Here is a 57,671-nt window from a genome sequence, read left to right as displayed (position 1 = left end):
CGAATTTGTAATTATGGCTGTTTTCCACGATGTCCGCCTGGGTGGCTTCCAGCCCCGCGCCTTCCTTCAGCTTGATGACCCCCGCCTTATCCAGCATCATCAGCGACCTGGCGATGTTGGAAGGATCGTTGGCGATGGCGATCGTCGCCCCGTCCGGCAGTTCCTCCATCGATTTGTACTTTTTGGAATATGCGCCGTACACCGCGTGATATACCGGCTGAACCGCCGCTAGATGGGCGTTTTTGCTTTCATTGTACTGCTCCATATAAGGAACGTGCTGGAAAAAATTAGCATCGACTTCCTTGTTGGCCAAGGCATCGTTCGGCTGCACGTTGTCGGATAATACCACCAGTTCCAGGTCGATGCCCTCCTCCTTAAGCTGCGGCTTGATCAATTCAAGAATTTCCGTCATCGGCGGAATCAAGGTGGCTACCTTCAACGTTGTCGTTGTTGTTTCCGCAGACGCTGCCGCCGAAGTTGCCCCGTTCGTCCCCGCTTCATTCCCGGCGCCTTTCGCCGCCCGGTCTTGTCCGCCGCCGCTCCCGCACGCAGTCAGCACAAGCGCCAGCAGCGCCAGGCTCATCATCCATTTCATCATTTTCATGAAAAAACTCCCCCTTCAACCCTCATCCTAATTCTCTTCCTTGCTCTTTTTACCCGCTGCCTGCTTAACGCTGCCTGCTTAATGCTGCCAGTGAATCCGGGCTTCCCCGCAAAAAAACTTAACGCTTGTCCAAACGCCGGGAAATCGCATTTCCGGCAAACTGAATGCCCTGCACCAAAATAATCATCAGCACGATGACGGCAACCATCAGCTCCGTTTCGAAGCGCTGGTAGCCGTAGCGGATGGCAAAATCGCCGACCCCGCCGCCGCCGACCACCCCCATGACCGTGGAGTAGGAAATAAAGCTGATCGTCGAGGAGGTCAGTCCAAGCACCAGACCGGAACGGGCTTCCACCAGTAAAAATTTGAAAATGATAGCCAGCTTCGAGGCCCCCATGGCCCGGGCCGCCTCCATCACGCCGCGCGGCACCTCCAGCAGCGACTGCTCCACGAACCGCGAATAAATCGCCACCGCCACGATCGCCAGCGGCACGGAAGCGGCCAGTGTTCCAATCGCGGTGCCCACAATCAAGCGGGTGAGCGGAATCATAAACACGACCAGCAGCAAAAACGGAAAGGAGCGTACAATGTTCACAGCGCTGTTCAGAACGGCCGACCAGCCGCGATGTTCGTACAGCTGCCCTTTGCTGGTCAGAAACATCAGCGTGCCGAGCGGAAACCCAAGCAGGATAGCCGCGGCCAGCGAGATACCGACCATCATAAACGTTTCGCCGATCGCTTCCCCGATCTGAGCGCGGTATTGCAGCACATCGTGCCACATGGCGGCAAAATCAAACATGGCGCCCCTCCGTTCCTGCGAGCAGCTGCTCCCGGTAGGACATCGCAAGTGCAGACTTATCCGCCGCACCCCGGCGCTGCCCCAGAGGGAACGTATCCGTCAGCCTTCCGTTCTCCATGACGGACACGGTGTCGCAGAGGCTTTTCACGACCTCCATTTCGTGGGTCACGATCACGATCGTTACTCCAAGGGTGTCGCGGATATGCCTCAGCACCTCCAAAATTTCCGCCGTCGTCCGCGGGTCGAGCGACGAGGTCGGCTCATCGCAGAGCAGCACGTCCGGCCGGTTCGCCAGGGCCCGGGCGATCGCCACCCGCTGTTTTTGCCCGCCGCTTAAGGCCGACGGATACTGCTTCGCCTTGTCCGGCAGGCCAACGAACCGCAGACACTCATCCACGCGCTCGGCGCGCTCGCGTCTTGGGGTCCCGGCCAATTCAAGCGGCACCGATATGTTGCCGCTGACCGTCCGGTTATTCAGCAGATGAAACTGCTGGAAAATCATCCCGATCGACCGGCGCACCTTCCGCAGCGCAGCCTCCGGGAGAACTGTCAGTTCCCGCCCCATGACGGTAATTCTCCCGCGGTCGGGCAGCTCCAAAGCGTTCATCATCCGCAGCAGCGTCGATTTGCCGGCCCCGCTCGCTCCGATAATGCCGTGAATCGTCCCTTTCTCGACGGCAAGGGACACATCCTGCACCGCTTCCAACTGACCGTCCGGCAAGCGGTATGTTTTGCTCACATGCTCCAGGGTGATGATAAGCCCCTCCCCCTTTCTTTGCGCCAAAACTACTGTACTAGTTATTTAAAACTACTGTTATATAAGTTATTCACCATCTGATTATAGACTATGTTTTTATCTGTGTCACCATTTTATATTATCTATTACAAGAATGAACTCGAGAAGAATCCGCTCCTCAAGACCTCTAATGGGCGAGCTTAAAACATGGGGGCACGTTAAAGGACTGCCGGAGCGATTAAAGGACTGTCAGTGCAATTAAAGGACTGTCAGTGCAATAAGGGGCTGTCAGTGCAATTAAAGGGTGTAAGGAGGACACGCGGCCTGCGTTTTTGTGGAGTTCATGAAAATAGCGGTAAAAAAGGTCCTTATGTTCCCCAAAAAAGGAGTACAACGAAAATAGAGGATTTTTTTACCTCTATTACAGAAAAACGAGAGACAAACATGTGCTTTTTCCAAGCTAGTCCCCAAATAACGGAAAAAAATGCCGCTATTTTGCGTAGAAAGGGGAGAATTCACAAAATAACGGCATAAAATACCTCTATTTCCCGGCAGAGGTTTGGTTTGGTGTGGTGTGGAGATAAGAGCGAGGACGCAGCCGGTCAAATCGCCGGCATCACATTGCCGCCGCTGACCGGGATGTACGCGCCCGTAATAAAGTCGGCCAAGTCGGAAGCGAGGAACGCCACGGCGTTGGCGATATCCTGGTCCTCGCCCCGCCGCTTCAACGGAACGCCGGCGATGTAAGCCGAATCGTTCCGCTCCTCTAAGTTTCGTTCCCGCTCGCTGATCGTCCAGCCCGGGGCCACCTGGTTGACGGTGATTTGATGCTCGCCGACCTCTTTGGCCAGTACGCGGTATACGCCGTCCATCCCTCTTTTGCCGGCCGTGTAGGCCGATTGATTCGGGAAATTCTGCATCGCGCATTCGGTGTTGATCCCGATAAAACGTCCGTATTTTTTCTCCATCATCGCCGGTATAAACGCTTTGGCGAGAAATACGCTCTGCAGCACACACGATTCGAACTGGCTGACGTAGTCCGATGCGGGCTGCTCCAGCACGGACATCCAGTCGTATTGCACGACGGCGTTGGCGACGACGATATCCGGATCGCCCAGGTTCTCCCGGATTTCTTTTTTCATATGCACCATGGACGCTTCCTTCGTGATATCGCCCTGCACAATCATCGCCGATCCGCCCGCCGCCGTAATTTCGCCAAGCAGTTCCTGCGCTTTGGCTTCGTTATTCATGTAGTGAATGGCCACCTTGGCCCCGCACCCGGCCAGCGTCCGGGCCATCACCCGTCCCAGTTGCCCGGTTGCTCCAGTAATCAAAGCAATTTTTCCCGTCAGATCGATTTTTAGCATATCCATGTTATCCTTTCGCCCCTTGCGATTTCAGCTAAATTTAGCGGTCCGCTTCGGACAGCTCTATGCCAATTCTACCATTTGAGCTTTCGTAAGCCTTCAGTATCGAATCGAGCAGTCCGGGAAAGCGGTACTCCAGATCCTCCTCCCGCAGCGACAGAAAGCGCTGGGTTCCCTGAATGCGCGTAAACACAACCCCCGCCTCGCGCAGCGTGCGGGCATGGTGGGACAATGTCGATTTGGCGACCGGCACGTCGAAGCAGTTGCACGGCTGCTCGCCCTTTTTGCGGATTTCGGCCACGACGCTTAACCGTACGGGATCGCTAAGGGCATACAGTACGGAAGACAACTGGATTTCTTCCCGGTCCGGATGATACAGCACTTTCATCGAAAAAACCCCTTTGTGCATATATTGATCTGCCATCGATTAAAAATCGCGTAAAAGAAATTTTATCTTTTTTTCGATTCCCTAATTGCATTTTAAACGATGGCATGCTATATTTCAATCGTTCGATTACAATCGAACAATAAAACAAATAAAGAGTGGGTGAAATGCTGCATGAATGTTGTATCAACCGAAATTCCCGCGCTCCCTTCCTCCGAAACCTCTATAAAGAAGGAAGGGCTGCTGACGCTTTTGCTCGGACTCGCCGTCGTCCTGGTCATCATGAATACGGCCATGTTTAACCTGGCGCTGCCCGACGTAACCGAAACGTTTGGCCTCACGGCTTCCGTTTCCTCCTTGATTGTCACCGGCTATTCGATTATGTTTGCCATTTCATCCATTACGTTTAGCCGGCTTGCGGACTTTCTGCCCATCCGGAGGCTGCTGGCGGTCGGGCTGCTGACGCTGGGGCTTACCGCCGTAGCCGGACTGTTCAGCACCAGCTTCTGGTTTTTGCTCGCCGTACGCGTGATCCAGGCTTCCGGCGCCGGGGCGATCGTGTCGCTGTCGCTGGTGCTGCTCACCCGGTACGTGCCGATTCAGCGCCGCGGCAAAGCGATGGCGCTGATTATGTCGGCCGTTTCGCTGGGACTCGGGCTTGGTCCCGTCGCCGGGGGCGCGATCGTGGAATACTGGGGCTGGAGATACCTGTTTGTCGTGACCGCGCTGACCCTGGTGCTGGTGCCGTTTTTTCTCCTCTACATACCGAAGGAGAGAACGGCTCGCGGCACCTTCGATACCCCCGGCGCCGTATTTATCGCCATCGGCACGACCGGGCTGCTGCTGTTTTTGACCCAACACGCCTGGGTCGCTTTGGTCTTCGGCGTACTTGCGCTCGCCTTGTTCGTCTGGCGCGTCCGCAGCGCGCGGGAGCCGTTCGTATCGCCCGCCCTGTTCGGCAACGGCGCTTATCTGACTTTGTCGGCTGTGGGGATCGCCTCGTACTTGTGCAGCTTCGCCACACTGTTTCTGCTGCCGCAAATCCTGGTGCACCATTTTCATCTTAGCGCCAGCCATGCCGGCCTCATAATTTTTCCCGGCTCGATGCTGGCCATGGTCGCCTCGCGCAAGGTCGGCTCCGTTATCGACCAGCACGGCAACGGCGCGATTTTGCGGTTTGTGCCGCTGCTGATGCTAAGCGCCATGATCCTGTTCGCGCTGTTCAGCGGGCAATCCTGGCTCGCCATCCTGTTCATTTATTTGCTAACGAGTCTAGGATTCACCATTATTTCCAGCAGCGTGTCCAACGAGATCTCCCGCATCCTGCCCGCGTCCCAAATCGGTTCGGGCATGGGGCTGTTCCAACTGCTGCAGTTTTTCAGCGGGGCCTTCAGCATCGCCTTGGCCTCCAGCGCCATCGAGTGGCAGCACGGCCTGCCGCTGACCGCCGCCTATGCCAACATTTTTTGGGGGCTGATGGTCATGGCGCTGCTCGCCCTCGGCGCATCGTTTGTTTATCTCCGCAGCGCTTCCGCGGCGGGGTCAAGAAAACGCGAGTCCCTAGAAGCTTGAGCTCTTTCTCATGAGTTATGAATAAGGAGCCGCCTCACGGCATCCCTTCCAAATAAATGCACCCCGCAGAGCAAATATCGGAAAAACGGTTGTCCCGTTTATCCCGATGAACTCGCAGGGGTGCATTTTATTGGGCCGATTTTATTCCGCTTCCCGCAGCCTTTCCACGATCGTTGCCCTGGACATCCGGCGGTAGGCGGCCAGCGTAACGCTTAAAGCGATCGCGATGAGCAGCGGCAATGCGGCGGCGATCGGCAGCGGGTTCAACCGAAATTCCGCAAATGCGATGTTGTCGGTAACCCCCCTGGCTACCGCATACGTCAATCCCAAGCCCGCCGTACCCACGATCAGGCCCGTCAATAATACACTGTAGAGCCCTTCCAACAAAAGCATTTTCTTCAGCTGTTTTCGTGTCATGCCGACGCTCTCCAAAATGGCGAATTCATTGCGGCGGGAAATCATGCCGGTGATCACCGTATTGATGTAATTCAAGATCCCGATCAGTGCGATCACAAAGCTCAGGCCGTAACCGATCGTTTGAAAGATGCGGATAAAGCCTTGCATCTCCTGTTTGTAATCCTCCCGGGATTTTACGAACAGGCTGGGGCTGGACGCCGCGATGGATTTTACCGCCGCCTCCGCTTCACCAAGCTTGGCCGGATCGGCATGCAAGGTCGCGGACAAAATGACCGGGTCCTTCACCGACTTGACGAACTCGTCCGCCGGCCAGAACACTTTAAAGCCTCCGGTCATGTAAAACTGCGTCCCCGCCGCATACAGGGCATCCGATTTCAATACCGCCATAATCTCATAACTCTTCTTCATGCCGTCCGGCTTAATCCGGTCGCCCGGCCGATAGTAGCTCGTATATTGATCCGGGCCCAGTTCCGCTTCCGTAACGAGAACATAATTCCCGGAATCGAACTTGACGGGGTCAAACGCACCGGCGGCGATCTCGTTTTTGTCGAGCACACCGTACCATCCGCGGTCAATGCCATGAAGCTGCAGCGGGACGGTTCCGTTCTTCAGAAGCATGGCGAACGCGGGCTGCCTGGGGTCTTCCGCCGCCGCCAGCGGTTCCAGCGTCCGCCGGATCGGCTCGCTCATTTTAAGCACATCAGCACTATAGTACACTTTATCCAAGCCAGTGACGCCGTCGATCCCGCTTAGCTCCCGGCAAACCTCTTCCGTAAGCACGGCGGTATCCGGCTGGGGCACGCCACCCAGGCCCCCGGCATCCTCTTTAACGACAAAGTCTCCGGAAATAAAAGTGTTCAAATACTTGTTAACGCTAAACGAAGAGATGACCGTATAAATCACACTGAACAAAATAATGCTTAACGACAAGGAGGCCAGCATGAGCAACAGCTTCTTTTTGTAGCGGAACAGATTCGCAAACGACATCCTGAACAGCTTGGCTCCATGCAGCGAGCGTTTGGTTTTCCGGCCCGCGCCTCGGCCGCCGATCCCGGAATATTTCACCGCCTCCACCGGCGGAATCCGCGCTGCCGTCCGGCCCGGCTTGCTGGCGGCGATCCGGACCGTCAAATAAGCAAAAATGGCGGCTCCGAGAAAAATCAGCGGGTTGGCCGAATTTACGGTCTCCATTCCATCGGACAAGCGCAGCAACAACGGCAGCAGCCACACGCCGGCTCCGTAGCCCAAAGCCAGCCCGACCGGAAGACCCGCCAAATACAACCGGTTCGCTTGAATGGAAATGACCCTTCTGAGCTGCCGCGGGGTGGTCCCGATCGTTTTCAGAAGTCCGTAAAATTTGATGTCCCGCACGACGGAGATATGAAAAATATTGTAGATCAGCAAATATCCGCTCAGCATAATAATCAAGATCAGGATGACGAGCGGAATCACATTCATCGGGTCCTCATTCAGAGCTACGCTGGTGTAGGCCCAGTTGACGCCGTAAGGAACATCCAGCCCGGTGTCGGACAGCATCTTTTGCAGCTTCTTCTCGATGTCCCAGGAATTGCCGAACATGACGTCCAGCCGGATCGTATTGACATAACTGCCGCTGAGCCGCGACCGTTCGGGGTCGATCTGTGAAATATTCCGCTGCACAAACGACTCCGATACATAAGCCAGCCCCGACATCGACAAGTTGCGGTCCGCCGGATAATACCCCGACAACACAAACTCCTTGGAGACCGCCTGACCGTCGATATCCAAATCGAGCTTTACCTTGGCGCCCAGTTCGTGAGGAACACCGAGTAAATCGAGCACCCAAGTGCTCATGGCGATCCCGTTCTCCTCCTGCGGCAGACCGCCCTGCGCAAATTGAATGAAGCTGTGCTTGGCCTCATTTTCGTCGATATGGTCGATTTCCAGCGCGGTGCCGCGCAACGCGTCGCCCGTCGCGAATCCGACCAGCACGGATTTGCCGTACTCCTTGATCGCCGGATGCTGCAGGAGCCGGTCCGCCTCCTCCGGCTTCAAATATTTGAAGCTGCCGTGAAAATCGCCGCCGGACGTTTTCATTTTCGTCAGCTGCATCGATTCGTTGATGCTGAAGGCCATCGTAAACACGGAGGTGAGCAGCAGCGTCGTGAGCACGATGGCGCTGATGATGATCAGATTGCGCGGCCGGTTGGCCTTCAGGCTTCGCCCGGCGATGCGGGCGACCGCTTTACGGTTGTTCGCCGCCATCATCTCGAACCCGCCTCCTGCCCTTCGGCGCGGCCGGAACGGCCGGCGATGAGGCCATCTTCGATCCGCACGATCCTATCGGCGGTGAGCGCGATCTCTTCATTATGGGTAATCATCACGATCGTCTGATTGAACCGCTCGCTCATCTGCTTCAGCAGGATCATCACTTCCTGGCTTGTTTTGCTGTCCAGGTTTCCGGTCGGCTCGTCCGCGAGTATGATCGCAGGCTTGCTCGCCAGCGCCCTGGCAATCGCCACCCGCTGCTGCTGCCCGCCGGACAAATTCGCCGGCAGATTGTGCACCTTATCGCCAAGCCCAAGCGCTTCGATGACCTGGTCCACATATTCCTTGTCCACGCGGGCTCCATCCAGTTCGATCGGCAGCACGATATTTTCGTAAGCATTCAGGATCGGGATCAGATTGTAGCTCTGAAACACGAAGCCGACCGACCGCCGCCGGAAGATTGTCAGCTTCTCGTCATCCATCGCAAAAATATCGTTTCCGTCGACGTACACCTTGCCTTCGGTCGCGCGGTCCAGCCCGCCCAGCATATGGAGAAGGGTGCTTTTCCCGCTGCCGCTCGTGCCGACGATTGCGACAAATTCGCCTTTTTCCACGCTCAGGTCGATTCCGTCCAGCGCCTTTACGGCGGTGCTTCCTTGACCGTAATATTTCTTAAGCCCCTCGATTTGCAGAATCGGCATGTCCTTTTCCTCCCCCCAATAAAAAAACCTGTACGCACGTACAGGATTAAATGTAGCAGATCAATCTGACTCCCGGGTGTCTGAAAAATAACAATATCGACAGAATTCCCTAAATCGCGGGCAAAAAAACAGAGAACACCGCTCCCTGGCGGAGTTTGGACGACACCTTAACGTACCCGCCCTGGGCGGTAACGATCTCCCTGGCCAGATACAGGCCGATCCCGACGCCTTCGTGCCCCGCCGCTTGCTTGCTGCGGTAAAAGCGTTTAAAAATATCGTTCCATTCGCTCTCCGCGATGCCGATACCCCGGTCGGCGACATCGATGCGGGTGAACATTTCGCCCGCCTGAACCGAAATACGCACGCCGCTTCCGGGCTCGCTGTACTTGACCGCATTCTCCAGCAGGTTGAAGAGCGCCTCCGCGGTCCATTTCGGATCGTGCTTCGCCGCGGCCGCCGGATCGCAGTCAATCGCGATCCGTGTGCCTTTGCGCTCCGCCGCCGCATACACATGCGATACGGCTTGCGTGATCGTGGGGATCACCGGGGACACGGCCGTCTGCAGCGAGATCATGCCCGCCTCCAGCCGGGACATTTTGACCAGCGAGCCGATCAGCCAGTCCAGCTTCGCCGCTTGGAGCTTGATCTGAGCCGCATACTGGTGGGCATCCTCTTGCAGATCCGGAACTTCCTCCAGCAGCTCGCTGTACAGCATGATGCTTGAAAGCGGCGTTTTCGTTTGGTGCGAAATGTCGGAGATCAGCGTTTTGATCTTGCTCCGTTCCGTTTCGATTTGCCGCTCGCGCGCCCGGGTCAGCTCGACATAGCGGAACACTTTGTTTTCCAGCGCGGAAAGATTCGTTTCCGCGTAGCCGGTGAGCCGCTGCCGGCCGCCGATCGCCGCGTCCACAATGTCGAAAGCCGCTTGGATCGCGGCCGCCGCTCTGGCCCTCAGGAGCAGGGCGAAGGAAACGGCGGCCAGGAACATCGCCGCGGCAAAGGACACGGACAGCCAGAGCGGCGGGCCGAACACCTCCCCGGCCAAATACCGGGCCGCAACCGGGTAGCCCAGCACCAGCAGGCCGAACAATGTCCCGTACGCCGCATAGACCGGGGCAAAAGCAAGGGCGTTCCGGCCTCGGGAGCCGGCTTGCGCGCTGGATCGGCCTTGGCCGTCTTGTCTGCCTTGGCCGCCTTGTCTGCCTTGCCCGCTTTGGCCGGTTGCTCTGTCAATTCCGCCGCCGCTCATCGCCGCACCCCCGCGTCGGCCCACATGTATCCGAGACCGTATACGGTTTTGATGTACTTCGGCGCGGACGGGTCGTCTTCGATTTTGGCGCGCAATCTTTTAATCGTCACTGTCAGGGCGTTCTCGTCCACAAATTCGGCCTCCCGCAGCCACACGGCGTCCATCAACTGCTCCCGCGTCAAGATTTGCCCCCGGTTGGCCACCAGCGTTTTCAGCAGCTTCTGCTCCGTAATGCTGAGGCTGATGCTTTGCCCCTGTTTGCGGTAATCCATTCTCCCGAAGTCGAACAGAAACGGCGGAATCACCGCCTTGTCCTCCTGTCCGAAATCGCAGCGGCGCAGCACCGCCATCACCCGGGAGCGCAGCACCATCAGGCTGAACGGCTTGGTGATGTAATCGTCCCCGCCGAGCTCAAAGCCCATGACGATGTCCGACTCCATATCGTTGGCGGTCAAAAAAATAATCGGCACACGCGACCCCGCCCTTACTTTTTCGCAAAAATCAAGCCCGCTCCCGTCCGGCAAATTCACGTCGAGCACGATCAAATCGACGCCCCCTGCGGCAAGCCGCCGCTCCGCGCCGGCCAAATCATAGGCCTGTTCGATCGAAATTCCGTCCTGGGCCAGCGTTAACGCAATCCCCTTGTTCAAGCTCATATCGTCTTCCACGATCAGAATGGTCGTCATGGTATATGTATGCTCCCCTTCCTTCCGCCGTCATGCTTAGACTGGAATCAATTATACACAATGGTACAATTACAAAGGTGATAGATTGGTTACAGAAAACTAAGCGCAGCGGTCGCGGTGCTAGTTAGCGTGCATCTTTTGCACAGTAGCCGTTTTTAGCAGTGTCACAAATCGACACCAGGTGAGGGGCTGACTAAAGGGTCCGTGTCTTGGTGGTGTCCCTGCCTGCTGCCTGCCTTTGCAAGATTATCCCTTTCGTCCAGGGAGCAGGGAGCAAGGGGGCTAGAGCAAGGGTTCCAAAAAAAGATAGGAGAAAAAAACAAAAAAGATGAGGAAAAAATGAGGCGGTTCAGGTGAGATTTTTGGCTTGATAAGAGAACGTGCGTTTGGTATAATAAAGTAAAAACGAACATATGTACGTGAATTCTTGATTCGGGGGCGAGTAAACATGAAGATCAATGCGGGAACGCAACTTCAACCATTCAGCAGCCGTTTTAACAACGAGCAGGACTGTATGGAGGCGCTAATCGCGATGAAGTGGCCAAACGGCTTTGTCTGCCCGCGTTGCGCTCACACCCGGTGCAGCCGACTGACCTCCCGGCATATCCCTTTGTTCGAGTGCGGAAAGTGCAAGCATCAAACATCGCCTTTGGTCAGCACGATTTTTGAAGGAACGCATCTCCCCTTGGTGAAGTGGTTTCAGGCGCTGGAGTTGTTCTTGCTCCCTGACGGCATCTCGGCGCTGCGGCTGAGCAAGGTGATCCGGGTCACCTACAAAACCGCGTGGTCGATGCTGCAAAAAATACGCCATGCCGTGGGGGAGTTCGATGCCAGGGAGCTGCTTTCTGGAGACGTGAAGGTGAACAGCGATCAGTATGGGCGTAACCCGTCCCGGTGTCAGCTTTCGCATCCGTATGCCTCGGCGGTCGTAGCCGGCTGCACGGTCACGGAGTCGGGCGAGCCGGAGCAGGTCAAAATCCGCCTGGTGCCGCATAAGCGGGGAAGCGAGAAAAGGGCGAACCGTCACGAACTCGATGCGTTCATCAACGGGCATGTGGATGTCCATACATCGGCGGTACAGTTGTTCCCTCAGGCCTTTCGGCTGTATGCGCCCTTGCGGAGAGTGGTGAGAGAGGCGTGGGAATCGCTGAAGAGTACGTATGGAGCCTTGGGGCTGAAGCATCTGCAGGCGTATCTAAACGAATACACCGGACGCCGCCGGCTGCGCCTGCAAGGAGGACTGCCTGGAGCGGAAGAAACGATTCGGCAGAAGTTACTGCAGATGTGTGTGGCGATTCCGGCGATCCCTTACCGCAAGCTGATCGCGCGCCAACCGAACCAGCCCCTTGCGGTTGCGGCTTGATCATGGCGCTGGAACGGAAGGGGTTAGCTTAATGCGGTGCAATTTGATTGAAGTGGGTTAGCATGAAGAGTGCGAGCGTTGCTGCAGATTGAAGGGTTCATGCTACAGCATAATCACGGTCTTTTCGTTTCCTTCGCGTCTTGTCCTTGATCTCCTGTCTTGATCTCTTGTCCGGTCTGTTTCACTTCCCCTAAACCTGATTTCTTTTCCTAAGCTCTAAATTATCTCAAACCTATCTGCTTCTCCACCAAATATTTTCTTCTCCCGAGCTTGCCTGTTTCTCTGCTACCTGATCAAACGGGATAATCGTGCAAAGCGCCCGGACAGTAAGTGTTGATCTGCCTCCCACCCCAAGAAAAGAATACTTTAATTCGTTTGGCAGTTGATTTAGGTCGGACTGATGGCCTATAACAATGAAACACCACTTCTGTCTGATCGTAGAAGCTCGTCACTCTCGCTTTACCAAACGTTTCGCCCAACTCCCAAATCGCCTCTCCCCCAAAATAGACACAAAAAGTTCCGCTAATTTGGCGATACCGGTTGAAACGCGCAAAATAGCGGAACTTTTAGAACTAGACTAGAATTGTACTGTTAGGTTAGCGGGCCACGGTCACTCCCGGCACCACGAGCGATGTTCGACTAGCAGCTGCTCGATCTGCTTTTCGGTGATCGCGTGCTGATGTCGAGGAAATCCTTGCCGTCATGGCCGGCCGTGCATCGTACATCCTACATTGGCGTTGTCGTCGTTTGGGCCGCCATTACCGGGGGCTGCGAGGATTCCGCGAACGCCGGAACCGGCGGCGCCAGCACCTGGTCCGCATCGTGATCCGCAGTATGTCTGAACGATACAAACCGGGAATAAAGCAGCGACGCCAGCAATGTGATCAAACCGATCAAACCGGTCGCTATGCAATCCTTCAAAACTTGGGCGGTCGTTAGCCCCTTCAGCATCACCGCGCGCACCGCCTCGAGAAAATAGGTCAGCGGCAGGCCGTGGGCGATCACCTGCAGAAATTTGGGCATCGCCTCCATCGGCCAGGAATGTCCCGACAGCGAAAAAGAAGGGAGCGCGACCAGCATGGAAATTTGCAGCGCCGTGATTTTGTTGGGAGCAATCAGGCTGAGCAAATAACCGACTGACGCCACGGTAAAAGAGAAGACTACGGCGATCAGCAAAATCGACCACGCCGACCCGCGGAACGACAGCTCATACACGGAGGTGAGAATCGCCATGACGACGAAGACGTTCAAAATACCGATAAGCCAATACGGAAACATTTTGACGAACATGATTTTCCACGGGCTTCTCTTCCACACGGCGAAGCGGCTCCAGGTCCGCTCTTCCTTTTCCCGGGCGACCGCCATCCCGACGGCCATAAACATGACCTGCTGCAGCGTCGTTCCAGCCATCCCGGTGACGAGGAAATCCACGTAATCATAGGTCGGGTTATAAAGTGTACGCGAGGTAAACGGGATAATCGATAAGGTCGCGCTCACCTGTTCATCCTTCATTCCTTGCTGCTGCAGCTTTTTGGTCGTCGTTCCGTAGCTGTACGTCGTGACCACTTCGTTGGCGCCCTTGACGACGGCGTTCGTGATCATCAGGTTGGTGCCATCCACCGCGGCGACGATCGGCGTCGGCGTTCCCCGCTTCAGCTTGGCTTCCAGATCGGCCGGGATGATCACCCCGGCTCTGGCTTCGCCGTTATCGATCGCTTGCCGCAGTTCCCGGCTCGAATGGACTTCCCCGACGACTTTGATCGACTGATGCGCATCCAGCGCCTGGATGATTTGCTGGCTTAACTGGCTCTGATCTTCATCGTAAATGAGCGTGGGAATTTCCAAAACCGCCCGATGACTGTAAAGGGAGGCGAAAAAAAACGTATAAAAAATCGGCCCGATCAGCAGGATGACGAAGATCACCCGGTCCTTGAAAATATTTTTCCACTCTTCCGCCAGCATAGAGCCTATCGTAAGCCTATCGTTCACTGGGCTTCACCTGCTTTGTCCGCTTTGCCCGCTTTGTCCGGCGATTCCTCAGTTCCCGCCTGTCCCCCAGAGGTTCCGCCGTCCTTGCCGTACCATTCCACGGTCATCCCGGTCGCGGCGGTGTCCGGCAAATCGATGAACTGAACTTTAATGCCGAAGGAGCGGATGTCCAGGTCCCCGGTATTCTGCGTCGCTTTTTGCGAAGCGAACGTCGCCGCCTGCGCTATCGTAACGACCTTGGCCTTCTGCATGCTGCCGTCGGCAACGAGCTTCACGTTTACGATATCGCCTTTTTTCAGGCCGGCCATCTCGGTTTCGGGCAAATAAAATTTCGCCGTCTTGACCGCTTCGGTCTGCTGAATCGTAAAAACGGGGAACCCGGAACCTACGATTTCGCCGAGCTCCGCCGACTGGGACACAATTACCCCGTCTACGGGAGCAATCAGCTTGGTGTAGCCCAGATAGGTTTGGGCCTCCTTCAGTGCTGCGGCTGCTTGCTTCTTGCCGGACTCGGCCGTCCGCTGGGCCGCCTCGGCCTGCTCGATCATCGCCACGGCCGCGTCCACATCCTGGCGCTTGATTTCAATTTGCGCCTTGTTGGCCTCGGCCAGCGCCAAAGCCGCTTTCGCCTGCTCAAGCTGGGCTTCGGCGGCATCGATCTCCTCCTGTCGGGCGCCTTCTTTCGCCATGTTGTATTGCTCGACCGCGGCGTTGTAAGACGCTTCCGCCTGCGTATAGGACAAGTTCACTTTGTCAAAATCGGCTTGGCTGACTATCCCTTCGGCAAACAAGCCTGACGTCCGCTGCAAATTGTCCTTGGCGATGTCGTAAGCTTTTTTGGCCGCTTCCATTTGGACTTTCACCTGCTTCAGCTCCTGCGGGCGCGCTCCCGCTTTGAGTCCATTAACCTTGGCCTGGGCCGCCTGAACCACCGCCTGCGCCTGCGCGATCTGTTTGTCGATCGTTTCCGCCGTCAGGAAAACGGCACTTTCACCCTCCGCTTTTTTCGATTTCGCCGCATTCACGGAAGCTGCCGCTTGCCCGATCTGGCCTTCGGTCACGGCCACCGCCGCCTGGGCCTGGGATACCTTGGCTTTGACCTCATCGCTTTCGATTTGGGCCAGGATATCCCCCTTCTTCACCTCATCGCCTTCCTCCGCCAGCAGCTCGACGATCCGTCCGCCGACTTTAAAGCTCGCGCTCGATTGATCAGCCTCGATAAACGCCGTCGGGCGATTCTCTTTTTCGCTGCCGGAGGTAATCTGGTTCGAGTTCAGGATCCAGATTCCGCCCGCAATGAGCAGAACGATCGCAACATAAATCAACAACCTGGGTATCAGTGCTCTTAGCTTTTCCATCTTCCTCTACTCCTCCAAATATCATCTCACTTAAGTTTGAACTGTTAATGGTTCATGCGCGGCCGCTCGGCCGACAGGCCTCCCGCCAGAAAAATCCGCATGGATTCCTTGATTCGCTCCTTCTCCAGCGGCTCGTGGTTTTTGTTCCAATCCAACGTTAACGCTATGTACAGCTTCAGCATGACGAAAGAAATCACTTTCGGATCAAATGCATGAATTTCACCGCGCTGTCCAGCCAGCGTGATTTGCCGCTCCAAATAATCCAGAATGGCGCTTTCGATTTTTTCCAAACCTTCCCGCGCCTGCTGGGTACCGAAATTGCGCACCTCCTGAAACAATTTGGCCAGCAGCTCATGCTCGCTTCTGAACTCCAGCAAGGCATCCATGCTTTGATAGAGATTCTCGAAAAAAGGCTTATTCTCATCCACCTTTTGCGCCGTGAGCCGCTTCATCTCCGCAATGATGGAACGGAGAATTTCATCGAACAGCTCTTCTTTGTTGGAGAAAAATGTATATATAGTCCCCTTGGCTACATTGGCGATTTTGGCCACTTGATCCATCGTCGTCGCCTTATAGCCGAACAGCGAAAAACATTTCACGGCGGCTTCAATCACCATTTCCCGACGGTTGATTTGAGCCAATCCCCATAGCACCTCCCCTCGCGAAAATGACTGATTGACCAAAATAAGAATATAGTCAATTGGTCGATTTTTACTTTACTCCTTCCACAGACGGATGGCAAGGTATTTTTTGCAAAAAACCTTTAAAAATTTTTCTCGTTCCGTGTTGAGCGTTTTTTTATTGCTCGTTTTCGCTTTTTATTGATTAATATTTGGTTGTTGATTTTAGCGCGTTATTACTCTTTTTATTTCGGCGATATCCATCCATTTGAGAGAAATAGAGGGAATTTATTCCGCTATTTTCAAGGCTTTAAGATCAATTGTTGGCTGTAGCCGGCTGTTAGCGCCCGACTCTGCCGGTGAACATCGCGCTGCCGGATAATAAAGAGACTGAATAACGTTATTTAACTTGATAAAAACCAGGCCCCTGGCGGCGCCTGGTTTTTATCGTACGTTTAGCTGCGAAAGCGCCTCAATGGCTAGTCTTCCCGTAACGGACACCTCAACCAAAAAAGTCCCGGCCCTATCGTACAAAGGGCGGGACTCTGCTTGCTTATTTTTTCCGGTTTCGCAGCTCTTTCATGATTTTGCGGCCGGTCGGCGTTTGGGCCAGGCCGCCCTGGGCCGTTTCCCGATGCCGGCTGGGCATCGCGGAGCCGACCTCCAGCATGACGTCGATGACTTCGTCGGACGGAATCGCGCTGCGCACGCCGGCAAGCGCCATATCCGCGGCCGCCAGCGCATTGACCGCCCCGAAGCCGTTGCGGACGATGCAGGGGATTTCAACCAGACCGCCGACCGGATCGCAGATCAGGCCCAGCGTATTTTTCAACGCCAGACCGACGGCGTGCACCGCCTGCTCCGGCGTTCCCCCGCGCAGCTCGACCATCGCGCCCGCCGCCATGCCGATCGCCGAGCCGATTTCCGCCTGGCATCCGCCTTCCGCGCCGGAGATAAACGAGTTGTTGGCGATGACGTACCCGATCGCCCCGGCGCAGAACAAACCTCGCACCAGATGCTCATCCTCCCAGCCAAAACGTTCCTGCGCGCTGACGAACACCCCCGGGATGATACCGCAGGAGCCGGCCGTCGGAGTGGCCACGATCCGCCCCATCGAGGCGTTGACCTCGGAGACCGCCAAAGCGTAAGCCATGGCCTGACAGGCGATGTCCCCCGCGGCGGGCTCCCCGCTGCCGCGGTATTCGTTCACCCTTTTGGCATCGCCGCCCGTCAGCCCGCTCGTCGAGGTAATTTCCTCCGTCAATCCTCGGCGTACCGCTTCCTTCATAATTTGATAATACTCAGCCATCGCCGCCATGATTTCCGCTTCGCTCTGGCCGCTTTCCGCCGCCTGATCCTGCAGCATCACCTGCGAAATCGTCAGGGCCTCCTTATCGCACAAAACGACGAGCTCCCGCAAATTCCGAAAACGCATGTTTATCTACCCCTTCACTTTGATGTCAAACGCTTTACGTTAAATCGATGTAAGCCGTCCGGCTCACGTGCGGAAGCTTTTCGACCGCTTCGATGAGCGCGCCCGGAATCGCCCCATCCGCCTCGACGACGGTCAAGGCTTCTTCGGTCCTGCCCTTCCGGTCGGTTATGATATAGCCGATGTTCACGTCCGCCCGGCTGAACAGCGCCGTGATGCCGGCCAACATGCCCTGGCGGTCGGCATGCTCGATCACAAGCGTCGGCAGCTCGCCCGAACACTTGACCTCAAACCCGTTGATGCCCTGGATCGCAATGTTCCCGCCGCCGATCGACGCGCCCGTCACCTCGACCTTGCGGTTTTCGCCGGCCAGTGCGATTTTTACCGTATTGGGATGGACCCCCGGCTGAACGCCGGTCGTAAAGTCAAGCTTTATCCCCGTTTCTTCCGCGATTTGCAGCGACTCCCGGATGCGCTCGTCATCCGTGCGATAATCCAATATCCCGCCGGCGACGGCCAGATCCGTGCCATGCCCCTGATACGTTTCCGCAAACGATCCGTAGAAGCAGATATGCGCTTCGGCGGGCACCTCTTCCAACAGCTGCCGCGCAAAACGCCCGATCCGTACCGCCCCCGCGGTATGGGAGCTGGACGGTCCAATCATCGCCGGACCAATAATCGAAAATACATTTTTAAACCGCATGGTCATCTTCCCCGTTCCCCATATCTTTGTTTTCACCATTTCGCAAAAATCTTACTTTCAGCTTTCCCTATTAGTACGTGTTCAAAAAGGTCGGTTTTCAGCACCGAAGCGAAGGCTTGGGCCAGGCTGAATTCAAGATTCGATGCCGAGTATGCTGCTATGTACCAACTTCATGATAAGAAAAACGTATATCGACGTATATTCAAGGACGGCAGACCGCGTTTAGCGGCAGTTTTTCCAGCGATATAAGGAAGCCGATACTTGCCTCCAAGCACCACAAAGGACAGAAAAAAGGCTTGCTGCCTTCTCTCTGTCCCCGTTACCTGAGAGTTTGATGCTTCCGTTGGCCGGAACCACGTACCCCTTGGGTGGCTTTCGCTCTCTCCAGAGTCGCGTCAGGCCATGGTCCTTGTACCTGAGAGATTCAAAGCCGCCCCGCATGGCCGGCTATTTGCTCCTTCGGTGCCGCCTCCAAAGCGGACTCTCCCATGACCCTCATTCGCGCGATATCATTTTGTAATTAATGTAAAACGAAAAGCACCATATGTCAATATAGCTAACATACAAATTCAGCTAGATGCCAAATAATATAGTAAAATATTCCTATTTTTCTATGAGTATATGTATATTTTCATAAAATTCTACTTGTGCATTTTCATTTTCATAGATATACTATTTTCAAAACAAGCCAGTATTTACCTATTTTTATTTTTTATTGAAAATAACCTACTTTTCCTATCGAATTTATAATTCAACCGACCTTAACCCCATCGGTAGTTCAACGAAGGCTTGAATTTATCGCCGATACCTCACTGTTTTCCGCTTCACGTTTTGGTTATGTTCTAATCCGGCTTGCCGTATAAACCGGGCCCGACCGCCAAGCGTTTGCTCCCCGCTGCCCGAAGCGGCTCTCTTTCTCAACTCAACGGCAACTAGTGTTAACTTTTCTCCCATGAAAGGAGGTGATGCTTGGAATTACGATAAATGTCCGTCTTTTTTTCGCAAGTCTCTCAGGTCGTCTCCGGTTTTAACTGACAGCCGGCAATTCTCCGGGCTGCCACAAGAGGATGTTCCAAAGGAACCATTAACCTAGAAGAGGGAGTGAAGAAGTTGATCCGATTCAAAAGATTCCGTAAAAATTTCTCACTCGGTATGTCGATCCTCCTTGTGCTTACTTTTGTTCCTGCGACCTATGCCGAAAACGCCGGCGCTGCGGCCAGCACCAGTTTAAAATCCAGCTCGCCGCAAATTGCCGAAGCCAAGATCGATGACAAGCTCACGACGCAGTTCAAGCAGGACGATTACGTGACTTATCTTGTCAAATTAAAAGAACAGACCGATACGGCCTCCGTTTCCAAGCTGGCCCTGCAAAAAGCCGCAACCCAAAAAGCGACGCCTTCGGCCGCCAAGCTGTCGGCCCGGACCTCCGTCATCAGCGCCCTGCGCGAAACGGCTTCCCGCACCCAATTCAGCCTGGAAAACTATTTGAGGCAGGAGCAAAAGTCCGGAGAGGTTAAGGATTACAAAAGCTACTTTATCGTAAACGCCATGGCGGTGACAAGTACAAAAGAAGTGCTTGACCAAATCGCCCTGTTTCCAGAGGTAGAAAAGATTCTGCCCAACGAAGAGCGGTTTCTGGATAAGGTGGAAATCGACAAACAGGAGGCGGCGGCCGGTCAAGGAACATCCGTCAAGGATGCCGCGGCCGATCACGCCGGAGCGGCAGCCGTCAAGCCGAGCAGCGTCGAATGGAACATCGCCCAGGTCAACGCCCCCGAGGTGTGGGCCCAAGGCATCGACGGGACGGGGATCGTCGTCGCCAATCTCGACAGCGGCGTGGAATACACCCACCCGGCTTTACGCGCTAAGTGGCGCGGGTTTGACGCCGCCGGAAACATCGTCAACCCCGAGCTGAACTGGTACGATCCGCACAGCCACGCCACGCTCCCGGCGGACGCCGACGGGCACGGCACCCACACGATGGGCACGATGGTCGGATCGGAGCCGGACGGCTCGAACCAAATCGGCGTAGCGCCCGGGGCAAAATGGATCGCGGTGCGCATTTTCAACCCGTCGACCACCGACGCCATTATCCTGGACGGCGGGCAATGGCTGCTCGCTCCAGTGGATGCGCAGGGGAATCTCCATCCCGAACTGGCTCCCGACGTCGTCAACAACTCGTGGGGCGGGGGCTCGGGGGTGGACGAATGGTTCCGCCCGATCGTGCAAGCCTGGCGGGACGCCCAGATCTTCCCCGAATTTTCGGCCGGAAATACGACTCTCACCAATCCGGGCGGTCCCGGTTCCGTCGCCAATCCGGCCAACTATCCGGAGGCATTCGCCACAGGGGCGACGGACATCAACCGCAACCTGGCCGATTTCTCCCTGCTTGGCCCCTCGCCTTACGGCGAGATCAAGCCGGAGGTATCCGCGCCGGGCGTCAACATCCGCTCCTCCGTACCCGGCGGCGGTTATGAAGGCGGCTGGAACGGCACCTCGATGGCCGGCCCGCATACGACCGCGATCGCCGCGCTGCTGCTGCAGGCCAACCATTCGCTGACGGTCGACCAGCTCGAAGAAGTCCTCACCGGCACGGCGACGCCGCGCACGGACAGCCAGTTCCCGAACACGCCGAACAACGGATACGGCCATGGCATCGTCAACGCGCTGGACGCCGTCGGTTCCGTGCTCGAAGGGGTCGGAACGGTGTCCGGCCGGGTCGCAACCGCCGGCGACGATTTCGAAGAACCGGTGCTGGAGCATACTCCGCCTTCTTTAATATATGAAGGTTTCGACGTAACGTTAACCGCCCATGCGGCCGATAATGTCGCCGTGACTTCGGTTGAATTTTACGCCCGGGAGGCGGGAACCGAGCATTATTTATACCTGCCTGCGAAGCGCGTGTCGGGAACGAGCCAGGACGGCGTCTATGAAGCCACCGTCCCGTCCTTCCTGGTCGGAACCGCGGGGCTTGAATATTACATCAGGGTCAGCGATTACGGGGGCAACGGCTTTGACACCGCCCCGTATTCCGTGACCGTGTCGGCCGGGATTCAGCCCGGATACGAGCAGGATTTTGAGTCCGGTGTGATCGGGTACGCCTCCGGCGGAACGGGAAACACATGGGCCTGGGGAGCGCCGGTCAGCGGCCCGGGCAGCGCCTATTCGGGGGAAAAAGTGTACGCCACGAACCTGAGCGGCACCTATTCCGCGAACGCCAACTCCTACCTGCTGGCGCCTCCGATCGATCTGACCGGAAGCCCGGAAGGGGCGCTGCTTTCTTTTAAACATTGGTACGATCTTGAAAACAACCGGGATTACGGCACGGTGTATATCGCTTCCGAGGAGAGCGATTACGCTTTCGCGCCGGTGGCCGAATTTACGGGAACGAGCGGCGGCTGGAAGACGCAATATATCGACCTTCGCCCCTATGCCGGCCAGCAGGTTTATCTGCAATTCAATTTAACGTCCGACGGTTCGGTACAAAAAGCCGGCTGGTATCTTGACGACCTGTCGCTGCAAGCTCCGGACGACGTGGCTCCGGCGGCTCCCGGCGGGCTTAGCGGTTCCGTCAATTTCGTCGGCAGCGCGGAGCTTTCCTGGTCCGCCCCGGCCGATGAAGACGTGAAGGAATACACCGTGTATCGCTCCGAAGCTTCGGGAACGGGCTACGAAGCGATCGCCACGACGGCGGAAACGGCTTATACGGACGCTTCCACCGCGACCGGCGCCACGTATTACTACGCCGTCGCCGCAATCGATTACAGCGGCAACGAAAGCGAAAAATCAAATGAAATCGCCCTGACGATCGAACGTCCGGTCAGCCTGTTCAGCGACGATTTTGACGGCGTCGACGACGGCGGCTGGACCCACAGCGGCACGCAGGACGAATGGGAACGCGGCACACCGTCCGCCCCCGGCCCGAGCAGCGCCGTATCTCCCCCGAACGTCTGGGGCACGGATCTTGACGATACCTACGCGAATGGAGCGGATTACTCGCTCGTGTCCCCAGCCATCGATCTGAGCGGGGTGGACAATGCCACGCTGGCATTCGACCACTGGTTTGAAATCGAAAGTAGCTATGATTTCGGATACGTGGAAGCCAGCTCCGACGGCGGCGCGACCTGGGCCCAGCTGGGCAGATTTTCGCACAGCACGAACGGCAAGCAGTGGAGCCCCGTATACTACAGCCTGGACGAATATGCCGGCGGAACGGCGAAAATCCGCTTCCGGCTGAAGACGGATAACAGTGTTGCCAAGGCGGGCTGGTATATCGACAACGTTCAGGTGCTCAGCGTGCATACGCCGGCAACGAAGGCTGCCCAAGACGTGGTTGACGAGATCACCCCGCAAAAATCCAAGGCCGACAAACCCGGTCCCGCCTACAAGCTGATCCGCACCACCAAAAGCGAATATAATGCCGCTGTCGGCAAAGCGCAGGGGAGCGGCGAAGCCGGCGTCAGCAGCCTGCCGGCCAGCGCGACCGTGACGGTGGTGGAAACGGGACGTTCCGTGAAAACGGACCCCGCGACCGGAAAATACAGCCTGACCCATGTGGCCGGCAACTATACGCTCAAGGCGGAAGCCTACGGCTTTTATCCGCAAACGCTGCCGGTCTCGATTGAAGATCAGAAGAGCGCGAAGGCCAACTTCAATTTGCAGGCGATCCCGAAGGGGCAAATCGCCGGTACGATTAGCGACGAACGCAGCGGCGAGCCGATCGCGGACGCTACCGTAATCGTGCTTGAGGACGCGGCCATCGCCCCACTGCGCACCGGTGAGGACGGCGGCTTCTCGCTGGAAGTGTTGGAAGGAACGTACACGCTGTCGGTGTCGGCGCGCGACTATTACAGCAGCACGATCACCGTAACCGTGCCGCCGGACGGCAGCGCCGACGGATCGCTCGCGCTCAAGCCGTTCATCGGCTTCCCGGGCGAAATCGGCTACGATGACGGTACGGCGGAAAACGCCTGGTCCTTTAACTCCACAGGCAACGCCTGGGCGGTGCGGATGACGCCGGAATCCGGCGCGGCGCAAGTGACCGGCGCCTCCATCCGGTTCTGGAACGAGGAATGGCCCGTACCGGGCGGAACGGCGTTCCAGTATGCGGTATTCGACGCCTCCGGACCGGACGGCTCGCCGGGCCGCCAGCTGGCAGGACCGTTTGACGGCACGGCGCTGCGCAACGACCAGTGGACGACGCTTGCGCTGCCGGAGCCGGTGACGGTCGAAGGCGATTTCTACATCGTGTATCTCCAAACGTTGGCGGGCACTAGCGCGCCGGGCTTGGCTTCCGATGAGAACGGTCCGAACGCCGGCCGCAGCTGGCAACGGGTCAGCGGCGTCTGGAGCCAGACGAAGGAAGAGGACGGCAACTTTATGATCCGGGCCATTGTCCGCTACCCGGTGAACGCGCCGGTGATTACCTCGCCGGCGGCCGGCTCCTTTACGAACCAGCCGACGATTGCCGTAACGGGAACGTCGCCGGCCAATGAAGCGACGATTAAGCTGTACAACGGCACGGAACCGGCCGGTACGGCGACTGTGGAGAACGGGCGGTTCAGCTTGAATACCAAGCTGCATCCCGGCGCGAACGAGCTGAGCGCGGAGGTCGTGGTGAACGGCAAAACGACCGACCGTTCGCTCCCGCTGACGGTGACGCTTGACAGCGACGCGCCGCAGCTCGACGTCGTATCGCCGCGGGACGGATTCCGCACCAATTCGGAGGTGCTGAATGTGGCCGGTACTGCGTTGGACGATTATCTGAGCAAGCTGACCGTTAACGGCGCTGAGGTTGCCGCCGGAGACGCGGGCTCCTTCGCCCACCGCATTTTGATAAATGCCGGCGAAAATATCGTTACGGTCACGGCTACCGACCGGGCCGGTAACGAAGCGACGGTCACCCGGGCCGTTTATGTCGATCTCGAGCTGCCCGAAATCACGGGCCTCTCCCCGGCCGAAGACGTGCATTTGACCGCCGGCGAACCGCTTACCGTAGCTTTTGACAGCGTTCCGGGACTTGATGCCTCGTTCCGCATCGAGCTGCCGGTGGCGCTGGCGGAAAGCGGCGGCAACGGAATCGCCCTGGAAGAAACCGCCCCGGGGCATTATGAGGGCGTTTATGTTACGCCGGCAGCGCTTGTGCTTGACGGTGGAGTGATCGTCGTCAGCGTGCGGGACGAAGCCGGGAACGCCGGCGACTTCCAGGCCCCGGGCCGATTGTTCGTCGCCGCGCCGGGCGGCAACCCGCCGGGTGAAGATCCGGGCGAGGACCCCGGGGAAAATCCCGGGGAAGACCCGGATGACCCCGGGCAAAATCCCCCGGACGACAATTTGGCTCCCAAAGCCGTGATCAAGGCCGCTAATAGCGCGCAGAAGAGAAAGCAGGTTGAATTCGACGGCAGGCGTTCCTCGGACGAGGACGGCCGCATCGTCAGCTACAGCTGGCAGTTCGGCGACGGCGGCAGCGCGTCCGGCGCGAAAGTAAAGCATCGCTTTGACCGCGCCGGAACCTACACCGTGACGCTGACGGTCACCGATAATGACGGGGCTACCGGCACCGCCGTTCACACGATCAAAATCAAATAAGCGAAAAAAACAGGCGGCCTTGGCTCGAACGATTCGAACCAAGGCCGCCTTGCATTTTGCTACATTCCTACATTCCGTTATGCTGGACCAGGTCCAAGCGATTTCCGTAAAGATCCTCGAACACGGCCTCGATTCCCCACGGCACTTCCTTTGGCTCACCGAAAAATTTGACCCCGTTTGCCTTCATATACTCGTAATCGCGATAGCAATCCTCAGTCTGAACGGTCAGAAAAACGTGACCAGCCGCCTGGCTGCCGACCCTGTCCGCTTTGTCCGCCGTGTCGGCCTCGACAAAAACGATCGCCGTTCCGGCATCTTGAGCCGGGGCGACGGTCACCCAACGCATCCCGCCTCCGAACGCGTTATCCGTCAGCAGGACGAAACCCGCCTTCTTCGTGTAGAACTCAATCGCTTCATCGTAATTTTTCACCAGCAACGTAACATGCCCTATCTTCTTCACGTTTTCACTCCTATCACTTTGTAACTATCATTTAGTAACTACCACTTCGTAACTATCACTTCGCAACTCATAGCCTGCTTCTTCATTAATTTTCCCTCCGAGCGAACATAGTTTATGGGAGATTGGCTGTATCTATCCACCTCCCCGGCCGGAAGATCTATTCTAACGGTTGCCATAGCGCTTATTTAGCTAAAACCCGGCTATTTGACTCAGATTAGAGCAGATCAACATCCGCTGTCCGGACGCTTTGCACGATTATCCCATTTGATCCGGAAGCAGAGAGGAAGAGAATTTAGGAGAGGAAAATAGGTTTGGGAGCAGCGGACTTGTTCGAGATCATTAGTTCCAGATCATTAGTTCCAGATCGTTAGACAGGCTTGTGAGAAGGAGGGGTTGGAGAAGTGAAGCAGACCTGAAGGGAGGAATAGGCAAGACACCGGGAAAATGAAAGGACCGTGATTAGCCCTCACCCTCTCCCCCCTGAACAAAAGGAATAATCGTGCAAAGCAGCATGCAGGGATACCAAGACAGTTATTTTGTCAAGCACTGATCTCGGTTTTGAGCCTTTAAAAAGATCTTTTTTCGTAAAATAGCAGCTGCTACAACCGTTTAGATTCTCAGCAGGTGTAATATCGGCTCGAAAACCTAGCAATTGCGGGAAATCTGAAAAGTATCGGGGCAAACACTAGTGTAATCTGTAGCATGCAACGGATACTGCGGACCTTATTAGCCCTTTTAGCTCGTTTTGCCACTGCCAGCAGCAGCTCAGCGATACCTACGACGCCGAAAAGCTGCGGATAACCTCCTCGAAATCGGGCTCCTCCATGTCGACGTCGTCGATTTCTCCCCAGCCGCCAAGCTCCCGGATGATCTCCATGGTCCCGATCTCGCGCCGGTCGGCTTCGATGACGACCGTGTTCTCCTCTATGCCCGTGACGCGAAACGGCAGGCCGGACGGGTCGAACGTGGCCCGAACGGCCTGCGGACCCGCCGTCGCCCGAACGAATCCGGCCGAGGCAGCGCCATCCGGGGAACCTGCAACATGCCGTACCTCGAACCCTTCCTCCTGGTTCCCGGCAACATGCCGCGCCTTGATCCCTTCCCCCGGGTTCGAGGCAACATGCCGCGTCTTGATCCCTTCCCCCGGGTTCGAGGCAACATGTCCCGCCTCTCTCCACCCCTCCGGCATCCGAAACCCGCCCCGGAACTTTACGCGGATGACCGTCGGCAGGCCGATCATGTCCCGCAGCGCGCGGATCGTCCCGTCGTAGGCGAGCTGCCCGTGATTAATCACCATCACACGGCTGCAGAGCTGCTCGATATCGTCCATGTCGTGCGTGGTAAGAAGGATCGTTTTCCCGAATTCCTTGTTCAAGGTTTGCAAAAACTGGCGGATGTTGCGTTTGGCGTGCACGTCAAGGCCGATCGTCGGCTCATCGAGGAACAGCAAATCCGGATCGTGCAGCATGGCGGCCGCAATGTCCGCCCGCATCCGCTGGCCCAGCGACAGCTTGCGCACCGGCGTCATCCAAAATTCGCGCAGGTCCAGCAGCTCGGCAAACCGGTCCAGGCGCTCCCGTTTTTCCACCGGGCTTACGCCGTACATTTCCGCCAGGATGTCGTAGGAATCCTTCACGGGCAAATCCCACCACAGCTGGCTGCGTTGTCCGAACACGACGCCCAACCTGCGGACGGCCCGCCGCCGGTCGCGATGGGGATTGAGGCCGCCGATCATAACCGTGCCTGAGGTCGGATGCAAAATGCCGGTGAGCATCTTGATCGTCGTCGACTTGCCTGCGCCGTTGGGACCGATATAACCGACAAACTCCCCGCGCTCGATGTTGAAGCTGATGCCCCGGACCGCCTCTTTCAGCCGGTATTCCCGCGAAAACAGCGTACGCAGGCCGGACAGCTTTCCCTCCCGCACGACGGGTGTTTTGAACTCCTTATATAAATGGCTGGCTTCGATCATAAGCCGCTCCTCCTTTTCGTCCTGTATGCCTTCGCTTACTCTTACGCAGCATGCCTTCACTGACTTATACGCAGCATGCCTTCACCGACTCATACGCAGCACGCCTTCACTGACTTATACGCAGCACGCCTTCACTTACTCGTACGCACTAGCTCCTTGTACTTAAGGCCTTCCGTTCTTACTCTCCCTGCGCTTAGCTTCCCGTGCTTTGGTATTTCGTGATGCCGAACAGCCAGAACCGCAGGCTTGCGGCTAAGCATACCGCTGCCGCCCCCGCCGTCGCCGCAAGGATCCACGGCCCCCATTCGCCCCGTAAAATATAGAGCGAAGGTACATAATTCACAAAGCCGACCGGGATCACGAACAAAAATAACGAGGACATCCACTTCGGATACAAGGTGAGCGGGTATCGCGCCGCCGTTTGGGCGGCATCCTCGGTGAAGTTTTGCAGTTCGCTGATGCGGGTCGTCCAGAAACCGAGCGTAGCCGTAGCAAGTCCGATAGAAAACAAAATGACCGCGCCGGTAACGATAATGAACAGCGTAAACGGCACTGCGGTCCAGCCGACTTGTCCGCTATGCATCATCGCGCCGAGCGACCAGCACAGGATGAAACCGCCCTGCAGCAGTTCGCCGGGCATCAGCCGGAAGTTCTGCGGCATTAAAGCGAGCAGCACCGGCATCGGCCGCGTCAATAGCTGGTCGAGCTCTCCGCCAACCAGGTATTTTTCCAGATGGTGCACCTCCTCGGCAAACGTGCGGTACAGCGTTCTGGACAACGTCATCACCGCAAACAAATACCCGATCTCGTAAACCGACCAGCCCTGTATTACACCGAACTTGTCCAGAACGATCGCGATCATCAGAAACTCGGAAATCTGGATCAACGCGGCCAGTACCGTACCCAGCACAAAATTGAATTTGTACTGCATCCGGCTTTTTATGCTCGTACGGATCAGCAGCCGGTACAGGTTCAGCCAAGACGTCGGCTTCGCGCCGGCGGACCGGGCCGGGCCGGCAGTGACCTTCGAGAATCGTCCGCCGCTGCCGCTAATGTCATCGTTCATTTCGTGTGTGCCGTCTATACCGCTCATAGGCTTCTGTCCGCTCATAGGCTTCTGTCCGCTCTTAAGCTTCTGCCCGCTCTTAGGCTTCCGCCCGTTCTTTGGCTTCTGCCCTTTCTCGGGCTTTTGCCCTCTATCAGGCTTTTGCCCGTTCTCAGCGCCAGGCCCCTTCCTCTCGTTCATCCGCCCTGCACCTCCACTTTCCGCCGCAGCAGCCGGGTTGCCAGCAAGCAGCAAGCAGTCATCAGGACGCACCAAAGCAGCGTTCCCCATAAGGCGGAGCCGCTTCCGTTTCCAAGATAAATCGTTGTGGGAACATAGAGCAGGTAAGGGTAAGGCGATAGCCAGGCGAGGTTTTCCAGCGGTCCGGGCAGCCATTCCAGCGGGATGAAAAATCCGGCAAGCAAATTGATCAGCGCGCTATTGGCCCAATAGAGCCAGGACGATTCCATCGTCCACAAGGCGCTTACGCCGATCAAATAATTGATGCAGATCGACAGATAGGAGGCCCCGAGCAACCCTAACACGGTGTACAACACGGCGGTCCATTGATTTGGAATTTGCAATGAAAAAATGAAGAAATACAGGAGATAAATCGGGATGGATTTGAAAATGAACTGGTAGGCGATCTGTCCCCATTCCCTGGCCATCGTATGGCTGAACAGATGGACGGGACGCATCAGATCAAGCGCGATTTGCCCGGTCCTGACGGATTGGGGGATGCCGAGCCCGTTCGTGATGAAGCTGGTGATCCAGAGACACGCCTGGGTGAAGGCGATATAATTCACCATTCCCTGCGTTCCGTACTCTCCCAGCGGGTGGTCCTTCCCCAACCCGATCCAGATGCACGCATACATAAATCCAAACATCGCGCTCGCGAGGTTGTGCACCATATGGGCTCCGCGGTACTGCAAATTGCGGGCATAGGCTTTGGAAGCCAGCGTGAAATAAAGCATCCGGTTAAACACCTCCGATAAGCTTATTTAGAGGGGGTTTACCCCCTCATAGACGGGCAGACCCGTCCACTTCAGTCAAGGCGATTTTGCAAGAAGGATACTATCATACCTTAATATTCCAAGAGTGGCAAGAGAAATTTTGCGCACCCGGCTTACCAGGAAATGGATTGCATGTTTTATGGAATCGTGATACGATGTTTTTTGTGAAAAAAGCGGCTACGATAAACGGCAAACCTGTCGAAAGGCAGCGACGCAAAGCTAAAGGGCCTTCCCGCAAGGATGGCAGCCAGCTACCGAACAGAAGGCTTTTTTGTTTTTTTATATGTATATAATTAAGCAGGCTCAACCTAGAAAACAGGTATTCGACAGTCGGCTGCTGGAGCGAACCAAACGCGGTCTTCAAAATAGCGGTAATTTATGTGCTTATTATCCGGAGCCGGGCATGTTCATACCCATTAGCGGCATCTTTGGTTCTTATTCGCTTGTGAAGGGTCCAGAACGCGGGCGTTTCCTTGCGACTGAAGACAATAGCGGCATAAATCGTCTCTATTTCTCTCAAATTGACGGATATCGCCGGAATAGCGGCATTTTTTGCCCTTATGTTTTGCGCTTTTCGCAGGAGTTTCTCATGATCGTTTGGTCAAGCGACGTTTTGGGTTTTTGCGCTATAAATTAGGTAACACCACTTAATCCAAATGAACGGGTTTGGGCATTCGCAAGCGGAATGTGCTTCCCCGCCCCACTTCCGAAGTTACGCTAATCGTCCCTCCATGGTCTGTTGCAATTTTTTTGACGACATAAAGGCCCACGCCGCTGCCCTTAATTTGACGGGAACCCGAATGGCCGGCTCGATAAAATTTATCGAACAGCCGCGCATGCATCTCCGCGGGAATTCCTATTCCGTAATCCGTAACCTCGATGATATAATAGCCTGCTTCTTCCGCGATTCGGATGAGTACTGATGGTTTGCCGGGAGAATATTTAATCGCATTGCTGATTAAATTGTCAAAGACTTGAGACATTCTAAACCGGTCCGCGTAGATAAAAACGTCTTCAACCTCGGAGTCTACCTCGATAAGATGCGATGATTTCAAATTCCACCGTTCGGTCACTTCATGAATGAGTTCAATCAGCGGTACATAAGTTTTATGATAGTTATACCCTCCCGATTCCAGCCGCTCACTGTCCAAAACATCCTCAAGCAGATGGGACAACCGGTTTCCTTCCGCAAAAATGATTTCCATGTAACGCCGCCTGTTCTCCGCGGAAATATCGTACTGCATCAACATTTCCACATAGCCCAGCAGCGTCGTCAGAGGTGTCCTTAATTCGTGGGAGACCACGCTGATCATTTCGCGTCTCTGCGGATCGGCCGCCTCTTCTTCGCCGCATTCCCGAAATACCAATAAATACCCGTAACACGCCGTTTGCGCGGTATCCAATACCGGGCTTACATAAAACGAGAACAAACGCCTAGGTCCTTGGACATATAGAAACTTCCCCTGCCTTCCGTTCACATCTCCTTTTCGAAACGCTTGTATGGTCTTGGTAAGCTTATGGTCCTCCTGCGGAACGTTCGCATCCATCGCTTTGGTAAAAGCCGTAATATCCTGCCCCGTCATCTCTTCCAAGCCGAACAAATCTTTGAGCCTGCGGTTCATAAACACGATCGTCCCCCTAGTGTCGCATTTAAGGATACCTTCCTGAAATGACTCCAAGTAGTACGTATCGATGTCCTGTTGTTCCTCAGCCATGTTTTCTCTCATTCGCCAACCGCTTGTCCGGTTTTACCGCCTGGCCGGCACCTCATGGTTTTGCTCTTCCCCCTTTCCCTCCTTCGCCATCCAAGGATCGGCATAACGGATCATGTCGCTGTCTTCGATTTTTCGGCCGATTTGCAGTTCGATCAACTCCAGATCGCTGTACGCCAACAGCGCATGTTTCATGCCGGGCTCAACGACAACAACGCTTCCCGCCTCTACGGGAAACGTTTGGCCGTCAATGCACGCTTCGCCCGCGCCGGCAATCACGATCCAGATTTCTTTGCGCCGCCCATGTTCATGATAACCGATAAAACGGCCTGCGGAAATCACGGCCCGGTTGGTCAACGATTCCGTTTCGCCCGCGTGTCTTGCGATCAACACCGTCTTCCGGCCCCACCCGGTTTCTTTAAAACGGGGGGTGATTTCGACTTGAGCCACTAGATCTTTAATGCCGGCCGACGCTTCCCGGTCGGTGACCAGAATACCGTCCGGTCCCGCGGCCACGACAATGTTGGGCACTCTCCATACGCCCACGGGGATATCCAGCTCATTGACAATCCGGGTGCCGGATGAATCCGGACAGACATAACCGCTCCCGCTGACCTGCTGCTCCATTTCTTCCGAAAGCGAATTCCATGTGCCGATATCCTTCCAGCGGCCTTGATAAGGAACGGCTACAATGCGCTTCGTTCGTTCCACCACCTCGATGTCGAAGCTTTGGCGCGGAAGCAGCTTATACATGCCGAGCAGCTCATCGTAATCCGCCGGCAGGCCCCTTTGCCTAAGCGCATCAAGCAGAAATCCAAGCCGAAACACGAACACTCCGCAGTTCCATAAGGCGCCCTCGTCAATCAACGTTTGGGCCCTAGCCGCGGAAGGCTTCTCCACAAACGCTCGCACCCGCAAGCTTCCGTCCGCTTCGGCCGGCTGCTGCGTGACAATATAACCGAATTTATCCGCAGGCGCGTCGGGAGCCACGCCCAAAAGCGCCAGATCGGCGCCAGCGCCCGCCAACACGCCGGGCAGTTTGCCCAAGGCTTGAAAAAAGGAATCCTCCGCATAACCATCGACCGGCATAACCCCCACGATTTCGTCCGGATCGCAGCCTTCCTTGCTGTGCAAGTAGGCGGAGGCCAAACTGATGGCCGGAAAGGTGTCCCTGCGCTCCGGTTCCTCGAGAATCGGCGCCAGATCGCCAACCTGCCCTTGAATCAGCTCCCTTTGTCCGAGGCCGGCCGAGAACAACAACGCCTCCCCTAGCCCCGCGCCGGAAAGCTGGCGGCAAACCCGCTGCAGCATGCTTTCCGCTTTCCCCTCATGCCGCAGCACGGGCAAAAACTGCTTCGGGCGGTTCGTGTTCGACAAAGGCCATAGCCGTTTCCCCGCACCGCCTGACAATAAAATTAGACGCATTTTTTCTCCCACCTTTAAATTGATGATTGTCACATTATTTCAAATATTAATCATTTTTGTAATTTTGTATATTGCAAATATTAATTTTTCCTTTATTATTTCATAGAATAGGAGGGTGACTTATGAATGAGTACCAAAGTACTACTTGTTGATGATGAGAAAAATCTAACCGACATGATCGCTCTCTTCCTTGAAGAGAACGGGTACCGGGTGAATAGCTTCTATCATTCCCGGGAAGCGATGCAAATGCTGAAGCAGGATGAGCCCGATGTGATCATCATCGACTTGATGCTGCCCGGGATGGACGGCAACGAGCTGGTCCGGGCGCTTCACGCCCATACTTCCGCACCGGTTCTGATGATTTCGGCCAACACCCTGCTTGATGAACGGATTCGCGCGCTCGAAAACGGGGCGGACGACTTTCTGTGCAAGCCGTTCAGCCTAAAGGAGCTGGACGCCAGAATCAAAGCGCTGCTCAGAAGATCGCAGGCCGCCCGCGAATCGCCAGGCGCCTCGCCCGTTACGGCCAAAAAGGGCGAAATCGCCGTAAACGAGTACAGACGCTGCTTATTTGTAAACGGCGAAGAGATCGAAGTGACGAATATTGAATTTGAAATTATGAAGCAGTTGGCCAGCTCCCCCGGCAAGGTCTTCACCCGCAACGAACTGCTCGACCGGATTAAGGGCAGCGATCGCGCCTACTTGGACCGCACCATCGATGTGCATATTTCCAGCTTGCGCAAAAAAATCGAACCCGACCCGAAAAATCCCCGTCACATTGTGACCGTATGGGGGGCCGGGTACAAGTACGCTTTATAAGGCTTTACTAAAAAACCGCCTTTGGCCTTGTTTATAGTCCTTATGGAGGAACAACCCGCCCAGTGCAAAAATACATACCGCACCAACCGACAGGCATAACACTAGCAAGACGATTCCAATCTGATAGAAGCGGCGGAGAATCACGACGATCCTGCCGCTTCCGCTCCCGCTCGTGATGAACCCGGTCGTTACCCCGTTAACGGCGATGCGCGCCCGTTGCTTCTCTCCGCTTAGTTCAAGCTCCCACAGTGGATGGGGCGATTCGCTCTCATTGATCAGCACCTGCTCATGCCGCGGATTGTGGAGCGTGAACCTGCGGCTCATCGCATCTACGCGCTGAACCGTCACCTCGGGCGGATGCGGCGGAGAGGTGAAAAAGGGTTCGCTGCCGTCCCCTTCAAAAAGAATGAATTGATCGAGCAGAATCATGTCCTTATACGGAATGACCGAATAATTTTTCATCCGGAAAAATCCTTTGTCACGGCGATCCCCCTTCGCCAGCACTTGAATCCGCATCCCCGCCGCCCCTTCGGGCGCGGTAAAAATCTGCTCATAATGGTTCCACTTGTTTTTGTAGCTCTCTTCGACTTCATCAACGTAAGAAGTGGCAAGCACTTCATCTTGATCGTTAAAAAACACCACTTTCAAATGCCGGCCGGGAGCATTCTCCGATACAGCGTCAAAGCTTACCAGGTACTCCCCATTCGCTTCTGCGGGCATCAAGCCGGATTCATAGGTATACCAGGCGCAGGAAGCGCTGGGAGAATAGCGGATTTCCAGCTGGTCCGCCGCTGTTTTCAGCTCCGAGCGGCCCAGCGGGAGACGGACGCACGCTTCTTCCGCATGCACCGGCGCATCCGACGGCACATTGGACGGAGCATCGGACGGCGCATTGGTCGGCACATTGGACGGAGCATTGGACGGAGCGTTGGACGACGCATTGGAAGGCGCATCCGCCACAGCGGGCACCGCTTGGCCGGATGCTTGCTTCGGCGCCTGAAAATCCGCCGGCGAACTTAGCGACGGAACCGAACTGTCGAAAACGATCGACAGCGTGTAAGTTCCTTTAGCCAAATGCAAATTCCGGATTTCATGGCGCCGGTAATCCGCCAGGACCGCGGGCAAGCGAAGCAGCTTTTTGGTGAAGGTTTCCCGCAAAGGGTCGGTTTCGACCACCGTATCCTCTGCTCGTAGTATACTTGGCCTTGCTGCTTGTACGGTGCGTTTAATCACTTCTCCGGTCGCCTGATTGGTCAAGGTTACCGTCAGCTTGCCGCGGTGGCCGGACGGCAAATTGGCCAGCAGCGCCGCCGAATAATCGCCGTCCCGCAAAATTTCCACGGTTCTGCGCAGCTCCCCGTCCTGGTAGCTGATCCCGCGGCCCAAGCTCAATTTCGGGTATGCCCGTTCGCTTTGCACGTTCCCCAATCCCATAAAATCGTGCTCCGCCTCCAGCACCACAAACAGCTTGGCCCGCTCGATCGCCCCCTCCACAGGAAGCGCCAGTTCCTCCCGCTTCTCGTCAGGAACGATCGCCAGCGTATTGACGGCATTAAATCCCTGGACATTGGTTACCGAAACATTCACCTCCCCTTGCGGCAGCAGATGCTGCCCCAAGTCCACCCATTGAAACTGATTGATGCTGTCGTCTTTGGTCGGCACATCGACCGTCCCGTCCGGCAATGTAACACGGATGCTCCCCCCCGCTTTGTTGACCAGCACCCGCGCGTAGATCCGCGATAGCTGCTGCTTGTCCAGCGTTTTATGCATGACAAAAGTGTTCGGTTTCTTATACGCCCCGAGATCGGCCAGCTCAATCGCATGAATCCGCCAATAGGTATTTTGCTCTGGCCGCTGCCGGGTCAGCAGGTCGATCCGCATCCGCGTGGTGCCGGGCGGCGTGATAAACTCCCCGTAAAAGCGGGCCCCGTCAAAGTCGCTTTCCGTCGTGGGGGCGACGACATAATGGATGCCGAGCTCATTTTTATTTTCATCATAAAAACGGACCTTGAAATGCAATTGGTTTGTCCCCTTGCCGGAAGCCGTAATGGAAAATTGATAAGGGTTGTTTTCCTTCGCCTCCAGCAAACCCGATTTGGCCACTTGCCAGATGTTCTTCGGTTCTCCCTTCATAATCTCTCCGTACAGTTTGGGCAACCGCTCCGCCGAACTTGAGGAGACCGCCTCGATTTTGAACAGGTCCGGGTTATCGGCGGTAAAAAATCGCTTCTCGCTCAGCATGCCGTTAAGATCAAGCACCGTTTTCCCTTTGACCCGGTCCATCATATAAGGTGCGACATCCAGCTTGCTGGTGGCAAAGGTAACGGCGGTACCGGCGTTCAGGTCCATGTCAAAGGGATAATTGCCGATATTTTGCGAGGCCAAATACCATAGCCAATCATTGTTGGAAACCAGCGTTTTCGACCATTTCAGATAAGCGTTCCCGTCTTCGATGGCATCGAACGGGCGCAGGTAATACTCGGCGGGAAGCTGGGACAACAGCAGATCGTCAAACGAAGCCGCCTCCAAATAATCCCCTTGGTTCACGGCCGGCAAGATCGGCAGCGAGGGGTTTAAGCCGGTAAACAGCACCGCAAAATTGGAGAAGTCAAAACCGGGTTGATGGCTGTAGCTTTCCATGCGGCTGAAACCGTAAGGCGTCACCACCTTGCGCGGGACGACATACATGTAGGGCAGCGCGTGTTCCAGCCGATACAATGAGAAGTACCGGTTATTGTACGTATTGTCCAAGCCTTCCTGCATCTTCAGCAGCTCTTGGTTAAACGCCTGCCGTTCTTCTTGTCCGGCGTATTCCTGATGATAGACAAGCTGGTCGATCCCAAAAGGCGCAAACAGCTTGCCCAGCTTGCCGCTAAGCCCGTTATCCAGCAAATATTGAAGAAAATTAAAATAGTACGTAATGCTCGGCGCGTTCCCCTCATGGTGAAACAACGTGTTCTTGGGCGAAGAATACACCTGAAAGTCGCCGGTCGCTTTTTCCATAAACGTATTTCCTTGATTCCACACCGGTGTGGCCACACCGTTATAGCTCTGAATCATATTGTCGGCGATAGGGAAATAAAGCGCCTTACTCCCGAGCTGCTTGGCATCGGTCTGCTTGGGATCGGTCAGCTTGGCGGCCAGTTCGCCGTACTCCGCGGGAATTTGCACAGGCTTGTAGTAACCTTTAATGAACTCTTCGCGCAGCGGATTGACATAAATCCATAAACAGCCCAGCACGGCCAGCACCGCCGCCGCTTTCACAAGGCGGGAGCAGCCCGGCGGCTTCAGCCATGCCAACGCCCGGATGACGCCAAAAGACAAAAGCACGCTGAAGTTGACGGCAAGAAGCCCGACGATTTTGTTCGGGTCGCGGAACATCGTGCCGACGATCGGCGTCTTGGTCACCAGCAGGACAAACGCCTTGGCAAACAACGGGATTTTAACCCCTGTCGCCACGAGCGCAAACACCATCGTCAGCAGCGTAAACATCAAAATGATGGAAAACCGGCGTGACGCCGTCAGCATGCTTAGGGCGATCAGCGCCAGCAGCACGCCGCCGCCAACGTAGAAGGAGAGCGGCAAGCGCTCCAGCGGAAACATCGGCCACCAGTAGCTGATGAAGTACAGCACATTGACCAGGCTGCTGTTCCTGCTGAAAAGGGACAAGGTGTCGACCACATTGATGTTGTTCTGGGACACCTGCGCATCCATCAAGATGCTGCCGAAATACAGGGACAGCCAATAGAAGCTGAGCAGCCCGAAAAAGAGGCCAAAGATCACTCCTTTGAGCAGAAAGTTCCGGTACAGCGCCTTAAGCATGGACCAGCCGCCGCTGCGGTAAACCCAGCCCAGCTTGATCGCCAGTAACACCGCAAACATCCCCAAATAGATCAGGCCGTAAAAAAAGTAGTGAATCGCCGCCGCGCTGACGGTAAAAACGGCGGCAAGCAGAAACAAGTCAACCACGTTGCGGCGGTACAGCCTGCGAACATCGTAGTTTTCGATCCGCCGGCGCTGAAATTTCGGATCAAACGCGCTGAAGAACAGCATCAGCACAAGCGGGAACAAACTGTACCCGCACAATAAATAAATGTGCTGAATGCGAAACACAACCCATGGGTTAAGCGCGTAAAACAACGCCCCCGGAAGCAGGGCCATCATGCGGATGAGCGTAAAGTCGCCGGAATCGGAATAGTACACACCAATCAGCCGTTTCGTAAACAGGTACATCGACAGCGCCGACACCAGCAGCAGACAGGTGACAAATGACTTGAGCAGGACGGCGCCGCTTCCTCCAAAGGCAAGAGACAATCCATAAAACGGTAAAATATACAGCAGTCTCGGCGCGTTGAGCAGGGTCGACGTAGACCAGCGCTCATTCCAGATGCCGACAATTTCCTCCATGTAGCGGTCCGAACGGCCGCCAAAAGCCAAATCGCTGAACACGATTTGCCCCCGGCCGTAAATGGGCGCCAGAAACAATAAAACAATCAATAGAATCGCTCCGGCGGCGATCAAATCGTAGCGATATATGTAAATCCACCGCTTCACTAGCGTCCTCCTCTACCCGCGGCGGCTATTTGCCCCCCAACAACCGTGATTTCAACAAAGCTGCGATGCCGATAAAACTTAGGCATACATACATATACAGCATGGCGGCGGTCAATACCGGATGCTTGGCATATTTCCGCAGGTTGGCCGGGCGGTACAGCACCGGACGGAAGAAATACCAGCGTTCCAGCGCTTTGCGGAAGCCTCCCTGCTCCGAAGTCAACGTACGGTCCATCACCGAAAAATAGTAAGCTTTTTTGCTGAGCAATTCGCGCAGCAGCACTTTTTTCTCATCGTGATAGATTTTGCCGAACGTCGCGCGCCGGACAATCCCGCCCTGTTCAAGATAGCGGAGGGTGGGCTGAATCTCTTCAAACGAAATCTGCTGCGCCTTGAAGCCCCCGGTACCGAGATAAGCTTCCATTCTCCAGAAGCGCGCCGCCTCGATCGACCTTTTCCCCAACTCCTCCCCGGCGTTGTTGAGGACATTCCGTTCAAATACTTTAACTTTGGAAAAAAAATTGCCGGCATGCGTAAACGCCTGTTCAGGCACCACTAACGCCCCCACCTCCGGATGAGCCTCGAAGTAATCGATCCCGCCGCGCAGCAAATGATCGTCCAAAATCATGTCGGAATCGATCACGAGTAAATATAGGGCGCCCGCCTGCCGCGCCGCTTCCACCGCCTTGACCCGGGCCACGCCGCGTTCGCCGTGCGGCAGTTCCAGCAGCGTAACGGGATAGGGAGCGGCGGACGCCTTGCTGCGGATGACCGCGACCGTATCGTCCGTGGAGCCGTCATCGGCGATAAAAATCTCCAGACCGGGGTAGTTTTGGCGCATACAGCTGTCCAGACACGCCTCCACACTGGAGGCATTATTATACGTCGTAAACACGATCCCCGCTTTCTTCATAATGCTGTTCTCCTTTCGTCAAGCTGTCCATCCAGCGGCCGAACACGGCTCCGGTATTGTCGAAATGAAATTGGCGCGAAAATTGATGCGCCCGCCGCCGGATCGCTTCATATTCGCCGGGGTTTTCGACCACTCTTTGCATTTGCGCCGCCAAACCGTGCACGTCTCCATGGATCGTCAAATAGCCGCATTTCCCGAAGTCGGTTGCATCCGCCAACCCCGCCGTGTTGCTGACGATGCTCGGCGTACCGACCGCCGCGGCCTCCGTCACGGTCAGCCCCCAGCCCTCCCGCTGCGAAGGAAAAACAAGCGCATGGCAGCGGCTCATCAGCTCCAGCTTCTTCTCCTGCGGGACAAAGCCGTGAAAGAAGATGTCCGCCTCCAGCGCGGTTTCCTTACGGTCGTCCGGCTCCGCGCTCCGTAAGCCGTACTGTTCCATCAGCGGCCGCAGCTGCTTTTGCACATACGCCTTGTCGGTTTTTCCGGCGATCCACAGCACCGCGTCGGGGTACTTTTGCTTGAACTCTCCGAAGGCCTGAATCGCCAGATCGATGCCTTTATATTTGACGAACCTCCCTACGTACAGAAATGTAGGCCGCCGCTGCTTGGGCAGAAAGCGCTGCTCGGGCCAATGCTCGAATTCGATCCCTTCGGGAACGATCTGGATCCGGCCGGGCTGGAAGCCCAGCTTCACCAAATCGTTGCGGGTCGAGGGAGAAACCGTCAGCGCCCGGTCTTTTCTGGCCAAGCGGAGCAGCAACGGCTCCAGTACATAACCGACGGCGCCCGGCAGCGGGCCCAGGTTATGAAACCAGATTTCCCTCGTCAATTGGTGGATAAAAAAGATACGCTTGGACGGCGGCACCCACAACCGGGTGAAAAACTGGTGGGTATTGCATTGGTTGACCACATAATCGATGGCTTTGCGGTGACGCCAATAATACAGCATCGCATGCACGATCACACTAAACGTATTGCCGGCTCTCAGGTAAGTTACTCCATCCGCTTCCTCCCGCGTTTTGGCGCCGGGAAAACGCGGCGAAAAGTGAATAAACCGCAAGCGCGGATTCGCCGAGCGCTTTAGCATTTCATGCGTGAATATCTCCGCCCCGCCGCTTTTGGGAGAGAAGACATCCCGCCACGACAGCAGCAAAATGACCGTTTCCCCGGGATTACTGCGGATATTTCTCATACATAGCCCTCCCTTTGATCCGTCTAAAGCCCAACGCGGCATCGGCGGCAAAACCGGCCGCAATCCCTCCATATACGGCAAGCTGCGCCAGCTGCAACTCTTCCGGCGTGCGGTGCCGGAGACCGAAGCTTAGCAGCAGCGCCGCCGCCCCGGCCGCCAGCCACAGCATAAAACGTCTGCGCCCGGTCAGCACATGCAGATGCGCAAAAAACAGCACGGCCGCCAGCAGCCAGTACACCGCGCCTCCAAGCGGAAGATACCGCTCCGCCGCCTGATAGCCGGGACCGAACAGCAGCGGGATGGACAACGGAAACAACCAGGCGGAACCGGCATAAACAAACCCCGCGCAGCCCAGCATAAATCCCCCGAACAGTAAAACCTGCTTCCTCAGCGCGCCCCTGTCCCCCGCCTTCGCACCAAGTTTGGGCACAAATGCCGTGATCACGCTAAACGCCACAAAATAAACGAGCTGGCTGTACTTGAGCGCAATCGCATATACACCGGCCTCGGCCGGCAAATAACGCTGCACGGCGAGCATATCAATCGACGTGAAGAACAAGATGAACAGATTCATGAGCAGCGTGTCCATCCATTCCCGCCCCAGGCTCTTCAGCGGTTTGCCGCGAAGCGAACCGTCCGCGGCGGACGCGGGTCTCACGCTTTTTCGTTCCGTAAACCAACCGTGCGCAAGCGCTAAAATCATGCCCGCGGCCAGCGCCAGCATCAAGCTCCAAACTTCCAGCCCCAACGGGACGCAAACGAAGATGACGGCCAGCTTGCCGCCAACCTCGAGGTAAAAATTGACGTTCAGTGCCAGCATCCGCTCGCGCCCTTGCATGCTCCCTCGGAACAGGCTGACCAGAATATGCATGGACACCACCGCGTACAGCAAGATCAGCGCTCCGCCGTCCACGTTGAGCAAGTGAACGAGCAGCGGATGGACGCCGCCCAGCGCAGCAAAAACAGCGGCAGCGGTCAGCGCCGGAACAAGCGCTCCCCCCGGAAACCCGCCGCCGGCTTTGTTTTGCGAAACAAGCTTGGCCGCTAGCAGCTGGACGGATAAGCCGAGTACGGACAGCAGGGCGAACAAAGCCAGCAGCGCGTTGGCCTGCCCGTACTGATCCTCGGTCAAATACCAGCTTGCGGCCATATGGAAGAAGAAATTGAAGGCATTCAGCAGCACATTAAACAACGGAAAAACGAGCGCACGCCATCTCCGCAGCATAGGGCTACCTAATCCGCCGATCAAGGCGCCAAATATCCACCAACGAGCGCACAAACCGGACGGAATCCCGCCACACCTCGATGTGCGAGCCGTCGCGGTCAATACATTCGACGGGCAGCTGCAGCACCCGCAGCTTCAGCTTCTTGGCGATGAACATCATTTCCAGATCAACGGCCAAGCCCAGCTCTTCTTTTAAATGGGGAAATATCCGCCGCACGGCGACGGCGCTCATCACCTTCAGACCGGTCTGCGAGTCGATGACTCCCGCCGGCAAAAAGGGCTTGGACACGATCCGTTTGCACTTGCTGATCCAAAACCTTAACCATGGCCGGTTCTCCGCGGAGTCGTCCTTCGTGCCGATGATGATGTCATAGTAGCCCATTTTGACAATATTGATCATCCGGGCAATGTCCTCGATAAAAAAGGAATCGTCGGCGTCCACAAACACAAAATAATCGGCTTCGATGGTGCGCATCCCTTCAAGATAGGTGCCGGCTTTGCGGGTATTCCTCCCCAGTTTTCTGGCGCTGACCAGCGGAATGACGTTATCGTTATCGTTGATCCGGCCTGCCGCCAGATTCGTCTCCCGCTCGATCCCTTCAAGCAGTTCCAGCGTCCGGTCCTCGCTGCCGTCGTCGATCAAATAAATGGAGCCCTCGATGAGATGGGCCTGAATATAGGCCTGCAGGCGTTCGCAAAAGCGGCGCACATGCCTGAAACGCTGTTCTTCATTGTAAACGGAGAGGATAAAAGCGGTATGCGGGCCTTCCGAGAGAAATTCCGGATGAAGCTGCCGCTGAATTTCCAGCAGCAGTTTGCTGCGGTAATTCTCTTTCCAGTGGATCAGACTGATTCTTCCCACCCCGCGAATACGGATGAGATCATTATCGCTTAACGCGGCTCCCATATCTGTGATGAGAAGCAAAGCAACCTCCGGCAGCGCAGCGCGGATGGTGTTGGAGGCGGCAATAGCCCGCTCGGGATCCGCATAATCGACAATGCAGCAAAGCACGGGCTGAAGCAGAATATCCGCGCGCGGTTCCGCAAAATATTTAACCGCATAGAACCGGTTAATTTCCGTATAAGAAATGTTTCTCTCGCGGTCCGTGAAAATTACGACATCTCTATCTCTCACAATGAAAACCTCCATTACCTTTCGTTTCCATTGTGCGAAATGAATTTTAAGAAGATTTGCGTCAAAATATAAAGGAATTATGAAGTTTATTTGCGCTTTTTTAACAAATTGTGAGTTTATTTGATAAGGAAAACGTCGATCGAGGTACTATCAAGGAAGCTACGCCGCTTTCAGTGGTAGTTTTGCTGTGCAAAACAAGCCTCTAAACCGCAACTATTCTAACGGTTGCCACAAGCGCTATTTGTTCTAAAAACGTTGATTTCGAATTCTAACGGTTGCCATGGCGCTTATTTCACTTAAACCCGGCTAATTTTGCTTAGATTCAGGCAAATAACGTCGATCACAACCGTTAGAATTTAGAAAAGGTCTTTTTTCGTAAAATAGCCGCTGTTACAACCGTTAGATCTCAGTTTCGATTCGAAAACCTGATAAGTTGCGGAAATCTGGAAAGTATCAGGGTGATAAATTGTGCAAGAGTTTATGCAACGTTAGCGGAACCCACAAAAAGCCCTTAAATCTCCCCGAGGATGATTTAAGGGCTTTTATTGCGAATATTCAACTATCCGAGGATCCGCCGCCCGAATCCTGCTTTACTCCAGATTGGCATGGCGGGCGAACATGTCTTCGTCGGTTTGCCCGGTCTCCCGCTTCAAGTCGATGATGATGCTGTCGTAGATCAGCCAGCTTAGCTGTTCGAAGGAGGAGCCTTTGGTCTGGATCGACGCCGCTTTGCCCGCTTTCCGGTCCACCTTGGAGGTGACGCCGGGAATTTTGATGCAGGCCGAAGCCAAGGAACCAATCGTGTTCGCCGGAAAAATCGTCAAGGTGGCCAGCGTCGCCCCCTGGTCGAGCGCCTTTTGCGCCATCGCCTTCAGGCTGGCCGTTTCGCCGGAGCCGGAGCCGATGATCAGCAGATCGCCCGGCTGAATCGACGGTGTCGTCGGTTCCCCGACAAAATGCGCACTAAACCCCAAATGCATCAGGCGGTTGGCGAATCCCCTGGCGACGAACCCGGAACGGCCCGCTCCTGCCACGAACACGCGCTTGGCCTTGGCAATCAGGTCCTTAACCACGTCTACTTCCCCGCCATCGACCTGCTTCGCGTCCTCCGCAAGCTCTTCCAATATCGCCAGCAAATTACGGCATGGTTTCATTACCGCATCTCTCCCTACGTTTTCACTGTTTTCACTGTTTTCACTGTTTTCCCCATCTTCATCAAACTTACTTACAATTCAACTCACTAGCCTCACAAGCATTTTCACACTCTTCGCGCCATTGCTTCTTTAATCAGCCGTGCTTCCTTGACCGGATCGGCCGCATGGGTGATCCCCGTTCCCACGATGATAATGTCGGGTTCGAGCGCGACATATTTGTCGATCGTGCTGCTGTTGATGCCGCCAGCGACGGCGATTTTGGCCGATTTGGCATGGGCCTTCATCACTTTCAGATCATCGATCGGCCGTCTGCCGGCCGCCTGTTGATCAGCCCCCGTATGGACAGCCAGCACATGAACGCCTAAGCCTTCGAGCTCGTTGATTTTGTCCGGCAGATTGTCCACGCAAATCATGTCGACCACCAGTTGCTTGCCGAACTCATCCGCCGCCCTCAGGCAGGCTTGGATCGTCAGCGCATCGGTAACCCCAAGCGCCGTTACATATTCGGCCCCGGCATCGAAAGCCAGTTTCGATTCAAAAAATCCGCCATCCATAATTTTTTCGTCGGATAAAATTTCTTTGTCCGGAAAACGCTCCTTAAACGTTCTGACCGCGTTCATGCCTTCGGCGATGACGAACGGGGTGCCGATTTCGATAATATCGACGTAGTCCTTCACCCTTTCAGCAAATTCCAGCGCTTCCTCCAGTTTCAATTCATCCAATGCCAGCTGCAGTTTCATCTTCCTGTCTCCTCTCCAATTTTTAGAGGTTGTTCTCGAACTATTTTGAACTCGCACTATTAGTATTTGACGGCAGGGCATTGACCCGGATAATCCATGAGCACCTTCAATTCCTCGTCCAGGCGCACGATCGTGAGCGACGCGCCGTTCATATCCAGAGACGTGACGTAATTGCCGATAAACGTGCGCTCGATCCGGTGCCCTTGTCCCGTCAGGATCTCTGCTACTTTGTCGTAAAGCACATACAGTTCCATCAGCGGGGTCGCTCCCAAACCGGACAGTAGGACGGCCAGGTTCTCCGGCCCCTCGAAAGCAAAGTCCCGCAGGATGGCGCCGGTCATTTCTGCGGCGATTTCGTCCGCCGTCCCCAACGACTGCACTCGGATCCCCGGCTCGCCGTGATGGCCGATCCCGAACTCCATTTTGCCTTCCTCAATGGTGAAATTGGGGGAACCGGCCGCCGGAATCGTGCAGGAGCCAAGCCCGACGCAGATGCTGCGGGTGTTGTCGACGGCTTTTTGCGCGGCGGCGATCACTTCATCCAACGAGCCGCCCATCGCTGCCCGCGCGCCCCCGGCCTTCCACATGAACAGGCCGCCGGCAATGCCATGCCGCTTCTCCCGAGTTTCCGGCGGAGATGAAGCTATATCGTCCGTGGCTGTCACATACTTCACGGTAATCCCTTCGTCTTCCGCAAGCTGCACCGCCATTTTGACGTTCATGTTGTCGCCCGCGTAATTGCCGAACAGGCAGGCCACCCCTTGGCCGGAATCGGCTTCGACGATGGCGTCAAAGAACGATTGGGCCGGCGGGGAAGCAAACACTTCGCCGATCGCGGCCGCATCGGCCAGCCCTTCGCCGACATAACCGAGAAAAGCCGGCTCATGGCCGCTTCCGCCCCCGGTGACAATGCCTACCTTGCCCTCCACCGGGGCTTGTATCCTCTTCACCACCCGGTCATTGCGGTCCGAAAGTTTAACCGTATCCCCGTGGGCTTTGACATAACCATTCAGCATATCGTCCACGATCAGATCGGGATGGTTTACAAAACGCTGCATTCTTACGCCCTCCTTAACCGGTTTTGGCCAGCCGCAGAGAAGCTTCGGCCAAGGCCTCCAGAATGATATAGCAGGAAGTCGCGCCCGCGTCCTGATGTCCGATCGCGCGGTCTCCCAGGCGGCTGCCGCGGCCGAGTTTGGCCGCCATCCCCTTCGTCGCTTCGAGACCGCTCCGCGCGGCTTCCCGCATCTGGCCCAGACAAGCCTCCAGATCGCCGCCGGCCGCGGCTTCCTCATATGCCCGCACCGCCGGGTCCAGCACATCGATCAGCGTTTTGTCCCCGACCCCGGCATCCGTCAACAGGGCGATCCGGTCGTAAGCCTTCCGCAGCATGTTCCCCATGACCGCCGCGTCAATGATCGGCTCGTTTTTGGATGCCATAGCCAGGCCGCGGAAGAAGCCGCCGTACAATGGGCCCATTGAGCCGCCGATTTTACCGACCAACACGGTGCTGATCGTAAGAAAACCTGTGCTCATATCGGTGTCAGGCTGCTTGCTAAGCTCCTCGCCGGCGATGGAGAAGCCTTTGCTCATGTTGATGCCATGGTCGCCGTCTCCCACTGCGGCATCGACCCGGCTCAAATAATCCCGGTTGGCGCAGACCGCTTCAATGACCGCGGATACAACGGCGAAACCCGCCCGGTTCGTAAATTTCATACTCGTTCATCCCTTCTCTCCCCAGCGCTGCCGCTTGATCCGGGACAGCTCTTCGTAATGGTGCAAAATGGCCTGGTGTAAACGGGTTGTCTCCGCAATCCCGGTATAGCGCGTTATCGCCGCGCCGATACCTTGCTCCGCGATATACAGCCGCACTTCCTCGCTTTGGGCATCCCCCGCATTCCTGAACAGAAAAGCGGCAGCGATGCCCTGCAGCAAACGGTCGTTCTTCAGCCCGTAAGCCTCGCAGCCGAGGCAGGGCCCGACCAGCCGGTCATCCGGCTGCAGCTTGCGGATTGGCGAGCGGCAGACCCGACCGATCGTATCGACGATGCCCGGCGTCCGGAAACGGGCGACGGCAAAATCGACATATTCGGCCAGCTCCCGGATCGGGAACCCGTATTTGCGCTCCAGCAGCCTCGCCGGCTCCATCATCGCCTCCAGGATCTGCCGCAGCAGGTCGTCATTTTGGAACACGTCCTGAATGATCTCGTAGCCGTAAATATGGCCGATGTAGCCGGCCCAGGCATGGCCGCAATTGATGATATACAGTTTCCGCTCCAGATATTTCTGCAGATTGTCCGTATATACGGCATTTTGGATCGGGATGCTGCCGGGTTCGGCCAGCTTGTTCCGCTCGATGACCAGTTCGAAGTCTTGGCCAATATTAATGACCTTTCTGCCTTCCCGCTCATCCTCAAGTACCAGCCGATCAACGGCCGTATTCGGAAAAGCGGCGGTTTCCGCCAATTCTTCCGCTGACAGCCCGCCTTCGATGGAGAGCAGGCTGCTGCGCAAAATATCGGAGTTGAACATCGCGTTTTCGCAGGCGAGTATATTCACCTTGCTTTTGCCCGCCTCCCGCCGGGCCCGCAGCCCCTTCAGGAGAACGGGCGCTATCCGCGGCAGGTTGTCGGCCCATACCGAGGTCGTAATGATATCCGCATCCGCCAACGCCGCCACGGCCTCTTGCTCCTGGGTGACCGAAGAGACGGCGCACACGTGGTCAATCGTCTTCCTCGCATAGTTCTGTTCAATCACATACAAATCGTAAGCTTTGTCCCGGTTGATCTGCGCGATGATCGCGGGATCGACATCGACAAACGTGATTTCGTATCCCGACGCATGCAGCAAATCGCCGATAAAACCTCTGCCAATGCTCCCGGCTCCAAAGTGTACCGCTTTCAAAACAAGCACCTCTTTTGTGTGGCCATGAATTTTATAATCTTAAAAAATACCCGTGATGGCGCCGATGATACTAATTGCAATAATGACAAGCATGATGACCGTAAAATTTTGATTTTTCTTGTTCAACCACCAGTACAACCCCAGCACGGCCAAAAGCGGCAGCAGACCGGGCACGATCCCGTCGAGAATCTTCTGCAGTACGAACGGCTCGTTGCCGCTGCCGAAATTGAACTGCAGCGGGGTGCTGAGCTTGACGTAAGTGGACGAGAGCGCCCCCATCATAAACAGCCCAAGCGTGCTCGCCCCCGCGATCAGCTCCTTGATCCGACCGGAGTGCAAGAGTTCCCGGATCGAAGCCTTGCCGGCCCGGTACCCGTATACGGACAATCTCAGGCCGACCAGGATCTGAATCAGCGGCAGCAGCAGCAGGACAAACGGGCCGATGATGCTCCCGGTCGCGGACAGCGTCGCCGCAAGCGCGAAAATAATCGGCTTCAGCGTGGCCCAATCGATGGAGTCGCCGATCCCCGCAAGCGGTCCCATCAGTCCTGTCTTCATACCGGTGATCGATTTGTCGGTGATCGGTTCCCCTTTGGCCTTCTGCTCTTCCATCGCGATCACGATGCCGTTGACCGGCGAGCCGAATACCGCTTCCGTATTATAGAAGACGAGATGCCGCTTCAACGCTTCCTTCAGATCCTCAGGATCCGGGTACAGCTTCTTTAGAATCGGGATCATGGCCGTCGTAAATCCCAGCGCCTGCAACCGTTCGTAAGAAATGCCCATCTCCGCCACCATGTAATAGGTCAGCCAGTTTCGGCGCACATCTTTTTCGGTGATCAATTTGCCGGTTTCCTGGCCGGTTTCCGCTGCATTTTGCGTTTCCGTCATTTTCCTCACGCCTCCATGTTCTTCTTATTGTTGTAATAAGTGATCAAGAGCACCGCGCACAGGCCGAAGATCGCCGCCCCAATAATCGGGATCCCGCTGAACTGAATCAGGAAATAGCCGATGATAAACCAGGGAAACAGCTCTTTTTTGCCGATCACGAACATCGTTAAAGCGAATCCGAGAGCGGGCAGCAGACCGCCGGCCACGCTAAAGCCGTGAACCAGCCACTGCGGAACGCTGTTCATGAAGGAATTAACGGCATCAGCGCCGTACAGAATCGCGAAAAAAGGAATCGGAAAACGGAAGAAAAAGCTCAGAGCGGTAGGATAAACAACGGAAGCCAGCATGATTTTTCGGGTGTTGCCTTCTTCGGCATAGCGGTCGGCCATATGGACGAACATGACATTGATCGTTTTGCGCAGCTGATCGACGAACACGCCCATGACGCCGACCGGAACGGCAATGGCAATCGCCAGCGCCGGGGTAAGATGCGACTGAATCGCGATCGGTATGGCAATGAGTCCCGCCAGGCAATCGTCGGCCGGAAGATTGGAGCCCGCCGCCACCAGGCCGATATACAAAATTTGCACGGCTGCTCCGATAATCATCGCTTGTTGTACATCGCCCATCATCAGACCGATGGGAAGCGCGGCGAACAGTGGCTGGCGAATCGCGTGGGTAATCGCGTAACCGACATCGGTTTTACAGATCCAATACCATATTCCCGCAAAAATACTTACTGCCAACATTGCCATCGTCTATACCCCCAATTTTTTCAGCGCTTTATCCAGCGGAAGTTTGGTTTCCTCCGGGGTGACCTGGAATGAAACCTCCGCGCCCCGGTCCTTCAAATAAAGCAAATTGTCCGCGTCTTCCCGGTCGATGGAAATGCCTTTGACCACGGAGGTTTTGCTGCCGGCCGCGCCGAGCCCTCCGATCTGCACTTCTTTGAAAGAGACCCCCAGCTCCGCTGTCCGGCGCACATCTTCGATATTTTTAAACAGCACGAGAATGCTGCCTTTATCATATTGGCCGGTCTTCGCTTGCTCAGTGAAAGCAGCGATGGAGAGCACTTCCACCTTGATACCGGGCGGAGCCGCCATGACATAAATGTCGGCCATAAATTCGTCTTCGGACAACTCGTCGTTGACGACGATGATCGTTTTGGCCGTAATCGTGTTGCTCCATTTGGTCACAACTTGGCCATGAATCAGTCTGAAATCAACGCGCACCAGTTTGATTCCGTTTAACATGCCGGTCCATTCCTTTCTTTAATAATTTTGGTGATATTGCGGATGCCCTCGGCTCCGAACGCGATCATTTTGTCCTCGACTCCTTCCCATTCTCCCAAGGACCTGCGCGTTTCCGCCTCGATCAGCATCGGCAGATTGACTCCGCAAATTACGGAGTATCCATCCTTCTTGGCAAAATAAGCGCCGATATTCGACGGAGTTCCCCCGTACAGGTCGGTAAGAAAAATGGAATTCGGCGGTGCCACGGCCAGCGCGTTCCGGATCGTTTCAATCAGCGTTTTGGATTCCATGCCTTCCATTAAGGAGTAGCAGTACACGTCCTCCATTTTTCCGATGATCATTTCCGCGCTTCGTTTCAGTTCTTCGCCGAAGGTCCCATGGGTGATGATGATAATCCACGGCTTGGTATTCACGGTTAGCCCCCTCCAAGTTCCTTGATGTTTATTAACCCCGCGATTTACCGCCGGTAATATTCACAATGGTGCCTGAAATGTAGGAGGAGCGGCCGGACAACAGGTACGTTACCAGATCGGCGATTTCCTCCAGCCTCCCCTGTCTGCCCAAAGGGATGATTTTCATATAATCGGTGGATACGCTGCCGGCTTCCATTCCACGGGTATAGGCCAGCGCTTTGACATGTTCGGGATTGCCCATCGGTGTAGGTTCGTTGATCCCGGGAGCGATACCGACCACCCGGATGTTGAAGCGGCCAAGTTCCTTCGCCCACGATAAGGTAAAGGAATTCAGCGCGCCCTTAGTGGCGGAATAGATGCTTTGCCCTGTCGAGCCTTCCATGCCGGCTTCAGAGCTGATATTGACCACCACGCCGTAATTTTGCTTGATCATCACTCTTGCGGCCGCCTGGGTGCAAAAGAACGCCCCTTTCACGTTGACGTTAAACATAAACTCAAAATCTTGCTCGTTGAACTCATGATTCTCGTCATCGTGGTAATAATCCACCAGCAATTTGGGCCGATTGACTCCGGCGTTGTTAACCAGGCCGTCAATCCGGGAGTATTTGGCCACAACTTTGCCGATCATCTCTTCCACCTGGCGTTTATTGGTGATATCGCACTGTATAAAATCCACGTTTCCTTGAGCGATCCCTGAAACATCCGCGATAACGACCTGCGCACCATGTTCGTCAAGGCTTTGCACGATTTTTGCGCCGATGCCCGAACTTCCCCCCGTGACCACGATGACCTTTCCCTGCAGATTCAACCAATCGTCCTTCATAGCTGCTCCCGCCTTTCTTATTCTACTCTCTCAAGACATCATGACGTCGTTACGTCTTATCGTTATAATGACACTATCTCTTCTTTTTGTCAAGCGCTTTCATTGGAAAAACGGTACAAAAAAATAAACCGGCCGCATCCGTTCATTCCCGCGATTGGCGGAAATATTCAAAGCGGCAGGTTTATCCTGTCCATCATACTTATTGGATATGTGTGGAAAAATGTCTAATCCTTATATCTCAGCAGCACCCGGAACCGGTTGAGATCGCCTCTGTCCCTGGACACGGAATATTCGATCGGTCTGTCTTTGTCATCATAAGTGACCGTCTCCACCAACTGGATGGCAAAGTTCGGCTCCACCTTCAAAATCGCGGCGTCCTCGGGGCTGGCGTTGATCGCGCGGAACGTCTTGTTCGCGTAATTGATTTTGAGGCCGTAATGCTCTCTTAACGTGGCAAACAAAGAAACCTCCGAGAAGTTAAACCGTTCCAAATCGGGCGCTACATCCACCGGCACATACGTCGTTACCAGTACGGATGGCTCATTTTCAATAAACCGGAGCCTTTCCAGCTTATAGTACGAGCTATGCCCCTCGCCGAAAACGCTCTTTATCGTCTCGTTGGCTTTGACCCGCTGCATGCTTAGCAGTTCGGTTCTGGCCGCCAAACCTTGCAGGCCGGCGATTTCGTTAAAGCTTCGCAATTCGGCCAAATCCCATTGATTCAGGTTCGGCTTGGCCACAAAAGTGCCTACTCCCCTCCGCTTCTCCAAGTAACCTTCGTTGACGAGCAGATCGATCGCCTGGCGGACCGTCGTTCTGCTGACGCCGTACATCGTCATCAACTGGGTTTCGGAAGGCAAACTTTCGTTCACTTTGTATTCCTCATTGTTGATTTTTTTAATCATGTCCTCTTTGAGTTGAAAATATAAAGGAATTGGACTGTTTTTTTCCAGTTCAAAAGACGCTGAATTACCCATTTTTTCCTCCTATATAATTAATGATGTCACGTTGTCCGTACCTCTATTATACAGCAGTTGTGATTTGCTGTACAAACGGTTTATTTCCGATGATTTCCATAGGTGCTCTGGTAACCGTGAACCCTCCGCTCGCGCTGAAATATTAAGCCCCCGGTCAGTTGAACCCGTCCGGGGGCTTGAGCTTGAAATGTTTTTTTACAAGCACACGATGGCGCTCTTGGTTCACCGGTACTTTAACTCGATGCCGACGACTACCTGTGGTTCGGTTCCGTTCCCTTCGCTTGCTTCTTCCGCAAACACCCGCCACTGCCGGCCGACCAGGGTACGGAGGATTGCGATCTCCTCCGGTGTCAGGCGAAGGTGCCGCAGCGACAAATTTTCCTGCGTGTAATCGCGGTCCGCCTCCTTGCCGAAGCGGAAAGCCAGCAGTCTTTTCAGCCCATTGATGTGCAAAAACTTGAATTCATAACCGCTGTGGAGTGCCTCTTCCCAATCGTCGCCGATCTCTTCCGCCGTCCGTAGCCTGTCCGCGAAATCCATCTCCGGTTCCTTGACCTTCTTCAGCAAAGGGGCAAAATCCCCGCTCCGCAAACACGCGATAATCACTTCGCTTGGCTCGCCGCTGGTCAACACGTTTTCCACCAGCAGCGCCACCGGAATGGATAGCTGTACATGGCTCATGTCAGAGCACATCCTTTCACAAATATTGCCCGAACCACGCGTTCACCTGCTCGAAGCTGTCGACGCGCAGCGAGGGCTTTCCGCTTTTCAGCAAGGTATGGTTGGAGCCGGGATAGCGGATGAGCTTGGTCGTTTTTCCATAGCGTTTCAGAGCGGAGTACAGCTCCTCGGCTTGGGAAATCGGCGTGCGGTAATCATTTTCGCCGTGCAAAATCAGCAGCGGCGTTTCAATCCGGCGCGCATGGGCCAGCGGCGACTTGGACCAGAGCAGCTCCGCGTGCTCTTGCGGATTGCCGCCGATCACGCCTTCGACGTACGAGATGCCGATGTCGCTCGTCCCGTACATGGACAGCCAATTGGAAATGCTGCGATGCGTCACGGCGGCCCGGAAGCGGTTCGTGTGGGCGACGATCCAGTTGGTCATGACGCCGCCGTAGCTGCCGCCGCCAATCCCCAGCCGCGTCTCGTCGATGAAGTCGAATGCGGCCAGCGCGTAATCGACGGCCTCCAGCAAATCCCGGCAGTCTCCGCCGCCGAAATCGCCACGGCACGCCTGGGCAAAGTCCTGCCCGTACCCCATGCTTCCGCGCGGGTTAACCCACAACACGGCATACCCTAGCGCGGCAAGAGTCTGCATTTCATGGCTGAACACGCCGGTGTACATTGCGTGCGGCCCTCCGTGAATCTGCAAAATCAGCGGAACTTTCGCGCCTTGGGGCAGCCCGGCGGGCTTCAGCAGCCAGCCGTGAATGCCCGGCCCGTCCGAAGCCTTGAATGCGATCCGTTCCGGGATGCGGACCTCAAGTTCGGCCAGAAACTCATCGTTGCGCCGCGTAAGCCGCAGTTCTTCTCCTGTGCGGACGTCGACCCGGTACAGTTCGCCCGGCCGTTCGGCCGTCAACGCGGCAGTCACCACATAGCGGCCGTCCGGGGACAACGTATATTGGTAGACATCCTTTTCGCCGCCGCCCGTAACCGCCTCGCAAGCACCCGTTTCGCCGATCCGGTACACGTTGACGTTGCCATGATCGGTGCCGAGCACGTACACGCCGAGCTGCGGATGGTGCGGATCATATAACGGGGACGGGCTGGCCCCCGCCGATTTCATATCGCCGAGCGCGGCGTTGCCGAGCTGCATGTCCAGCCCCGGGGCAAGCAGCTCCGGCGTGCCTCCCGCGGCAGGCACCGTATACAGCCGGTTATGGCTGCCGCTGCCGTACACGCGGTCGCTGGCGATCAGCGTCAGCCGCCGCCCGTCTGGCGCATAGGCAAACTGGCTGATCAGCAGATCGGACGCCGTGAGTTTTACCGGCTTGCCTATCGGCTCACCGCCGCTAAGCTTCACGGTGTACACATCGGCAAAATGCAGCAAATCCGCGTCCAACCGCTCATCCTCTACCCGTTTCGAGACGAACGACAAAGCTTCGCCGTCCGGCGACCAGACCGGCGCGGAAACGTCCCAGGGACCGAAGGTCACCTGCGTAATCCGGCCGGTTTTCAGCTCCAGCACAAACAACTGGCTGTACAGCCCATCCCACCAGCCGGAGCCTTCCGCTTTGGGGGTAGTACGCTCAAAAACGCGGCCGCGCAAGGCGGGCTGAGCGGACTGTTCATGCTGTGCCTGATGCTGTGCCTGATGCTGTACCTGTACCTGTACCTGTACCTGTGGCTTCTCTTGTACCTGTGGCTCCTCCTGTAACTGCCGTTCCCCCTGCGCCTGCTGCTCCCGCTGTTCACCGTCCCCCGATTGCTCACTTCCCGTGCCGGCCGGCGCCGGTTGCATCTCCACATCCGCGCCGGCCCGGCTCGTCAAGGCGATATACCGCCCGTCCGGCGACCAGACGAAGGCGTTCACGCCCCGCGTAAGCGCCGTGTGCTTCACGGCCAGACGGGACTGAACCTGGTCCGGCTCCACCGCTTCCCCCTCCGCCGGGACGGTATACAGCTGCTTACCGCCTTCGGCCGGGCGCAGAAAAGCCAGCCGCGACCCGTCCGGCGACCACGACGGCGCGGAGTCCTTGTCTCCCCCGGTCAAGCGCCGGTCGCCGCTTCCATCCAGAGAGACGGCGCGGATATGCGTTATATAGTCGTTTTTTTCCCGGTCCACCGACTGATTCACGTAAGCCACCAGGCCGCGCGGGTTGACCGACGGCTGGCTGACCCACTGGTATCCGTACAAATCGTCCGGCACAATCGGCCGTTTATTCATTCCAATCGCTCCCTTACTATAGACGTGGGGAGGGTAGGGGGAAGGGAGACTGCCTATTGCTTCTATTGCCGGAAATAACGGTAATTTGTGTCGCTATTTTGGGATTTTCCCTCTCCAGTGCAAAATAGCGGAACTTTTAGGCTCTATTTGGAGAACAAGCTTGGAAAAAGCAGCATTTTACCCTCATTTTTCCAAAATAACGGTAAAAAATTCCTCTATTTCAGCCGACCTTCCTATTTGCCGAAAATAAGAACCTTTTTTACCGCTATTTCCTCCTCAGTCTCCCCCCGTCTCCACAAATATGCAACCGCCTGCCCTTCTCCCTACTCCCAAATTTTTTAATTATCACAAGAAGAACTACCACTAATCGAGATCTGGCTTCCTGGAAATATACGCCGTTGCACATCGGAAGCATTCGCTTCCGTGCTGAAAATCTGACTTTTTGAGCGCTCAGTTCAAGCCGGATAACGGAAAATGGCAGGCCGCAAAATGCCCATCGTCATGCTCCGCCAGCGGCGGCGCCTGCGTTCGGCATAGATCCTGCGCATAAGGGCAGCGCGGATGGAAAACGCAGCCGGAGGGCGGGTTCGCCGGACCCGGAATCTCCCCGGACAGCAAAATCCGCTCCCGGCGCTGCGTCGGATCGGGCACGGGCACCGCCTCGAGCAGCGCTTCCGTATATGGATGCCGCGGTTCGGCGAACAATTCGTCGCGCCCGGCCAGCTCGACGATTCTGCCCAGGTACATGACCGCGATGCGGTCGCTGATATGCTTGACCGTCGGCAGACCATGGGCGATAAAAATATAAGTCAGTTGAAACTGCCGCTGCAGTTCTTTCAGCAGATTGAGAATCTGCGCCTGGATCGACACATCCAGCGCCGATACCGGCTCATCGCAGACGATCAGCTTCGGCTTCATCGCCAAAGCGCGGGCGATCCCGATCCGCTGACGTTGTCCGCCGCTGAATTCATGCGGATGGCGGTCGGCCAGATGCGGTCCCAGGCCGACGGTCTCCAGCAGCCGGTAAACCTCGTCATTCAGCGCCCGGCCTTTGGCCAAACCATGCACCTGAAGCGGTTCGGCAACGATGTCGAACACCTTCATGCGCGGGTTCAGCGACGAAAAGGGGTCCTGGAACACAAACTGCAAATCCCTCCGCACTTTGCGGATTTCTTCCTCCGACAGCTCATCCAAGTCCAGCCCCTGAAAGACGATCCGGCCTTCCGTCGGCGCCTGCAGCCGGGTAATCAACTGCCCGGTCGTCGACTTGCCGCAGCCCGACTCCCCGACGATCCCCAGCGTTTCGCCCGGCATTACCCGAAAGCTCACGCCGTCGACGGCTTTGACGACGCCGCTTTTCCTGGAGAACCATCCTTTGTTCTGGGGATAATACTTCTTCAGCCCGCTCACTTCAAGGAGCGGCTGTTCGTTTACCTCGGACCGGCGCTCCGCTCCCGCCGGCGAGTTTACGGCCGTTCCGTTCTTCGCCCCGGACAGCCCCGGCCCCGTTTCCACCGTTTCCACCGGTTCGACCGGTTCGACCGCGGCCTGCCGGCTTCCCATCCCGGGCGCGCCCCACGCCGTTTCCGCCGCAGGTCCGCCCGCTCCTCTGTTCGCTCCGGTCATTATGGCGCCACCTCCTCCATCCGCAGGCATCTGACTTTATGGCCCGCTTCCTTGACGCGCAGCTCGGGATATTCCTTCGCGCATGCTTCCTGTGCGTACGGGCAGCGCGGCCGAAACGGACAGCCGCCCGGCATGTGGAGCATATCCGGCACGGTGCCCGGAATCGAATCCAGCTTGTCCCTTTGCTCGTCCAACCGGGGCAGCGAGCCCAAGAGGCCGATCGTATACGGATGCCCCGGTTTGGCAAACAGGTCGAACACGTCCGCTTCCTCGACGATTTCGCCGGCGTACATCACGGCCACCCGGTCGGCCATCTCCGCCACCACGCCCAAATCGTGCGTAATCAGGATAACGCCGGTGTTCTCCTCCCGGCTCAGCTCGGCGATCAGCCGCAAAATTTGCGCCTGGATCGTCACGTCCAGCGCCGTCGTCGGCTCGTCGGCGATCAGCAGCTTCGGCCGGCAGGCGAGCGCCATGGCGATCATCACCCGCTGGCGCATGCCTCCCGACAGCTGGTGCGGGAAGCTCCGCGCCGCTTTGGCCGCATCCGCGATGCCTACCCGCTCCAGCATCGCGACGCTTAAACGCGCCGCCTCCGCCTTGCTCACCTTCAGATGCTGAAGGATCGCCTCGCGAACCTGATTGCCGACCGTAAACACGGGATTCAGCGAACTCATCGGCTCCTGGTAAATCATCGACATTTCATTGCCGCGAAGGGTGCGCAGCTCTTTTTTGGACAACTCCAGCAAGTTCCGGCCCTCGAAGCGGATTTCGCCGTCCGTCACTTTGCCCGGCCCGCCGACCAGCCCCATGATCGACAGAGACGTGACGCTTTTGCCCGACCCGGACTCCCCGACGATCGCCAAGGTTTCGCCCCTTTTCACGGTAAAGCTGACGCCGCGCACGGAAGGAACCGTCCCCTCCTCCGTCTTGAAAGAAGTTTTCAGATTGCGAACCTCCAGCAATTCCGCTGTCATAGGCTTTCGCGCCCCCTTTCCTTTCAGTATGTGATGAACCACCTCTTTAGGCTTTGGTTTTCATGCGGGGGTCCAGCACATCGCGCAGCCAGTCTCCGAGAAAAATAACGCCCAGCACGGTCACCGTAATCGCCAGTCCCGGGAACGTCGCCACCCACCAGCTTGTCGCCACATATTGTCTGCCGTCGCTGAGCATCCCGCCCCAGGATACGTCCGGTGGTTTGATGCCCAGCCCCAAAAAGCTTAGCGAAGCTTCCATAATAATCGTTGTGGCCACATTCATGCCGGAGATGACGATGAACGAGGACAGGATATTCGGCAAAATATGCTTTAGAATGATCCGCCCGTTTTTCGCTCCGACCGCTTTGGCCGCTTTGACAAAATCGCGCTCCTTGATGCTCAGGACTTCCCCGCGCACCACCCTGGTATAAGACACCCAATTCGTCACGCCGATCACAAAAATAAGCGTCGTCAGGCCCGGCCCGACCACCGCCATCACCACCAGCATAAACAGGATCGTCGGAATCGCCATAAATCCGTCGGCCACCCGCATAATGACGGCGTCGATCCATTTGCCGTAAAAGCCCGAGACCAGGCCAAGCACCGCGCCGATCGCCCCCGACACCAACACCGCGCCGATCCCGACGATCAGCGAAACCCGTGAACCGTAGACGATCCGGCTCCACATGTCCCGGCCCAGGTTGTCGGTGCCCAGCCAGTGTTCTTTTGTTCCGCCTTCCAG

At 56.0% G+C, this 57,671-nt stretch carries 45 protein-coding genes, 1 pseudogene and 2 riboswitches (2 of these 48 cut by a window edge); of the genes and pseudogenes, 5 read left to right on the top strand and 41 right to left on the bottom strand.

The window, feature by feature from the left end:
• From NYE69_RS10190 to NYE69_RS10170, 5 genes are all read right to left on the bottom strand, one after another.
• Positions 1-604: the 5' portion of a MetQ/NlpA family ABC transporter substrate-binding protein gene (locus NYE69_RS10190; RefSeq protein ID WP_445744765.1), read on the bottom strand. Its footprint begins 272 nt before the window's first position; 604 of the gene's 876 nt are visible here — the first part of the coding sequence; its start codon is at positions 602-604; its stop codon lies beyond the left edge, outside the window.
• A gap of 118 nt (positions 605-722) precedes the next feature.
• Entirely contained in the window at positions 723-1,403 is a 681-nt protein-coding gene (locus NYE69_RS10185) for a methionine ABC transporter permease (RefSeq protein ID WP_036625436.1), read from the bottom strand.
• Entirely contained in the window at positions 1,396-2,160 is a 765-nt protein-coding gene (locus tag NYE69_RS10180) for a methionine ABC transporter ATP-binding protein (RefSeq protein WP_082208097.1), read from the bottom strand. The genes NYE69_RS10185 and NYE69_RS10180 overlap by 8 nt, the downstream gene beginning before the upstream one ends.
• 581 nt (positions 2,161-2,741) lie before the next feature.
• Positions 2,742-3,506, bottom strand: coding sequence for an SDR family NAD(P)-dependent oxidoreductase (locus NYE69_RS10175; protein ID WP_340930350.1), 765 nt, complete (start codon positions 3,504-3,506; stop codon positions 2,742-2,744).
• 40 nt (positions 3,507-3,546) lie between these two features.
• On the bottom strand, positions 3,547-3,894 hold the full coding sequence (locus tag NYE69_RS10170) for an ArsR/SmtB family transcription factor (protein WP_340926063.1): 348 nt from the start codon (positions 3,892-3,894) through the stop codon (positions 3,547-3,549).
• A 171-nt stretch (positions 3,895-4,065) separates the two neighbouring features.
• On the opposite strand from NYE69_RS10170, the gene NYE69_RS10165 reads away from it, so the two are divergent.
• Positions 4,066-5,463: an MFS transporter gene (locus NYE69_RS10165; protein ID WP_340926062.1), complete on the top strand. Its 1,398-nt coding sequence runs from the start codon at positions 4,066-4,068 to the stop codon at positions 5,461-5,463.
• Between the two features lie 141 nt (positions 5,464-5,604).
• Here the strand turns inward: NYE69_RS10165 and NYE69_RS10160 are convergent, their stop codons facing one another.
• The 4 genes from NYE69_RS10160 to NYE69_RS10145 all read right to left on the bottom strand — a co-directional run bounded on the left by NYE69_RS10160 (position 5,605) and on the right by NYE69_RS10145 (position 10,763).
• Complete coding sequence (locus tag NYE69_RS10160; RefSeq protein WP_340926061.1) at positions 5,605-8,127, bottom strand: ABC transporter permease; 2,523 nt, start codon at positions 8,125-8,127, stop codon at positions 5,605-5,607.
• Entirely contained in the window at positions 8,124-8,828 is a 705-nt protein-coding gene (locus tag NYE69_RS10155) for an ABC transporter ATP-binding protein (protein WP_340926060.1), read from the bottom strand. Before NYE69_RS10155 ends, NYE69_RS10160 begins: the two co-directional genes overlap by 4 nt.
• Positions 8,829-8,937: 109 nt before the next feature.
• Positions 8,938-10,077: a sensor histidine kinase gene (locus NYE69_RS10150; protein ID WP_340926059.1), complete on the bottom strand. Its 1,140-nt coding sequence runs from the start codon at positions 10,075-10,077 to the stop codon at positions 8,938-8,940.
• Positions 10,074-10,763 carry a response regulator transcription factor gene (locus NYE69_RS10145; protein WP_340926058.1) on the bottom strand — a complete coding sequence of 230 codons (690 nt, stop codon included), beginning with the start codon at positions 10,761-10,763 and terminating at the stop codon, positions 10,074-10,076. The genes NYE69_RS10150 and NYE69_RS10145 overlap by 4 nt, the downstream gene beginning before the upstream one ends.
• A 448-nt stretch (positions 10,764-11,211) precedes the next feature.
• Between NYE69_RS10145 and NYE69_RS10140 the strand changes: the two genes are divergently transcribed.
• Positions 11,212-12,126 carry an IS1595 family transposase gene (locus NYE69_RS10140; protein WP_340926057.1) on the top strand — a complete coding sequence of 305 codons (915 nt, stop codon included), beginning with the start codon at positions 11,212-11,214 and terminating at the stop codon, positions 12,124-12,126.
• Between the two features lie 726 nt (positions 12,127-12,852).
• Here the strand turns inward: NYE69_RS10140 and NYE69_RS10135 are convergent.
• From NYE69_RS10135 to sdaAB, 5 genes are all read right to left on the bottom strand, one after another.
• Positions 12,853-14,115, bottom strand: coding sequence for an ABC transporter permease (locus NYE69_RS10135; RefSeq protein WP_340926056.1), 1,263 nt, complete (start codon positions 14,113-14,115; stop codon positions 12,853-12,855).
• On the bottom strand, positions 14,112-15,473 hold the full coding sequence (locus NYE69_RS10130; RefSeq protein WP_340926055.1) for an HlyD family secretion protein: 1,362 nt from the start codon (positions 15,471-15,473) through the stop codon (positions 14,112-14,114). The genes NYE69_RS10135 and NYE69_RS10130 overlap by 4 nt, the downstream gene beginning before the upstream one ends.
• Before the next feature lie 44 nt (positions 15,474-15,517).
• Positions 15,518-16,114 carry a TetR/AcrR family transcriptional regulator gene (locus tag NYE69_RS10125; RefSeq protein WP_213510090.1) on the bottom strand — a complete coding sequence of 199 codons (597 nt, stop codon included), beginning with the start codon at positions 16,112-16,114 and terminating at the stop codon, positions 15,518-15,520.
• A 532-nt stretch (positions 16,115-16,646) separates the two neighbouring features.
• Positions 16,647-17,528, bottom strand: coding sequence for an L-serine ammonia-lyase, iron-sulfur-dependent, subunit alpha (sdaAA, locus tag NYE69_RS10120; protein ID WP_340926054.1), 882 nt, complete (start codon positions 17,526-17,528; stop codon positions 16,647-16,649).
• A gap of 34 nt (positions 17,529-17,562) precedes the next feature.
• On the bottom strand, positions 17,563-18,228 hold the full coding sequence (sdaAB, locus tag NYE69_RS10115) for an L-serine ammonia-lyase, iron-sulfur-dependent subunit beta (RefSeq protein ID WP_340930348.1): 666 nt from the start codon (positions 18,226-18,228) through the stop codon (positions 17,563-17,565).
• A 393-nt stretch (positions 18,229-18,621) separates the two neighbouring features.
• Positions 18,622-18,727, bottom strand: a riboswitch (glycine riboswitch).
• Between the two features lie 611 nt (positions 18,728-19,338).
• Here sdaAB and NYE69_RS10110 point away from each other — a divergent pair.
• Complete coding sequence (locus NYE69_RS10110) at positions 19,339-24,816, top strand: S8 family serine peptidase (RefSeq protein WP_340926053.1); 5,478 nt, start codon at positions 19,339-19,341, stop codon at positions 24,814-24,816.
• A 67-nt stretch (positions 24,817-24,883) separates the two neighbouring features.
• On the opposite strand, the gene NYE69_RS10105 is transcribed toward NYE69_RS10110, so the two are convergent.
• From NYE69_RS10105 to NYE69_RS10090, 4 genes and pseudogenes are all read right to left on the bottom strand, one after another.
• Positions 24,884-25,276 (bottom strand): VOC family protein, encoded by a 393-nt coding sequence (locus NYE69_RS10105; RefSeq protein WP_340926052.1) that lies wholly within the window; start codon positions 25,274-25,276, stop codon positions 24,884-24,886.
• 1,168 nt (positions 25,277-26,444) lie between these two features.
• Positions 26,445-27,248: pseudogene (locus tag NYE69_RS10100) on the bottom strand (ABC transporter ATP-binding protein); the annotation flags it as partial.
• A 193-nt stretch (positions 27,249-27,441) separates the two neighbouring features.
• On the bottom strand, positions 27,442-28,179 hold the full coding sequence (locus NYE69_RS10095) for an ABC transporter permease (RefSeq protein WP_328272250.1): 738 nt from the start codon (positions 28,177-28,179) through the stop codon (positions 27,442-27,444).
• A gap of 311 nt (positions 28,180-28,490) precedes the next feature.
• Positions 28,491-29,267 (bottom strand): ABC transporter permease, encoded by a 777-nt coding sequence (locus NYE69_RS10090; RefSeq protein ID WP_036625461.1) that lies wholly within the window; start codon positions 29,265-29,267, stop codon positions 28,491-28,493.
• Between the two features lie 217 nt (positions 29,268-29,484).
• Positions 29,485-29,565, top strand: a riboswitch (cyclic di-GMP riboswitch).
• A gap of 12 nt (positions 29,566-29,577) precedes the next feature.
• Between NYE69_RS10090 and NYE69_RS10085 the strand changes: the two genes are divergently transcribed.
• The gene (locus NYE69_RS10085; protein ID WP_328272244.1) at positions 29,578-29,943 is read left to right on the top strand and encodes a hypothetical protein; all 366 of its coding nucleotides are present in this window, start codon (positions 29,578-29,580) and stop codon (positions 29,941-29,943) included.
• 10 nt (positions 29,944-29,953) lie between these two features.
• On the opposite strand, the gene NYE69_RS10080 is transcribed toward NYE69_RS10085, so the two are convergent.
• Positions 29,954-31,021 carry an ATP-binding protein gene (locus NYE69_RS10080; RefSeq protein WP_340926050.1) on the bottom strand — a complete coding sequence of 356 codons (1,068 nt, stop codon included), beginning with the start codon at positions 31,019-31,021 and terminating at the stop codon, positions 29,954-29,956.
• 33 nt (positions 31,022-31,054) lie between these two features.
• Positions 31,055-32,443 carry a sugar phosphate nucleotidyltransferase gene (locus tag NYE69_RS10075; RefSeq protein ID WP_340926048.1) on the bottom strand — a complete coding sequence of 463 codons (1,389 nt, stop codon included), beginning with the start codon at positions 32,441-32,443 and terminating at the stop codon, positions 31,055-31,057.
• Positions 32,444-32,569: 126 nt separating this feature from the next.
• On the opposite strand from NYE69_RS10075, the gene NYE69_RS10070 reads away from it, so the two are divergent.
• The gene (locus tag NYE69_RS10070; RefSeq protein WP_328272248.1) at positions 32,570-33,262 is read left to right on the top strand and encodes a response regulator transcription factor; all 693 of its coding nucleotides are present in this window, start codon (positions 32,570-32,572) and stop codon (positions 33,260-33,262) included.
• Here NYE69_RS10070 and NYE69_RS10065 read toward each other — a convergent pair.
• The 21 genes from NYE69_RS10065 to NYE69_RS09965 all read right to left on the bottom strand — a co-directional run.
• Complete coding sequence (locus NYE69_RS10065) at positions 33,257-37,816, bottom strand: hypothetical protein (protein WP_340926046.1); 4,560 nt, start codon at positions 37,814-37,816, stop codon at positions 33,257-33,259. The genes NYE69_RS10070 and NYE69_RS10065 overlap by 6 nt on opposite strands.
• Positions 37,817-37,841: 25 nt before the next feature.
• The gene (locus tag NYE69_RS10060; RefSeq protein ID WP_340926043.1) at positions 37,842-38,729 is read right to left on the bottom strand and encodes a glycosyltransferase family A protein; all 888 of its coding nucleotides are present in this window, start codon (positions 38,727-38,729) and stop codon (positions 37,842-37,844) included.
• Positions 38,695-39,921: a glycosyltransferase family 4 protein gene (locus NYE69_RS10055; protein ID WP_328270701.1), complete on the bottom strand. Its 1,227-nt coding sequence runs from the start codon at positions 39,919-39,921 to the stop codon at positions 38,695-38,697. The genes NYE69_RS10060 and NYE69_RS10055 overlap by 35 nt, the downstream gene beginning before the upstream one ends.
• Positions 39,902-41,146: a lipopolysaccharide biosynthesis protein gene (locus NYE69_RS10050; RefSeq protein ID WP_328270702.1), complete on the bottom strand. Its 1,245-nt coding sequence runs from the start codon at positions 41,144-41,146 to the stop codon at positions 39,902-39,904. The genes NYE69_RS10055 and NYE69_RS10050 overlap by 20 nt, the downstream gene beginning before the upstream one ends.
• Before the next feature lie 4 nt (positions 41,147-41,150).
• Positions 41,151-42,281: a glycosyltransferase family 2 protein gene (locus tag NYE69_RS10045; RefSeq protein WP_328270703.1), complete on the bottom strand. Its 1,131-nt coding sequence runs from the start codon at positions 42,279-42,281 to the stop codon at positions 41,151-41,153.
• Positions 42,282-42,871: 590 nt separating this feature from the next.
• Complete coding sequence (hxlB, locus tag NYE69_RS10040; protein ID WP_340926040.1) at positions 42,872-43,435, bottom strand: 6-phospho-3-hexuloisomerase; 564 nt, start codon at positions 43,433-43,435, stop codon at positions 42,872-42,874.
• Between the two features lie 104 nt (positions 43,436-43,539).
• Positions 43,540-44,175: a 3-hexulose-6-phosphate synthase gene (gene hxlA / locus NYE69_RS10035; protein ID WP_036625480.1), complete on the bottom strand. Its 636-nt coding sequence runs from the start codon at positions 44,173-44,175 to the stop codon at positions 43,540-43,542.
• Between the two features lie 59 nt (positions 44,176-44,234).
• Entirely contained in the window at positions 44,235-45,233 is a 999-nt protein-coding gene (locus NYE69_RS10030; RefSeq protein ID WP_328273628.1) for a dihydroxyacetone kinase subunit DhaK, read from the bottom strand.
• A 13-nt stretch (positions 45,234-45,246) separates the two neighbouring features.
• Complete coding sequence (dhaL, locus tag NYE69_RS10025; RefSeq protein ID WP_340926037.1) at positions 45,247-45,891, bottom strand: dihydroxyacetone kinase subunit DhaL; 645 nt, start codon at positions 45,889-45,891, stop codon at positions 45,247-45,249.
• Positions 45,892-45,897: 6 nt separating this feature from the next.
• Complete coding sequence (locus NYE69_RS10020) at positions 45,898-47,088, bottom strand: mannitol dehydrogenase (protein ID WP_340926035.1); 1,191 nt, start codon at positions 47,086-47,088, stop codon at positions 45,898-45,900.
• A gap of 30 nt (positions 47,089-47,118) precedes the next feature.
• Complete coding sequence (locus NYE69_RS10015; RefSeq protein WP_328273334.1) at positions 47,119-47,970, bottom strand: PTS system mannose/fructose/sorbose family transporter subunit IID; 852 nt, start codon at positions 47,968-47,970, stop codon at positions 47,119-47,121.
• Between the two features lie 5 nt (positions 47,971-47,975).
• Complete coding sequence (locus NYE69_RS10010) at positions 47,976-48,725, bottom strand: PTS mannose/fructose/sorbose/N-acetylgalactosamine transporter subunit IIC (RefSeq protein WP_196427494.1); 750 nt, start codon at positions 48,723-48,725, stop codon at positions 47,976-47,978.
• 3 nt (positions 48,726-48,728) lie between these two features.
• Positions 48,729-49,223 carry a PTS sugar transporter subunit IIB gene (locus NYE69_RS10005; protein WP_328273335.1) on the bottom strand — a complete coding sequence of 165 codons (495 nt, stop codon included), beginning with the start codon at positions 49,221-49,223 and terminating at the stop codon, positions 48,729-48,731.
• Entirely contained in the window at positions 49,217-49,636 is a 420-nt protein-coding gene (locus NYE69_RS10000) for a PTS sugar transporter subunit IIA (RefSeq protein ID WP_328273336.1), read from the bottom strand. The genes NYE69_RS10005 and NYE69_RS10000 overlap by 7 nt, the downstream gene beginning before the upstream one ends.
• Positions 49,637-49,667: 31 nt before the next feature.
• On the bottom strand, positions 49,668-50,459 hold the full coding sequence (locus tag NYE69_RS09995) for an SDR family oxidoreductase (protein WP_328273337.1): 792 nt from the start codon (positions 50,457-50,459) through the stop codon (positions 49,668-49,670).
• Positions 50,460-50,683: 224 nt separating this feature from the next.
• Entirely contained in the window at positions 50,684-51,436 is a 753-nt protein-coding gene (locus NYE69_RS09990; protein WP_328273338.1) for a GntR family transcriptional regulator, read from the bottom strand.
• Between the two features lie 222 nt (positions 51,437-51,658).
• The gene (locus NYE69_RS09985; RefSeq protein WP_340926034.1) at positions 51,659-52,117 is read right to left on the bottom strand and encodes a hypothetical protein; all 459 of its coding nucleotides are present in this window, start codon (positions 52,115-52,117) and stop codon (positions 51,659-51,661) included.
• A gap of 16 nt (positions 52,118-52,133) precedes the next feature.
• Positions 52,134-54,326 carry a S9 family peptidase gene (locus NYE69_RS09980; protein WP_340926033.1) on the bottom strand — a complete coding sequence of 731 codons (2,193 nt, stop codon included), beginning with the start codon at positions 54,324-54,326 and terminating at the stop codon, positions 52,134-52,136.
• A 450-nt stretch (positions 54,327-54,776) separates the two neighbouring features.
• Positions 54,777-55,952 carry an ABC transporter ATP-binding protein gene (locus NYE69_RS09975; protein ID WP_340926032.1) on the bottom strand — a complete coding sequence of 392 codons (1,176 nt, stop codon included), beginning with the start codon at positions 55,950-55,952 and terminating at the stop codon, positions 54,777-54,779.
• The gene (locus NYE69_RS09970; protein ID WP_340926031.1) at positions 55,952-56,929 is read right to left on the bottom strand and encodes an ABC transporter ATP-binding protein; all 978 of its coding nucleotides are present in this window, start codon (positions 56,927-56,929) and stop codon (positions 55,952-55,954) included. The genes NYE69_RS09975 and NYE69_RS09970 overlap by 1 nt, the downstream gene beginning before the upstream one ends.
• Before the next feature lie 46 nt (positions 56,930-56,975).
• On the bottom strand, positions 56,976-57,671 hold the 3' portion of the coding sequence (locus NYE69_RS09965; RefSeq protein WP_340930345.1) for an ABC transporter permease. Its footprint extends 186 nt past the window's final position; only the last 696 of its 882 coding nucleotides appear in the window; its start codon lies beyond the right edge, outside the window — the gene reads right to left on this strand; its stop codon occupies positions 56,976-56,978.

The organism is Paenibacillus sp. FSL R5-0527, assembly GCF_038008055.1.
Lineage (GTDB): Bacteria > Bacillota > Bacilli > Paenibacillales > Paenibacillaceae > Fontibacillus > Fontibacillus macerans.
Note: the sequence above shows the minus strand (reverse complement) of the source record. Positions and strands in the feature narration are given on the sequence as shown.

Excerpts from the sequence above, each read along its gene's own strand:
- NYE69_RS10185 (WP_036625436.1), bottom strand. The coding sequence starts at position 1,403 with ATGTTTGATTTTGCCGCCATGTGGCACGATGTGCTGCAATACCGCGCT.
- NYE69_RS10175 (WP_340930350.1), bottom strand. The coding sequence starts at position 3,506 with ATGCTAAAAATCGATCTGACGGGAAAAATTGCTTTGATTACTGGAGCA.
- NYE69_RS10170 (WP_340926063.1), bottom strand. The coding sequence starts at position 3,894 with ATGAAAGTGCTGTATCATCCGGACCGGGAAGAAATCCAGTTGTCTTCC.
- NYE69_RS10165 (WP_340926062.1), top strand. The coding sequence starts at position 4,066 with ATGAATGTTGTATCAACCGAAATTCCCGCGCTCCCTTCCTCCGAAACC.
- NYE69_RS10160 (WP_340926061.1), bottom strand. The coding sequence starts at position 8,127 with ATGATGGCGGCGAACAACCGTAAAGCGGTCGCCCGCATCGCCGGGCGA.
- NYE69_RS10155 (WP_340926060.1), bottom strand. The coding sequence starts at position 8,828 with ATGCCGATTCTGCAAATCGAGGGGCTTAAGAAATATTACGGTCAAGGA.
- NYE69_RS10150 (WP_340926059.1), bottom strand. The coding sequence starts at position 10,077 with ATGAGCGGCGGCGGAATTGACAGAGCAACCGGCCAAAGCGGGCAAGGC.
- NYE69_RS10145 (WP_340926058.1), bottom strand. The coding sequence starts at position 10,763 with ATGACGACCATTCTGATCGTGGAAGACGATATGAGCTTGAACAAGGGG.
- NYE69_RS10140 (WP_340926057.1), top strand. The coding sequence starts at position 11,212 with ATGAAGATCAATGCGGGAACGCAACTTCAACCATTCAGCAGCCGTTTT.
- NYE69_RS10130 (WP_340926055.1), bottom strand. The coding sequence starts at position 15,473 with ATGGAAAAGCTAAGAGCACTGATACCCAGGTTGTTGATTTATGTTGCG.
- sdaAA (WP_340926054.1), bottom strand. The coding sequence starts at position 17,528 with ATGCGTTTTCGGAATTTGCGGGAGCTCGTCGTTTTGTGCGATAAGGAG.
- sdaAB (WP_340930348.1), bottom strand. The coding sequence starts at position 18,228 with ATGCGGTTTAAAAATGTATTTTCGATTATTGGTCCGGCGATGATTGGA.
- NYE69_RS10095 (WP_328272250.1), bottom strand. The coding sequence starts at position 28,179 with ATGCAGTACAAATTCAATTTTGTGCTGGGTACGGTACTGGCCGCGTTG.
- NYE69_RS10090 (WP_036625461.1), bottom strand. The coding sequence starts at position 29,267 with ATGCTTTATTTCACGCTGGCTTCCAAAGCCTATGCCCGCAATTTGCAG.
- NYE69_RS10080 (WP_340926050.1), bottom strand. The coding sequence starts at position 31,021 with ATGGCTGAGGAACAACAGGACATCGATACGTACTACTTGGAGTCATTT.
- NYE69_RS10075 (WP_340926048.1), bottom strand. The coding sequence starts at position 32,443 with ATGCGTCTAATTTTATTGTCAGGCGGTGCGGGGAAACGGCTATGGCCT.
- NYE69_RS10070 (WP_328272248.1), top strand. The coding sequence starts at position 32,570 with ATGAGTACCAAAGTACTACTTGTTGATGATGAGAAAAATCTAACCGAC.
- NYE69_RS10060 (WP_340926043.1), bottom strand. The coding sequence starts at position 38,729 with ATGAAGAAAGCGGGGATCGTGTTTACGACGTATAATAATGCCTCCAGT.
- NYE69_RS10055 (WP_328270701.1), bottom strand. The coding sequence starts at position 39,921 with ATGAGAAATATCCGCAGTAATCCCGGGGAAACGGTCATTTTGCTGCTG.
- NYE69_RS10050 (WP_328270702.1), bottom strand. The coding sequence starts at position 41,146 with ATGCTGCGGAGATGGCGTGCGCTCGTTTTTCCGTTGTTTAATGTGCTG.
- hxlB (WP_340926040.1), bottom strand. The coding sequence starts at position 43,435 with ATGAAACCATGCCGTAATTTGCTGGCGATATTGGAAGAGCTTGCGGAG.
- hxlA (WP_036625480.1), bottom strand. The coding sequence starts at position 44,175 with ATGAAACTGCAGCTGGCATTGGATGAATTGAAACTGGAGGAAGCGCTG.
- NYE69_RS10030 (WP_328273628.1), bottom strand. The coding sequence starts at position 45,233 with ATGCAGCGTTTTGTAAACCATCCCGATCTGATCGTGGACGATATGCTG.
- dhaL (WP_340926037.1), bottom strand. The coding sequence starts at position 45,891 with ATGAAATTTACGAACCGGGCGGGTTTCGCCGTTGTATCCGCGGTCATT.
- NYE69_RS10015 (WP_328273334.1), bottom strand. The coding sequence starts at position 47,970 with ATGACGGAAACGCAAAATGCAGCGGAAACCGGCCAGGAAACCGGCAAA.
- NYE69_RS10010 (WP_196427494.1), bottom strand. The coding sequence starts at position 48,725 with ATGGCAATGTTGGCAGTAAGTATTTTTGCGGGAATATGGTATTGGATC.
- NYE69_RS10005 (WP_328273335.1), bottom strand. The coding sequence starts at position 49,223 with ATGTTAAACGGAATCAAACTGGTGCGCGTTGATTTCAGACTGATTCAT.
- NYE69_RS09995 (WP_328273337.1), bottom strand. The coding sequence starts at position 50,459 with ATGAAGGACGATTGGTTGAATCTGCAGGGAAAGGTCATCGTGGTCACG.
- NYE69_RS09990 (WP_328273338.1), bottom strand. The coding sequence starts at position 51,436 with ATGGGTAATTCAGCGTCTTTTGAACTGGAAAAAAACAGTCCAATTCCT.
- NYE69_RS09985 (WP_340926034.1), bottom strand. The coding sequence starts at position 52,117 with ATGAGCCATGTACAGCTATCCATTCCGGTGGCGCTGCTGGTGGAAAAC.
- NYE69_RS09980 (WP_340926033.1), bottom strand. The coding sequence starts at position 54,326 with ATGAATAAACGGCCGATTGTGCCGGACGATTTGTACGGATACCAGTGG.
- NYE69_RS09975 (WP_340926032.1), bottom strand. The coding sequence starts at position 55,952 with ATGACCGGAGCGAACAGAGGAGCGGGCGGACCTGCGGCGGAAACGGCG.
- NYE69_RS09970 (WP_340926031.1), bottom strand. The coding sequence starts at position 56,929 with ATGACAGCGGAATTGCTGGAGGTTCGCAATCTGAAAACTTCTTTCAAG.